The 42411-nt window shown below is 32.1% G+C and carries 28 protein-coding genes, 1 tRNA gene and 1 other RNA gene; 9 read left to right on the plus strand and 21 right to left on the minus strand.

Annotation, left to right across the window (positions count from 1 at the left end):
* From EF514_RS09475 to brnQ, 4 genes are all read right to left on the minus strand, one after another.
* On the minus strand, nucleotides 1-3130 hold a 3130-nt coding region (locus EF514_RS09475; protein ID WP_127725210.1), incomplete at its 3' end, for an AAA family ATPase.
* Nucleotides 3127-4272: an exonuclease SbcCD subunit D gene (locus EF514_RS09480; protein ID WP_127725211.1), complete on the minus strand. Its 1146-nt coding sequence runs from the start codon at nucleotides 4270-4272 to the stop codon at nucleotides 3127-3129. The genes EF514_RS09480 and EF514_RS09475, both read right to left, overlap by 4 nt.
* A 127-nt stretch (nucleotides 4273-4399) precedes the next feature.
* The gene (locus EF514_RS09485) at nucleotides 4400-5086 is read right to left on the minus strand and encodes a phosphoribosylaminoimidazolesuccinocarboxamide synthase (RefSeq protein WP_127725212.1); all 687 of its coding nucleotides are present in this window, start codon (nucleotides 5084-5086) and stop codon (nucleotides 4400-4402) included.
* Between the two features lie 302 nt (nucleotides 5087-5388).
* Nucleotides 5389-6702: a branched-chain amino acid transport system II carrier protein gene (gene brnQ, locus EF514_RS09490; RefSeq protein ID WP_127725213.1), complete on the minus strand. Its 1314-nt coding sequence runs from the start codon at nucleotides 6700-6702 to the stop codon at nucleotides 5389-5391.
* Between the two features lie 341 nt (nucleotides 6703-7043).
* Here brnQ and EF514_RS09495 point away from each other — a divergent pair, with 341 nt between their 5' ends.
* The 3 genes from EF514_RS09495 (at nucleotide 7044) to EF514_RS11000 (ending at nucleotide 8886) form a co-directional block, all read left to right on the plus strand.
* Nucleotides 7044-7223 (plus strand): hypothetical protein, encoded by a 180-nt coding sequence (locus EF514_RS09495; protein WP_127725214.1) that lies wholly within the window; start codon nucleotides 7044-7046, stop codon nucleotides 7221-7223.
* 295 nt (nucleotides 7224-7518) lie between these two features.
* Nucleotides 7519-8652: a stalk domain-containing protein gene (locus EF514_RS09500; protein WP_127725215.1), complete on the plus strand. Its 1134-nt coding sequence runs from the start codon at nucleotides 7519-7521 to the stop codon at nucleotides 8650-8652.
* Between the two features lie 111 nt (nucleotides 8653-8763).
* On the plus strand, nucleotides 8764-8886 hold the full coding sequence (locus tag EF514_RS11000; protein ID WP_276317188.1) for a hypothetical protein: 123 nt from the start codon (nucleotides 8764-8766) through the stop codon (nucleotides 8884-8886).
* 266 nt (nucleotides 8887-9152) lie between these two features.
* Here the strand turns inward: EF514_RS11000 and EF514_RS09505 are convergent, their stop codons facing one another.
* The 6 genes from EF514_RS09505 to EF514_RS09530 all read right to left on the minus strand — a co-directional run bounded on the left by EF514_RS09505 (nucleotide 9153) and on the right by EF514_RS09530 (nucleotide 25767).
* Nucleotides 9153-11747: an S-layer homology domain-containing protein gene (locus tag EF514_RS09505; RefSeq protein ID WP_127725216.1), complete on the minus strand. Its 2595-nt coding sequence runs from the start codon at nucleotides 11745-11747 to the stop codon at nucleotides 9153-9155.
* A 79-nt stretch (nucleotides 11748-11826) separates the two neighbouring features.
* Complete coding sequence (locus EF514_RS09510; protein ID WP_127725217.1) at nucleotides 11827-17526, minus strand: isopeptide-forming domain-containing fimbrial protein; 5700 nt, start codon at nucleotides 17524-17526, stop codon at nucleotides 11827-11829.
* A 74-nt stretch (nucleotides 17527-17600) separates the two neighbouring features.
* On the minus strand, nucleotides 17601-21014 hold the full coding sequence (locus tag EF514_RS09515) for an RCC1 domain-containing protein (protein WP_127725218.1): 3414 nt from the start codon (nucleotides 21012-21014) through the stop codon (nucleotides 17601-17603).
* Nucleotides 21015-21690: 676 nt separating this feature from the next.
* A complete protein-coding gene (locus EF514_RS09520; RefSeq protein WP_127725219.1) occupies nucleotides 21691-22434 on the minus strand; it encodes an S-layer homology domain-containing protein in 744 nt (247 codons plus the stop codon).
* A 125-nt stretch (nucleotides 22435-22559) separates the two neighbouring features.
* Entirely contained in the window at nucleotides 22560-25010 is a 2451-nt protein-coding gene (locus tag EF514_RS09525; protein ID WP_164845586.1) for a pectate lyase-like adhesive domain-containing protein, read from the minus strand.
* A 680-nt stretch (nucleotides 25011-25690) separates the two neighbouring features.
* Nucleotides 25691-25767, minus strand: a tRNA-Pro gene (locus EF514_RS09530).
* 121 nt (nucleotides 25768-25888) lie between these two features.
* Here EF514_RS09530 and EF514_RS09535 point away from each other — a divergent pair.
* The 3 genes from EF514_RS09535 (at nucleotide 25889) to ssrA (ending at nucleotide 27501) form a co-directional block, all read left to right on the plus strand.
* Nucleotides 25889-26527: an HAD family hydrolase gene (locus tag EF514_RS09535; RefSeq protein ID WP_127725221.1), complete on the plus strand. Its 639-nt coding sequence runs from the start codon at nucleotides 25889-25891 to the stop codon at nucleotides 26525-26527.
* Entirely contained in the window at nucleotides 26524-27120 is a 597-nt protein-coding gene (locus EF514_RS09540; RefSeq protein ID WP_127725222.1) for a VanZ family protein, read from the plus strand. Before EF514_RS09535 ends, EF514_RS09540 begins: the two co-directional genes overlap by 4 nt.
* A 35-nt stretch (nucleotides 27121-27155) precedes the next feature.
* Nucleotides 27156-27501, plus strand: a transfer-messenger RNA (tmRNA) gene (ssrA, locus tag EF514_RS09545).
* Between the two features lie 931 nt (nucleotides 27502-28432).
* Here ssrA and EF514_RS09550 read toward each other — a convergent pair.
* Nucleotides 28433-28657 (minus strand): SRPBCC family protein, encoded by a 225-nt coding sequence (locus EF514_RS09550; RefSeq protein WP_164845587.1) that lies wholly within the window; start codon nucleotides 28655-28657, stop codon nucleotides 28433-28435.
* A 274-nt stretch (nucleotides 28658-28931) separates the two neighbouring features.
* Here EF514_RS09550 and EF514_RS09555 point away from each other — a divergent pair, with 274 nt between their 5' ends.
* The gene (locus EF514_RS09555; RefSeq protein WP_205666435.1) at nucleotides 28932-29162 is read left to right on the plus strand and encodes a hypothetical protein; all 231 of its coding nucleotides are present in this window, start codon (nucleotides 28932-28934) and stop codon (nucleotides 29160-29162) included.
* 72 nt (nucleotides 29163-29234) lie between these two features.
* On the opposite strand, the gene EF514_RS09560 is transcribed toward EF514_RS09555, so the two are convergent.
* The 6 genes from EF514_RS09560 to EF514_RS09585 form a co-directional block, all read right to left on the minus strand.
* The gene (locus tag EF514_RS09560; protein ID WP_127725225.1) at nucleotides 29235-31139 is read right to left on the minus strand and encodes a vWA domain-containing protein; all 1905 of its coding nucleotides are present in this window, start codon (nucleotides 31137-31139) and stop codon (nucleotides 29235-29237) included.
* Between the two features lie 9 nt (nucleotides 31140-31148).
* Nucleotides 31149-32315, minus strand: a complete 1167-nt coding sequence (locus EF514_RS09565; RefSeq protein ID WP_127725226.1) for a hypothetical protein — start codon at nucleotides 32313-32315, stop codon at nucleotides 31149-31151.
* Nucleotides 32308-34368 (minus strand): P-loop NTPase family protein, encoded by a 2061-nt coding sequence (locus EF514_RS09570; RefSeq protein ID WP_127725227.1) that lies wholly within the window; start codon nucleotides 34366-34368, stop codon nucleotides 32308-32310. Before EF514_RS09570 ends, EF514_RS09565 begins: the two co-directional genes overlap by 8 nt.
* A 59-nt stretch (nucleotides 34369-34427) precedes the next feature.
* Nucleotides 34428-36218, minus strand: coding sequence for an oleate hydratase (locus EF514_RS09575; protein ID WP_127725228.1), 1791 nt, complete (start codon nucleotides 36216-36218; stop codon nucleotides 34428-34430).
* A gap of 156 nt (nucleotides 36219-36374) precedes the next feature.
* Nucleotides 36375-36935, minus strand: coding sequence for a TetR/AcrR family transcriptional regulator (locus EF514_RS09580; protein ID WP_127725229.1), 561 nt, complete (start codon nucleotides 36933-36935; stop codon nucleotides 36375-36377).
* A gap of 351 nt (nucleotides 36936-37286) precedes the next feature.
* On the minus strand, nucleotides 37287-38027 hold the full coding sequence (locus EF514_RS09585; protein ID WP_127725230.1) for a cyclase family protein: 741 nt from the start codon (nucleotides 38025-38027) through the stop codon (nucleotides 37287-37289).
* Nucleotides 38028-38220: 193 nt separating this feature from the next.
* Here EF514_RS09585 and EF514_RS09590 point away from each other — a divergent pair, with 193 nt between their 5' ends.
* Nucleotides 38221-38571 carry a hypothetical protein gene (locus EF514_RS09590; protein WP_127725231.1) on the plus strand — a complete coding sequence of 117 codons (351 nt, stop codon included), beginning with the start codon at nucleotides 38221-38223 and terminating at the stop codon, nucleotides 38569-38571.
* Between the two features lie 187 nt (nucleotides 38572-38758).
* On the opposite strand, the gene EF514_RS11005 is transcribed toward EF514_RS09590, so the two are convergent.
* The 3 genes from EF514_RS11005 to EF514_RS09600 are packed head-to-tail and all read right to left on the minus strand — an operon-like array spanning nucleotide 38759 to nucleotide 39675.
* Nucleotides 38759-38884, minus strand: coding sequence for a hypothetical protein (locus EF514_RS11005; protein ID WP_276317189.1), 126 nt, complete (start codon nucleotides 38882-38884; stop codon nucleotides 38759-38761).
* A gap of 2 nt (nucleotides 38885-38886) precedes the next feature.
* Nucleotides 38887-39072 (minus strand): hypothetical protein, encoded by a 186-nt coding sequence (locus EF514_RS09595; RefSeq protein ID WP_127725232.1) that lies wholly within the window; start codon nucleotides 39070-39072, stop codon nucleotides 38887-38889.
* 33 nt (nucleotides 39073-39105) lie between these two features.
* Complete coding sequence (locus EF514_RS09600) at nucleotides 39106-39675, minus strand: nitroreductase family protein (protein WP_127725233.1); 570 nt, start codon at nucleotides 39673-39675, stop codon at nucleotides 39106-39108.
* Nucleotides 39676-39943: 268 nt separating this feature from the next.
* On the opposite strand from EF514_RS09600, the gene EF514_RS09605 reads away from it, so the two are divergent.
* Entirely contained in the window at nucleotides 39944-40897 is a 954-nt protein-coding gene (locus EF514_RS09605; protein ID WP_127725234.1) for a copper amine oxidase N-terminal domain-containing protein, read from the plus strand.
* Between the two features lie 91 nt (nucleotides 40898-40988).
* Here EF514_RS09605 and EF514_RS09610 read toward each other — a convergent pair.
* On the minus strand, nucleotides 40989-42411 hold a 1423-nt coding region (locus tag EF514_RS09610; RefSeq protein WP_338067660.1), incomplete at its 5' end, for a YfcC family protein.

The following is a 42411-nucleotide window of genomic DNA, read 5'->3' on the forward strand; positions in this document are numbered from 1 at the left end:
GGATAATATTAAGAGTACTTCCATTATTACTCTGTTTTACTACTATTTGTCTGTCTATACGCTCCTTTAATTCCTCCACATGGGAAATTATTCCAATTAACCTGTTGTTTCCGGATAAATTTTGTAGCGTAGTTATTGCCATATCTAAGGAATTAATGTCCAGAGAACCGAATCCCTCATCTATAAACATAGTATCTATTTGAACTCCTCCGGCATGTTGCTGCACTATGTCAGACAGCCCAAAAGCAAGAGATAGAGAGGCTTTAAAGGACTCTCCCCCTGATAGCGAACGCACATCTCTTGTCTTTCCGGTATAATTATCCAAAACGTCTAACTCCAATCCGCTTTGACTTCTCAGATTTGTACTTTCCTCTCTTCGTTTCAACTGGTACCTTTCGTTTGTCATTTTACGAAGTCGTTGATTGGCAGCTTGGATAATTTGATTAAAATACGCCATTTGTAAATAGGTTTCAAAACTTATTTTTTCCTTACCGACAATTTCACCGTTTGCAGTATCTGAAAGAATTTTATAGTCGGAATACTCTCCTTCTCTTTCCCCTATTTTTTCAATTAAAGCTTTTAAATTTTCAATATGATTTTTATTGGAGTTTACTTTGCTCATTAAATTAGCATATTCCTCATTTAAGCTGCCGACCTTTTCTTCACTTGATTTTAATCTTTCATCTAATATATCTAAATTCATAAATTCAAAATTTGCTGTATCCCTTTCCAGCTGCTGAATTTCATTTTCAAGCATATCCTTCTTACTCTTATATTCATTTAAAATTTCTTCCATTTCAGTAAGTTCTTCATCTGTAAAAAGGTATTGTTTATAAATTATTTCATTTTTAAATCCTTCGTCTTTTAAGGCTTTTTCAAAACTTTTTTTCAAAGCTTCAACTTCTTCCTTTAGGGACTTTAAATTTAAACTGCGTTCCTTTAAAACAGCTTCATTACTTGATACTTTTCCCCTTAAGCTTTCAGCTTTTTCTTTGGAGGAATTATAGTCACTTTCCATTTCCGCCAAACGTTCTTTCGACTCATAATAATAGGATTCCGCAACATTAAAATTCTCGAACTTAAGCTGTTTTTTCATTACCTCAATTTCACTACTACTTCCGGATATTTCAATTTCCAAAGTTTTAATTAGAGCGCTTAATTCCTCTGACTTTTTAGAATGTTTTGCAACTTCCTCTCTTATTTTTGTTTCCAAAGTTTCAAGCTCCGTCTTTCTTTCAATTTCATTCTTTACAGCCTTTATTTTCTCACTTAATTCAACTTTTAAAATATTCTTAGCTGCCTTTAATTTTTTAAGTTCATCTTTTAAATAATCAAGTTCCTCTGTTAAAGAAAGCACCTCCGCCTCCTCTAAAAGTGAATTTCTAAAGGACTCTTCCCTTGCTTTTTCAGCACTGCACATTTCTGAAATTTCACTTACTTTACGGTTTAATTCCTCTGATTTCTCCTTAACTTCCCTTATCTCCTCTTCAGAAGGTACGTCCCCGGAAAGTTTTGCAGGTTTAGGATGGATTTTAGATCCGCATACGGGACATTCCTCATCTTCCTTTAAGTTTTTAGCTAAAAGACCTGCCTGTTCTCTTAAAAAAAGTTTTTGAAGTTCATTATACTGTTTAAAGGCAGATTCGTATTTCTCTTCAACTTCCTCATATTCTAATTGTTTAACCTTTAATCTGTCCTTGCTAACTTCCCATTTATTATAAAGCTCCCAAGTTCTTTCTAATTTCATTAAAGTCGTTTCAACTTCCCCTAATTTTTGATTTAACCTTTCCAATTCCAAGGGCTTATCTTTTAAAATTTTTAACTCTTCTAATAAACTATCCAGTTCTTTTTGAGAATTTTCTTTTTCATTTAAAATTCCCTCAAAGTCATATTTGGTCTTTTTTAACTTTTCTTCATATTCAGCTTTTAAATCCATTTTATTTTGTAAAACTTCATACTCAGGAAGATTTTTTTCCAATTCTTTTAATTCATAAGCTAAATTTTCACGTTCCTTAGTTTTTTCTCCTTGTATTTTAAATTGAACTTCAGCCTCTTCCAGTTCTTTCCTAAGCTTTAAAAGAGTTTCCTGCTGTTCTTTAGCAATTTTCTCCTCTTCCCCTAGCTTGAAATCCATCTGTTCCCATTCTCTTTCCAAAGGCTGCACTTTCTTTATGGCCAGCTTAGATAACTCCAACCTCTTTTTAATTTCATCCTGTTCTTCTGCTTTGTCCTTGTGCTCTTCTAACTGATTTTTTTTATTTTTTAACCTATTAATACTTTCATTTCCATTTTCAGCCTTTACTTTTTCAGCAGAAATCTCACTATTTTCCTTAGTAGCTCTCTGTAGGTCTTCTCTCTTAGTATTAAGTTTTTCCTCTTGAAACTTTAATATCGTCTCTAGGATTTTTAAAAGTTCAACACTGTTACTTACATTTTGCTCCTCAGACCAACTTAAAAGTCTTTTTCCCTCTTCGCTATCTTGCTCAACTTCAATTTCCCCTGCAAGTCGTAAAATATTTTTTCTATCATCGCTTAATTCTTTTTCCATTTCTAAAACTATGGATTTAATTTCTTTTTGAAAATCTTTAAAATCCTTAGTGTTGAAGATTTTTTGAAGTATTTCTCCACGTTCCTTAGTACCGCTTATTAACAACTTTAAAAAATCTCCCTGAGCAATCATTACAGTCTGAGTAAATTGTTCCCTATTTATTCCAAGCAGCTCTTCTATTTCACTGTTAACTTCTTTAACATTGGTAACTACCTTTCCGTCAGGATAGATTAAAGAGGCATTGGCCGGTTCTCTAACTTCCTTATCACCTCTTTTGGACTTTCTCATATATTCAGGATTCCTCTTTACTTCATAGAGCTCTCCACGGCAGTCAAATTTTAAATTTACATATGTAGGAATATCTATTGATGCAAAGTCACTTCTTAACATATTATTGGATCTGTTATCACCACTAGCCGTTCCATAAAGCGCATAGGTAATGGCGTCAAAAATCGTAGTCTTTCCCGCTCCGGTATCTCCCGTTACCAAGTAAAGACCCTCATTGCCAAGAAGGCTAAAATCCACCTCCACTTTATCTGAATAGGGACCGAAGGCGGACATAGTAAGATGTAGCGGTTTCATATTCTCTCCTCCATATCCTTAAAAAACTTCTCTATAATTTGCTTGTGACTTTCAGTTAAATCACTTCCATTTTGTTCTCTATAAAATGTTTCAAAAAGTTCCATAGTGCTTTTCTGCTCTATATTTTCAATTTCAAATATCTGTGAATCATAACGTGTTCTACTGTTGTCAAAGGAAAGTTCCATTACATTGGGATAATAACTCCTTAAAATTCCTATTGCATCTAGAATTTCTCCCTCATCTGTAAGAGTTATGTGCATGTAGTCCCTCGGATTTCCCTCTGAAAGAACTTCTTCGGAAATTAATTCTTTTAAAGGGCCGCGTATTTTTCTCATATCACATTTGGGATTTAATGGAATTTCAGATATTGAATAATCTCCCTTCTCCCTTAATTCAAAGACAGTAACTGATTTATTATGGTTAACTTCAGAAAAAGAATATTTTAAGGGAGAACCTGCATATCTAATGCAATCTCTTCCTATTTTTTGAGAGCCGTGTAAGTGCCCCAAGGCCACATAATCAAAGCCGTTAAATACATCTGAATAGATTCCGTTAATTCCTCCCACAGGCTCCGTTTCCGAATCAGAACGAATTACCTCACCTGAAGATGGAAGCACAAATTGATGTGCTACTAAAATATTTCTCCTCTGAAAGTCAATTTCTTGATTTTTAAAAATCACAGCTAAACCGTCGGAATAGGATTCAATTTCTTCCTCCGGAAAAAATCTTCGCACATTCATGGGTTTTACGAAAGGAAGTAAATAAAAATCCACTTCACCATAATCATCTTCCACAGTTACTTTTCTCATATCTCCTTCAAATACTCCGGAAATATATATGTCGCTGTTTTTCATAATTCTACTTCCAAAACCTATTCGTTCAGGAGAATCATGATTTCCGCTTATGCAAATAACAATTACATCTTTTTGAGAAAGTGCAGTTAAAAACTCGTCAAATAAAGAAACTGCTGCCCCGCTGGGTACTGTCTTATCATATATGTCTCCTGCTACTAAAAGCACATCCGGTTTTTCTTTATCTATCTTTCTTAAAATCTGTTCCAGTATATGTTTTTGGTCTTCCAACATTGAAAAGCCATTAACTACTTTACCAATATGTAAATCGGCTATATGGAAAATTTTCATAGCTTATACCTCTTTTTCAAATAATATATATTATATCACAGTCAACTCCACCTATTAAAACAGGCGGCTAAAATCAACTGTCTTTTAAATAAAAAAAGACTGCTATTTTATAACAGTCTTAATAATATTAATTTATTTTTTCTAGAATAAGTTTTGAGCACTCCACTTGATTAGGGATATTTCCGTCTTTATCACGAACTCTCCAAATATCGGGAGTTATTTCATCAGCTACGTATATCTTGCCGTTTTCGTCATAACCCACTTCGATTTTAAAGTCAATTAATGTAAGACCCATTTCCGCCAACTCTTTCTTTAATACTTCTCCAACTTTTTCTAAAATATCCAATCCCTCGTCATACTGACCTTCAACTAAAATTCCTTTCATTAAGGCCAATCTTTCACTTATTAAAGGATCTCCCTGTTCATCGTCCTTTAACGTAACTTCAAGATATGGAGGATCAAAAGGCAGTCCTTCTTCAATAGAAAACCTTCTGCTCATACTGCCTGCTGTGAAATAGCGGAGTACAAACTCCAAAGGCGGTATTGTAAGCTTTCTAACTTTCATTAGACCCTTATCCAAATCAGCACCTAAATAATGTGTTGGAATTCCATTTTCTTCCATTACTTTTAGAAAATATTGAGAAATTTTTAAACCAATTTTCCCCTTTCCTTCCACACTTCCGCCTACTGTATTGGAACCCGGATCAAATATGCCATCTTCACCAGTTACATCATCTTTAAACAATAGGTACATATCCCCTGTAGCTTCATCAGTGAGCACTTGTTTTGTCTTTCCATCATAAAGTATTTTCATTAAAGTTTCCTCCTTAGATTTCACATTAACCAACCTATCATCAATTTTAACACAGCCTTAAAAAGCTGTCGATAAAAAACTGCTGAGGCAAAAGAAAAATCTATAATTAAAACACTTTACTAAAAGACAGTAAAAATACAGTTGAAACAGTAAAAAAACTCTCTTTTTAAATTATTTTTCTAAAAAGAATGATATAATTTCTTTAGATTTCATAGGAATTGTCCCATTAAATCCTCGGATTAATATTTTCCTATTAAATCTCCCTTTTTTAACAGAAACTGTAATGGTTTCTGTTTTTTTGTCTAAAGTTTTTCCGCTTTCTTTGGTGAAATGAAAAAATATATTAACGTTCCTCCCAACAAACCCACTATAAAAGGCAAAACCCAACCGAAACCATAGGAATGCAAAGGCATAATTTCAACTATGTACCTAATAAATTTCGGACTGAAACCTGTAGATAAAATGGCTTCAAAAATACTGTAAAGCAAAGTTAAAATAACTCCTCCTTTAAAACCTCCATCATTGGGAATCAGTTTCCTACCATAACCTAAAATTATAAGAGCTATACAAGTCGGATACATTGCCATAAATAGCGGATTTGAAAATTTCACTATATTATCCACTCCAAGTAATGCTACAGAAGTTGCAATTACAGATACTACAAGAGCTGTCAATTTATAATTAAGTCTATCAGCGCTTAATTCAACAAAGTAATCAGAAATTGCCGTTACTTGAGCTACAGCTGTCGTAAAGCAAGCTAAAAACACTGCTATTCCAAATCCCACCATTGTAATTCTTCCGCCAAGTAATTCTACTAGATTTACCAGTAGTGCTGAACGCTCAATTGTCGGATTAAATCTACTTCCACCGTAAGCTCCCATAAAAAGCAGACCACCGTACACTATAAACAAACATATAAAAGCAATGAAACTCGCCTTTAAAACCGCTTTGTTTCTGCTGCTATCAGATATATAACCCTTGCTGGTAATAGCCCCTATAAATACATTTGCCATCATAAAACTCACCAAAACATCTCCTGTTTGATACCCTCCTAAAAAAGAATGTACAAAAGTATTGGACACTACAGGTTCAGATGGTGTTCCCACAGGATTAACAAGACCTAAAATTACAATTGCAAATAAAATCAAGGCTAGAGCCGGCGTTAAAATTTTTCCAATCTTATCAATTACATTTTCCTTAGTTCGTACGAAGTAAAAGGCCAAAATAAAATAAATTATTACAATTGGTATATACGGCAACTTGGGAAAAATTCCTTGAAGGCCTAATTCAGCTGCAACTGCCGCTGTACGAGGTACTGATACAAAATTGGCAAAAACCATAATACATCCAACTATTATCTTATAAAAATTTTTACTAACCCTTGAAGTAATACTATCAACTGAACCTCCAGCAAAAGATATTACCACTATAGTTGCAAGAGGCAAAATAATTCCTGAAAGTGTAAGACCGAGAACCGCTGGAAACCATCCAGTGCCGCTTTCCAATCCCAACATAGGTGGGAAAATCAAATTACCTGCTCCAAAATAAGATGCAAAAAATGCCAGTCCTATAAATATAATGTCCCATCGTTTATAATTGTCACCCTGTTGTTTCATATGTAAACCCCCTTTTTATAATACTTAAACTCTTCTTATAACTCTCCTAAATGAAAACCATTTTATTCACTTAATTAACTTTGCTTTAAAATATCCTTGTATCACTTTAAAGTAATATTTAGATGTTTTATAATATTTACCCAAACAATCCCTTTTTTCTGTTATTTACTCTATTCTTTCAAAAATATTGTAAAAACAATACTATAATTTTTTACACCTTTCTAACCTGCTTTACATACTTCTTTCATATAAATAAAGTATAATTGCCTTTTAAGTTTTAAAAATTTACTGAAAACTTTAAAATTTGTCAGTATTCTTTATTAATTTAGGAGGACTAAAATATGATTGAAATAATTGAACAGTTAAAAACCTATTTTATAGAAATGCCCATTGCTATGACGGGCGGAACACTAATGGGATTGGGAGCTTTACTCTTAGCAATATCTTCCTTCAGCTATGATTGGAGAGCTTTTACAAATAAAAAGGCTTGGGGTGGAAAGACACTTCCTGCTCTTAAATAGGGAATTCTATTCTTAATAATAGGAGGGATTTTGTTTTTCGCTGATATCTATATAATAAACAAGCGCTAACTTTTCTAATTTAAAAGAACTATTACCATATTACTACTGGGAAACTTTTTCTTAAAAAGAGTTTTCTATCATTATTAAAGTTTATTTTTTATCCTCTTATAATTTTATGATAAAATATTATCATAGGAGATACAAATTTTTTCACTTTTATATCCGCTTTAAGTATCTCCTTATTTATTTGTTTTTTTATTTTAAAATTTTTACAAACATTTAAGGAGGAATCACAATGAAAAAAAGATTAATGACTTTGATTTTAACATTTACTATTGCGCTAGGTTTATTTCCCAACTTCACCAATGCGCAAACACCAATTAGAATTTGGTATAATGGAAATTACATAAACAGTGATGTAAATCCATTTATTGAAAACAACAGGACACTTGTACCTATTAGATCCATTTCTGAAAATTTAGGCTATGAAGTTAAATGGGATGACAGTACTAAAAAAATAACTATACAGGATGCTGAAGTTCATATTGAACTTACTGTAGGAGAAACTATAGCTAAAAGTAAGAGAGCTGATAAATCTCAAACCTTAACTTTAGATGTCCCAGCTAAAATTAAGGAGAATAGAACTTTTGTACCTCTTCGCTTTATAGCAGAACAGTTTGGCGCCAATGTAAATTGGGACTCCGACAATAGAACAGTAGCTATAGGTGATAATTATATAAAACCTGAAACAGTTGATACTTTAAAAAATACTAATACTTTTCAAGAAGCTTTAGTTACAAGAGTTATTGATGGAGATACTATTGAAATAAATATTAATGGCGTTAAGGAAAAAGTGAGGATGGTACTTGTCAATACACCTGAGACAAAACATCCAACAAAGGGCGTAGAATTTTTCGGTCAGGAGGCTTCTGCCTTTACCACTGAGGAATTGACAGGTAAAAAAGTCTATTTACAAAAGGATGTAAGCGAAAGAGACCGCTACGACAGACTCTTGAGATACATTTGGACTTCAAGACCTTTTACAGATGAACCCACTAAGGACGAAGTAATTCAGAATATGTTTAATGCAAAACTTATTGCCAACGGTTATGGAAATGTTTCAACTTTTCCACCTGATGTAAAGTACCAGGAACTTTTCCAAAATTTGGAAAATGAAGCAAAAAATCAAGGTTGGGGATTATGGCAACAATCTCTAGAAATTGAAACTGTTAAAACAAGCCCTGCTAAATCAAACTTAGAAGAAACTCCTCAAAGTTATAGCTATGTTGGAAATCGAAATTCTAAAATCTTTCACAGAGATAACTGCGTTTCAGCGGGTAAGATGAAGGATAGTAATAAAGTTCCATTAAATAGTAGAGAAGATGCCCTAGCTCAGGGATATAGACCTTGTAAAAACTGTAATCCATAATGTAGCATAATTATTTTCTAAGGGTATAGATACAATAACTTCTGCTCTTAATAGCTATTAATAAATAACAAATGGAAATTAAAAATTATTTTTGTTTAAGGAGGACAACCTATGAATAAAAAATTTAAAATTATGCTTTTAGTCCTTTTCTTAAGCCTTCTAACTGCTTGTAGCACGTCAAAAAATATAGAAACTGAAAATCACAATATAGATATGAACTTTTGTCGATTTTAATTTTGTGGAAAGATGTAATTTTTACAAATAAATTATATTTATAGTTTAGTAAGCTAAATGCTATTCTTTGTATTTTAAAGAATGGTTTTTTATTTGTTTACACTTTAAAAATTTATATACCATCCTTTTACCATAAAAATATAATATATTTAAAATAAAAATCTAATTAAGTAAAAACTTAATTAGATTTTTAGTGGGATGAAATATATTAAACTAAACTATTTGAATGTCTATAGCTATGTCAATAACAATTTAATAACTTTTACTTATTCTGCTACTTCTTCAGTCTTTATTGTAGCATTTGTACTCCACTCTTTTTCAAGTGCTGACCAATCTCTAACCGCCAATAACTCTTTCCAAACTTCCTTATCAGTTACACTGGTTCTGGTATAAGTGTGAGAATTTGTAGCTTCTTGAACTTGAGCATAGTACCATTCACTAGTGTCAGAATTGTCTGACCATCTCTTCATATCTGATAATAAATTATCTTTATGAGGCGTTCTCTCAAGTACAGAGTTTACCAATGTTGCTGCTTCTGCCCTTGTAATTAGTTGGTCAGGTTTAAAACTTCCGTCTTCATAGCCGTTTATAAGTCCGTGAGATGCCAATTTCTTAATGGAATCTTCTGCCCAATTGCCCTTTATGTCCGTGAACTTATAATTAGTTAAATTTCCATAATCTGATAGGAATCTTGATGCCATTGTTGCAAATTCACCTCTGGTTATATTTGCATCAGGTTTGAAACTTCCATCAGGATATCCTGTTACAGCTTCAGCATTGCTCATTGTGGAAATTGCATTGTTAAACCAGTCTGTACTTTGTACATCACCAAAGTCATTAGTTGTACTCCAGTATTTATTTCTTGATTCATCGGTCATCATTCTAAAGAATATAGTAGTTACTTCCGCTCTTGTAATATTGCCTTGCGGTCTAAAACTTCCATCAGGATAACCAATCATATAAGCGTAGTGATTATCTTTATTAAGTTTTACGCTAGGTATAATTAAGAATCCTTTATCTTCAACTACTTCTTTAACTACTTCAAGTTCTCTTCCCGGAACACTTCTATCATCTACTATAGCTATATTTTTGATTTTATCTCCGCCTTTAGCAGTGTTGTTAACTTTAACCTCAATAGTCATAGTATAACTTTCTCCAACCTTAATAGTTGGAACAGTATGCTCAACTAACTGGCCTGATATTTCAGCATCCTCTGGAACTACATTTAAAATATCCAGTTCACTTGGAACTCTATCCGAAATTTTTACATTTTCCAAATCTACGGTTCCTGTATTTTTGACTCTTATAGAATATTTAAATGTATCTCCAACTTCAACTTGTCTACTAGTTAAACTATCCGTTTTCGTTGCATGAAAAGAACTAATTGGAGGATTAACTTCTACAACGGCAGAATCCAATTCTTCAATTTGTATAAAGCCCTTATCACCTTTTACTACAATTTCTGTTGTAACACCATTAATATCTGTAACTTCAATAATGTCCCCGTCATCAGCTAACAGAATCTTGTCTTCTTCTTCCAACGATAACTCGCCTTTGTACTCTGTTAGCCTTGTCATTACTACAGTATTTCTAATGTCTTCGGAAGCATTTTCTCCCACTGTGGCCTTATAGATAAATGTTTTTATTCCTTTTGACGGTACTGCAGTTGAACCGCTTATTGTATTAGTTGCTTCATCATAATCAATTACATCTTCAAAAGATAAATCTCTTCTAACTAATTCTACATTCGTTAGGTTTTCATCTAGTACATCTTCAAAAGTCACTTCATTTACTGTGTTTGCTCTATTTTCTATTTCTATTTTATATGAAACGACATCTCCTAAATCTGCAGCTGTACTGTCTTTGTATTGAGTTTCTTTTTTAGTTTCATTTAAAACTTCTTTTTTAATTTTAGCAGTTCCCAATGTTCCATCAGGTTGCGGATTTTCTATAAATGTAATATTCATTTCAGGTATAACTTCATTACCACCTGTTTTTTCCGATAATGTTATATATGCATCTAGACTTTGTCCATCTGGCGTTGTTTTAAATACTGAGCTGTCCACATTTGCATAGAAGTTTGTAGATAGATAGTCCCCAGAGTTTGTAAATCCGTCTATAATAACATAGTCTCCGAATAAATCCTCACCTTCTTCTCCACCGTTACCATAGACATCTTTTAAACCTACCTGTATTGTTTTAGGAGTTAATCTATCAGTCACATTCTCTGTTACTACCGGACCATCTTGCTGAGTATCTCCTACATAAACTGCTTGTAAATTAATAGTTATCGGGTCTGTAATATAGTCTGACATTTCATATGCAGAACCATCCGCTTTTATATAATTTACCTTAATTATAAAATCAACATATACCGGAAAATTCGGATCATTCGGATCAGGAGTAGCCGGTAATGCTCTTGTAAATTTTGTCCTTGTATTTAACTCTTGTTGACTCTCCAAGTAATGATGTACTTCTTCAGTTATATCTATCTCTTGATTAAAATCCTTATTAATTTTGTACACTTTACTTTCTGCAGTTTCATGGTTAAGCGATTCTTCGTCATCTAAGAAAATGATAGGAGTGATTTCCCTTATGTTTTCTAAGTAACTATTTCTTTCTACCATATCAACTACTTTATTTAAATCTTTATTTAAATTAGTAACTTCATTTTCTGCAAATTCAACTTCAACCGCTTCCTCAGTATCTGTCGAATTAACAAGCATCGTCTCCTCAATTTGTACTCTATTATCCTCACTACTCTCATTAGCAAATGAACTAATAGGCGTCGTTAAAATAGATAACATCATAATAAATGTCAATAACAGTCCTGTTATTTTTTTTATTTTATTCCTTTTCATACATACTCCTCTTATATAGTAAATATATTATTTATATCTATAAGAGAGACAAATATCTCTCTTATAGATATGATCTAATTTAATCTATAGTTCTAATGTCGATACTAGCTCGTTTACCTTCTTTTTGCGTAGTGATTCGTATTGTGTCTCCGGATTTCATAGTTTTATTAAAATATACCATTTGAGCCTTCCCTGTTCCTATTACATTAAGATCAGAAACAAGTTCATTTGTAGAATTATTATATATATTAATTTTAGCTCCTTCTTCAGTAACCAATCTAACCCTAGTAACATAAGTCGCAGTTACATCAAGTTCTGTATATTCATCTACTTCTGAACTTTTTACTTTATCAAAGAATATATCTGAAAGTAATTTCCCATCTTCTTGGAATACTGCATAAATCGGTTTATCTACTTTATCGCTTCCTTGTACAGGTACTCTAAGTAGCTTATTACCTTGAAGATCTCCTCCATATTCCTTTACTAATAAAGCTGCTAGAACATCATTATCCTGTGTAGATATTTTTCCATTTACATCTGTATCAAACACGCCTAATATTTTAGAACTGTTAAATACTTCATTTGGATTTGTTTTTCCTTCTTCTACAACACCTTTTTTAAATATATAAACTTTACCCTTCTTATTTGTTGAATTTTCATCTGCATTTCTAAACTCTACGTTAGCGAAGAATTTATCTTTTACAGTTCCCTGCATATAAATTATTTCGGCTTCTCCTATGGATAGTAGGTTTTTATTGCCAATATAGTCAAAAATATATTTTAAAGATTTTTCTACAACTACTTCATTATTTTCAGTATTGTATTTTCCATCTAATTTTGTGCTATATACTTCATATTCATTTGATGGATTAGATAAAACCAAGTCCCAACCAACTGATGAAAACTTATCTTTATGGTAACTTGTAATCTTTACTTCATCATATCCAAATGTAGGTTCTCCAGCTTTTATACCGGATGTTCCATCAGGAATCCTATCTATTACTTTGCCTTTAGCATCTAATGGAAATCCTATTGGAACTAAATTGTCATTGTTAATCTTTTCAACATTTTCATCTGTAAAATCATAAACCAATTGACCTTCTTCTCCACCATGAGTAGCTAAATTGCTTGCATCTCCTATACCTTTATGTTTAATAGATATTGGAGTATAGAAGTTATCTATATAAGCTGAACCTATAGCAACTTCGGATTTGTTATTAAACACAGTTGTAGATTTAACCAAAAGAATATAATTATCTTCCACATCTACTAATCCCTTAACAACTCCATCTAGGACTTCTCTGTCCACTAATCCCTTTAAACTCTTATCAGCTTGAGTATATAGAACATCAAAATCTCTTTCTGATATTTCACTGTTAAGATATTTATATATATTTGAATTTTGAATATCTAAAGGAATTAAGACATATTTCATTTCAGGAATATAACGTCCTTTTCCAAAAGTTGCCGTTACTTCTACAGGTAATCCTTCATAGCCTTTTTCTTTGTATATTTTCTTATTCGGCACATTAAATTTAACCATAGCTACCGGTATATCAGGAGTTGGAACAATTTCATCATCAACCTTTGCAGAGTTTTTAACATTTGCTCCAAATTGAATACCTTCAGCTTCTGTTTTTACCTGTACATTAATCGTAATTGTTACAGTATTATTCGGAGCTATAGAATTAATTACTCCTTTGATTACTCCATTATCATTTGTTAAAACAGTCCCATCATCAGAGTTGTAATCTTTTATTATTACATTCTCATTGATCTCATCTTCAAAATTTATATTTGTCATCGGTATATTACCGGTGTTTTTTATTTTAACTACATATTTTACTAATGAACCCGGACGAATCATTTGACCTATTAATTCTTCTTCTGATTCATCACTAATTAAATACGCTTTTTTAGTTTTTTCCGAAGATGAAATTTGGTCTATTGGTAATTCCGGCGTCTCCGGGTATTGTGGTTCCACAGGTACCTTTGGATTCTCAGGATCTGTTGGATTTTCCACCTCTTCAGGAGATACTGCAGCTACGTTCTTCGCATTTGCATCTTCTGTTAAACCCGCAACTTTAACAGTAACTTTAAAAGATATCTCTACTGTTTCTCCTATTTTTATACTAGCTATTGTTCCGCTTATTACTCCGTCTCTTTCTACTATTGTGGAACCTACAGGAGCAGATATGCTATTTTGAATATACTCCACAGATTTATTTAATTTATCTTCTATCTGTACATTCTTTAACTCTACATTTCCTGTATTTTCTATCTTTATTACATACTTTAATTCCGCTCCCGGTGTTACTGTCGAATTTTCGCCTAGTTTTTGTCCATTTAGATATGCTTCTTTTTTGGTTTTAAAACTCGGTACCGGTACTACTTGCGGTTTTTCTTCATCAGGTACTTCTTTTCCACCTACTACAGCCACATTTTCAAATACTGTTCCGGCTTCTACATTATCATTTACTTTCACAGTGACTTTAAGCGTTGTTTCCGCTCCGGCTGCCAATCGAGCTACAGTATACTTAATATTTTGTCCGCTTACTGTTGCTGTCGGTTCTGTCTTTATTATTGTTAAACCTGTCGGCACACTATCTTCTACAACAATATCTTCTTTCAATTCACTTGTTGTGTTCTTAATCGTAATAGTATAGAAGAAAGTTTCACCAGGTTTTACTTTATCTGTAGATGCAACTTTTGTATGTCCCGGATCAGTCACATTTCCATCTACTTTTCCTTCATCCGGATCTAACGGTTCTCCCTCCGGATCTGTTCCTGTAGATACTGCTATATTTGTATATTGTCCTATTACTGCATCCTTTTTAACTTTTGCTGTTATAGTTAAGATGATTTCTTCTCCACCAACTAAATCTACAGCTGTTGTAGTTAATTTATTTCCATTTTTAGTTACAGGTATATTTGTTCCTAATACTGAATCTTGACCATCTTTTATCAGTTTTGCAGTTCCTCTTACATCTTCAAAAACTGCCGGAACATCATCTGTTACTATTACATTTTTAATTAATGTATTGGGTTTACCATTATTTTTCGCTTTTACTGTAAATGTTACTGAGTCTCCCGGATTTACATTTACCTTATCTACTGTTTTTGTAGTTTTAAATTCACCTATTCCAGGTACTACCTCAGGCTTTTCCTCATCAGGTACTTCTTTTCCGTCTATTACAGCCACGTTTTCAAATATTGTTCCTACTTCTACATCATCATTTACTTTTACATTAATTTTAAGTATTGTTTCTGCTCCAGGCGCTAGACTAGCCACAGTATACTTAATATTTTGTCCGCTTACTGTTGCTGTCGGCTCTGTATTTATTATTGTTAAACCTGCCGGTACTTTATCTTCTACAAGAATGTTTTCTTTTATTTCACTTGATGTATTTTTAATCGTAATAATATAGAAGAAAGATTCGCCCGGTTTTACTTTATCTGCAGATGCAACTTTTGTATGTCCCGGTTCAGCTACATTACCATCTACTTTTCCTTCATCTGGATCTAATGGTTTGCCATCCGGTCCAACTCCGGTTACTACTGCTATGTTTGTGTACGGTCCTATCTTTGCGTCCTTCTTAACTTTTGCTGTTATAGTTAAGATGATTTCTTCTCCACCAACTAAATCTACAGCTGTCGTAGTTAATTTGTTCCCATTTTTTACTACTGCTATATTTGTCCCTTCTCCTGAAGCTTGTCCTGCTTTTACTAGTTTTGCAGTTCCTCTTACATCTTCAAAGATTGCCGGAACATCATCTGTTACTACCGCACCTTTAATTAAGGTATTTGTTGCTCCTTCGTTTTTCGCTCTTACTGTAAATGTTACTGTATCTTCCGGATTTACTGTCACTTTATCAACTGTCTTAGTAGTGTTAAATACGCCTATTCCCAAGTTAACTTTTACATCTGAAAAATCCTCTTCTATAGTCTGTATAAAACCTTTATCACCTTTTATAATTATTTCTGTTGTAACTCCGTTAACATCTGTAATTTCAATAATATCTCCGTCATCAGCTAACAAAATTTTATCTTCTTCTTGCATTGATATTATGCCCTTATATTCTGCTAACCTTGTCATAACTACAGTATTTCTTATATCCCCGTAAGCATCTCTACCTACTTTTGCCTTGTAAATAAATGTTTTTATTCCCTTTGACTGTACAGATGCGGAACCACTTATTGTATTAGTTGTTTCGTCATATTCAATTACATCATCAGCAGCTAAACCGCCCTTTACTAACTCTATATCCGTTAGATTTTTATCTAGTACATCTTCAAAAGTTACTTCATTAACTGTATTCGCTTTGTTTTCTATTTCTATTTTATATGAAACGATATCTCCTAAATCTGCAACTGTACTGTCTGCATACTGAGATTCATTTTTTGTTTCATTCAAAACTTTTTTCTTTATTTTTGCTGTTCCCAATGTTCCATCTGGCTGTGGATTTTCTATAAATGTAATAATCATTTCAGGTACAGCCTCGTTTCCACCTGTTCTTTCCGATAAAGTTATATATGCATCTAGGCTCTGTCCATCAGGTGTAGTTTTAAATACTGAACTATCTACAGTTGCATAGAAGTTTGTAGATAGATAGTCTCCAATATTTGTAAATCCGTCTATAACCACATCTTCTACAAATAAATCCTTGTCTTTTTCTCCACCGTTTCCATATACATCATTTAAGCCTATCTGTATATTTTTAGGAGTAAGCTTATCAGTTACATCCTTTGATACTACTCCTCCTCCTTGAGGACTATCTCCAACATAAGTTGCTTTTAAATTAATAGTTATCGGGTCTGTAATATAGTCTGACATTTCATATGCAGAACCGTCCGCTTTTTTATAGTTTACTTTGATTACAAAATCAACATAAAGTGGAAAATTCGGGTCATTTACTGCAGGAGCAGATGGTACCGCTCTAGAAAATCTCGCTCTAGTATTTAATTGTTGTTGTTGACTTTCTAAATAGTAATGTACTTCCTCAGTTATATCTATCTCTTGATTTGAGTCCTTATTAATTTTAAATACTTTTGTTCCCGGCGCAGTAATATCAGTAAAATCATTTGTTTCTATTGCTTTTACTTCAAATTCACAAAAGCCTTCAACTTCATAGAAATTATCTCCTTTAATGACAGACTTAAATTCTACTGTTTTAGATTCTTCAACTGAACCTGCTTTTAAAGTTGTCTCTATATTTATTCTCTCTTCCGGATTAATATCTCCAAATAAAATTCTATAGATGTTTCTTTCATCTGAACCATCTTCAAAATTCATATATTGCTGGAAAGTATTATTAATGTTAATATTTTCTAGAAACGGATCTTGAAAAACATTATTTACCTTTTCCAAAATCTCTTCATGATTAGTCCCTGTTAACTCAAACCCTTCTGGCACTTCAAATTCATAAACTACATTTTTTGCTACTGCATTACTGCTGTTTATTATTTCTGAAGTTATTAATATTTCCTCTCCATTAGATATTGCCTCTCTATCTGAATTAACAGATAAATCTACTTGAGCTTCTTCCTCTTCAAGTAACTCCTCTACTATTTCCTCTTGCGGAAATTCTTCTACTAGTACATCTTCTAATATTTCTTCTTCTGATCCCTCCTCCGGTAATTCTACCTCAACAACTTCATTTGCCAATACTTGTCCATTATTAACAGTTTGTGCAAGTGCCTCTAACGGTGTCGCTAAAACAAATATCAACGCGAGCAGTAAAGCCATTTTCCTTTGAAAATTTTTCATTTTACTAGCCATATACACCTTTCCTTTCTTTTGTTAATATCCCTTAGATACACAGATGAGTCATCTATGTATCTAAGATTTATCCTTTAATCTACCGTGAGAACTATTACGTTTCTCACCTTTCCCTTAGCTTCAACAATAATGGTTAATTCGCTTCCTGCATCTTGCTCTTCAAATCTTATAATTTGTTTTTGCCCGGTTCCTTCATCAATTGCTATAACTTCATTATTTTCGTCATATATTGTAATTATTGAGCCTTCTTCTGCAGTAAACAAAATTCTAATTGAGTCTACTCTAGTAATTTCTATACTTGCTAAGTTTCCTATATCTTTTTCAACTACTTTAGCAAGACCAATATCAGATAATAACTTTTGTCCCGGACCAAAATCCATCGGTCTTCCTGTTTCCTCATCGATAGTGATCGGTCCTTCTTGGAATACAGCTTCTATAGGATAAGGATTTTCTTCATTAGCTATATTTCTCATGATTTTCCCATTTCCATCTCCACCATGTATAGCAGCTAATACATTATAAAATTCTTCATTGTCTCTCGTATCTAACACTCCACTTTCCGATTCAAAAACTCCAAGTAGATTTGATGGATCAAATACATCTATAGGTTTTTTATCTCTTGTAGAGTCTTCGGCATATTCCTTACTGAATATAAAGAATCTACCGCCCTTTTTTTCTTCATTTGCATTAGAAACCCTTATATATGCATAATGTTCATCTTTTTCTACAGCATCTTCTGTTATATCCAGTGCTTCCACTAATATTTCCGATAGCACATTTGAATTTGCTCTATAGTTAAAGACATATTCCACTTCTTCTATTTTTCCATCTATCATCGTAAAATCTTGCTTATCATCCAAAGTTATAGCCGGGTACTTTTGAATTTCAGTTGTCTCTTCTCCAGTATCTAAGTCCAATAAATTCCAACCATCTTTTTCAAATTTATCAGCTTCATAACTAGAAACTTCTACTACGTCATATCCAAAAGTCGGTTCAATATCCTTTATAACTTCATTGCCCTTTAGTATAGGTTTAGAATTTATTACTTCTCCCTTTACATCTAGTGGAAATCCTATTAGTTTTTTAGATTCTTCAAAATCAAGTTTAGTATCTTCGCTGTCATCATTTGTTTTCACAACATTGTCATTAGTGTTAGCGTATACAGGAATATTTTTTACTCCACCATAATCTTCAAAGTTTGATGCATTTCCAACACCATTATGAACAATTGGTGCTTTGGTGTAGAAATTATCAACTATTACTGCACTAACTGTTCCGTTTGAAGTTCCATACTGATTGAATGAAGATCTAACAAATAAAATTCCATTGTCTTCAACTTCAACTGAAATCGGTATTTCTCTTTCTCCCGGTTTTAACGGTTCCGCTTCTCCATCTCTAATAGTTCCGCTTTTATATTTTAATGCTCCATCTGCATCTGTTTTTTCCATTAACTCATCAAATTCACTTTTTACCTCTTTGATTATTCCAGTAACAGGATCAGAAATCTTTTTCGTTTCGCCACTTATATTTAAATTAACAGCATCCGGATTCTCCATATCATATGGAACGAATACCCAGTCCACAGATTCAAGCTCTGAATCTATTACAAGTCCTAAATTATCATCTTTAATTTGCTCAGGTACCTGAGCAGTTAATTTAACTTCCAATGCCCTATAGCTTGGATCATTTTTATAAATTTTTACATTTTCCATTTCAGGTTTTGTAATAACAGGTTCTGTCTTTGTCGGTAAGCCTCTCATATATACAAATTCATAAACATATGAATCAGCAATTCCAACCTTCTTATTATTATATGAAGCATTATATGTGAAGTATTTATCATCATAGTCCCAACCCCAAGCAATTGAGCCTGAACCGTCATTTGATGTTTTAAATATATTTCCAGATAAATCTAAAAATACAGATGATGATCTTTCAGTTGAAATATCATACATATATCCGGGTTGTTGAAATGTAAGGTCAATCCAAGTTTCCTTAGGATCTATTGCAGGCATTCCTTTTTCTTTAGTTCCTTTTTTATAATAATATCCATTTTTATACTCTAATTGATTATGGTCACTATCTAGAACTACTCCATTTTTATCTTTTAACATATATACTTCGTCCCAAGCAGTCGGATGAAGAGTATTAAAGCCATAACCTAATTTCCCATTTGCTATCTTACTGTTTGTCTCTGTAACATATTTAGGAAATTTTTCGCTCCTATCATAAATTTGAGTATCTCCATCACCTATAATTCTAGGATATAGATACGCTTCCTTAGTTCTAACGTCATTTGAATCTTCATAACCACCTTCTCTGGATTGACCAAAGTATCTTCCATCTCCCCAAGCCCAGGTCCTACCTTTTTGGTCAATAAAGAAAGATACTGACTCTCCTGCAAATACTTTTTTTGCAATTGGAGTATAACCAACATAATCAATATCACTTTGAGCTATTTCTACTTTTTCCGGAGTAGATATACTTCTATATGCACCAGCTCCAGCTCTCTCGAAAATCTGTCCCCATTCATATACATTTCCATTACTATCTAAAGCTACATTCCTAGAATAGCTGGAATCTATTGCAACAATATTAGACAAAGTTTCTATTTTATTAAATTCTCTGGTAATACCTGCTGTTCTACCATTTCCCAAAGCTCCATAAACTCCATTGCCCATGGACCATACCGTACCGTCATCAGCTAGAGCTAAAGTATAGTTATCTCCCGGAGCAACTTTTATAAATTTATGTTCATTTGCAGATAGCGAAGTAACTTTTTTGGGTTTAGACAGGTAACCTGCAGCATTTGGAATCCTACCGTTATCAGCATATCCCCACATCCAAACATCACCGTTTATATCTACTGCCGCTACATGGTGTGCCTGATTTGCCTTTGCAGGATAAAAGTCAACTATTTCATTTGGGATTTGAACTTCCACAGGAGACAAATTAGACAGTGAATTAGTTCCATTACCCATTTGACCTTCTAGACCACGTCCCCAAGCATATACTTTCCCTTTATCTGATAAGGCATATCCCGTTTCATAGCCTGCAGCTATTTTCACTATATTTATATTCTTGTCTACAAAGTAAGGAATTCTTCTTAATCCGCCATGATATCTTTGTTGTTCCGCTGTTTGATTCACTCCTGCTCTTCCAGAAATATTGTATCCCCAAGACCAAACTTTCCCTTGAGCATCTAGGGCATAGCCTCCAATTTTTGCTGATGCAGTCTGAGTAAATCTGATTAATGAAAGTTGATCATATACTGGGGCATCTTTACCATAATCAAAATTATAATTTTGAGTTTGTCCTAAGCCCCCTGCCACATTAATGTATCTTTGCAACAAATCTTCTGCTGTTAAATAATCTGTCCCGGGTTCTGTATTCCCTTCAATTCGCGCTTCCACTTTATTCATTGGTGTAACTAAACTGGTAAACATAATAGCTACTAAAAATAAAGTTAATATTTTGTTTTTTTTCATACATCTCCTCCTTGTGAACAATACCTTTGAAATCACTACTTTATAAATTTTATTCCCAGTTTGACATATGCGTGATTTAAAGTATTTTATATTTCTAAAAAACTATTTTTAACAAATCTCTCAATCACATGCCCCCTTTGCTACCCTTAGTGATTAATTTGAACAATAAAAAGACCCAATTACGCATAAAAAAACAATTGAAACATTTTAAATGTTTTAATTGGCAGCAAAACAATACTTTTTTAATGTTCATTTTTTTTATTTATTATAACTGTTTTTAATTTAAAAAGCTATGTTTTTGTATAAAATAAATACAATAAATTATCATATGATCTTTTTGTGCTTTTAAAATACATTTTAGTGGCACCAATGGAGCTTGTAATAATGACGTTCGTAGAAATGTTCTAAAAAAACAAAAAGACTTTTTTTAGAAACCACAATTATTTTCAAATTTTTTATAAAAAAAGTATATATACTTTATTAGTACATATACTTTCTTGAAAAATACTATAAATAACCATCAGAATTATTTTTTAATCTATATTTAAATTCTATTATTTAAAACAAATTTAAAAGGACAAAGTCCTATAAATTTTAGAACTTTGTCCTTATTAACAGCTTAATTATTTGTCCAACTTTTTGGGTCAGTACAAAAATTTCATTTCTTTTTTAATTTTTATTTAGTTACTCCATTAATATCCACTGAAGAATATGAACTACTCCACTCTTTTTCAAGTGCTGACCAATCTCTAACCGGCAACAACTCTTGCCAAACTTCCTTATCAGTTACACTGGTTCTGGTATAAGTGTGAGAATTTGTAGCTTCTTGAACTTGAGCATAGTACCATTCACTAGTGTCAGAATTGTCTGACCATCTCTTCATATCTGATAATAAATTATCTTTATGAGGCGTTCTCTCAAGTACAGAGTTTACCAATGTTGCTGTTTCTGCCCTTGTAATTAGTTGATCAGGTTTAAAACTTCCGTCTTCATAACCGTTTATAAGTCCGTGAGATGCCAATTTCTTAATGGAATCTTCTGCCCAATTGCCCTTTATGTCGGTGAACTTATAATTAGTTAAATTCCCATAATCTGATAGGAATCTTGACGCCATTGTTGCAAATTCACCTCTGGTTATATTTGCATCAGGTTTGAAACTTCCATCAGGATATCCTGTTACAGCTTCAGCATTGCTCATTGTGGAAATTGCATTGTTAAACCAGTCTATACTTTGTATATCACCAAAGTCATTAGTCGTACTCCAGTATTTATTTCTTGATTCATCGGTCATCATTCTAAAGAATATAGTAGTTACTTCCGCTCTTGTAATATTGCCTTGCGGTCTAAAACTTCCATCAGGATAACCAATCATGTAGGCATAGTGATTATCTTTATTTAACTTTGAGGTTATCGTCCCCATTGGCCACCAAGGATTTTCACCATCTATTTTCTCCCATACTGCATAAAGAATTGTATTTTTCTCTATTACAAAAGTATCTCCCTCTACATAAGTCGGTTTTGTTGCATTTTTATCCTCGGACCATCCTAGGAATTATATCCCTCTCTATTTACTGTATTTTTACCTAGAACATTTACAATATCTTTTACTTCATAAATTTTATCATCAACAGGAACTTCACCTGAATTATATCCATTACCATCATAGACAACTATTAATCCCCCAACAAAACTTACATCATAGTTATTATAAGCTTTATTATATTTTACACCTGTAGGATAATTAATGGTCTTATCCCCTGAAAGCTGATTAACATTTTCCACATTTGTATTGTAAACACCTTGTATCTTTGGATATTTAGCCTCATCTAAGTAATAAAATCCTCTTCCCGAAATATTCTCGCTAAATTTTGTATTTTTTATTGTAACAGGTTCATAATAAATAAAGTCATCATCTGATGTCTTTCTATCTTCACTAGGAAGTAAGTTAATTGCTCCACCATTTTTAACAGCTGTATTTTTAGTAAACACATTATTATCTAAATTTATAAATCCGTTTTCAATACTCTCTAAGAAATTTATGGCACCACCACTAAGATTAGCTTTATTACCTTTAAACTCCGTACCACTTACCTCCATCGTTTTAGTCGCATCTACCAGTATTGCTCCTCCATGTGCATTTGAACTATTTTCTTTAAAAGAGCTGCCTCTAATATATACTTCTACCTTTGATGGTTCGGTACTTCCCTGCAATCTAGTTGAATCATTTACATTTATTGCTCCTCCACCAAAATCTGATACTTTATTCTTATCAAAATTCGACTCGGATACTTCAAGTTTTTTTATTCCATCTACTTGTATTGCTCCACCATAATACTTTGTACTATTTCCAATAAACTCTGTTTCTTTAATATTTATTGAAATTTTAGGATCCACATTTAATGATTCTGCACTAATAGCTCCACCATGAGCTTTTGAACTATTTCCAGTAAATTTGGAGTTTTCTGAGATATTTAGATTTATCTTCCCATATACTTTAGAATTGGAAGGTCCATTCCTAGGAGTATAAACACAAATTGCACCGCCATCGCCATATTCAGTACCAGCAGTATTATTGTCAAACAAAGTATTTATTATTTCAATATTCAGTTCATTATCAATGGAATTTTCTGCTTTTACAGTTGTGCCATAAACAGCTCCACCATGAGCTTTTGAACTATTTCCAGTAAAAGTTGAATCGATAATTTTAACATTGTGGTCACTTTCTCTTTGTGGACTTAAATATAACGCTCCCCCATTATCATCATTTTGATTATTTATAAATTTTGAATTTTCTATTAAGGTCTCCCCATGTGAATTTATAGATGCAGCACCTGGTCTATTATTTTCGAAAACAGAATTTTTAATTTCCACTTTTCCTGGTGCCTTTGTCCAACCGCTATAATATATGCCTCCTGAAGTAAACATTGTACCGTTAGTTGTATTACTTTTTAAAGCAACATTGTCAACATTCATATTTACTCTGCCTGAGATATAGATAGGTGCACCTTGTGATCCTATTATATTATTTTCTATATAAGAATTTGCTAGTTTAAAACTGGAATAAGAATTTGAATCTCCTGATGTTTGAATAAAAATTGTTCCACCCCAATTACTATTATTGTTATTATTAAACTCACTATTATTAATTTCTGTACAAACGTAACCTTCAATATTTAAAGCAGTTCCGCCTGAGCCATTACTATTTTCAAAAAAAATACTTTCTTCTATAAGCAAGTTTACCTCATCAGCATTTTTGTAATCTCCAAATATAGTTATAACCCCTGAGTTAAAACTTCCGCCAACTCCACCTTCGATTTTATGCTTTTTAAAGCTACAATGTCTTAAACTTAAATCAGTCTCACTATAAATCGCTCCATTATTATTACCATTAAACTCAACATTTGAGAACGTTACAGATGCCTCTCTATTTTTAATTTTAAACATAAATTCATTTTCAGCTGCATTTCCAATAAAAGTATTATTGTTACCTTCAATTAAAACTGAATGTTCTATTATTAAAGGTTCTTCTATTGTTATATCTCCAACTATATTAATTGACTTAATTGACGAGTCTGCAATAGAAGCTTTTAATTCTTGAAAATCTGTTACTTCAGCTATACTTTCTTTATTTAAAAAAACATCTTCATCAAAAAACTCTTTATTAAAAGTTTCTTTACTATTTCCTTGATTATCTTCTGAAGATTTAGTAGGAGTTTTTTTAACCTCATTTAAATTGTCAGCTTCTGAGAAGTTTTCATTAATTTCCTCAGTCTCATTCAATTTAATAACTTCTTTACTTTCTACATTTTCACTGTTTACTAGGTCTATATTTTCATCCATTAAATTTTCTTCTAAAACCTTAGTCGACTTAATTTGTCCACTTATATCTTCTGCTGCATCTTTTGCCAATGAAGTACTTATAGGTAATATGTAAATGCAAACTACGATAAATGCCAATAAAAATCCTATAACTCTTTTTATCGCATTATTATTCATATTAAACATCTCCCTTTTATATTCTTTACTATTTCAATATATTTATGACTATTATTGTACTTGATAACAATCACTATTTCAAGATATGAATATTTGTATAAATACTACTCAATACAAAAATATGTTAAATTGTTAGATTATATATAAACGTTCTTTTTATATTCGCTAATTAGACACTTATATTAAATAAGATAATTAAATAAAAATATATAAATATTGTGTCGTTCTCCATAGTTAAACGCCTACATTTCTACATAATTTACTATTCTAATATATTTACAACTATTGTACTATTTTTAAAGCAATATTTCTTGCAGCTAATATTTGTATAAATATAATTTCATACAAAATCACATTCCAGTATTGGATCATACATATGTGATTTCATTTTTATATAGGCTAATTAAAAACTTATAAATAATAGGGTTATTAATTAAATAAATTCATAAATCATTTATGAATTTTATACGATTAAATATAGAACATAATGACATTGTTTTATAATTGAAATATAAAAAGTAACACTGATTTAAAAATATAAGATTTTATTAATTCTGTTAGAGATTTGAATAAATACGATAAAAAAGAGCAAAAAAAAGCAGACGCACTCGTCTACAAAATTTCTATTATTAATATGAATAAAATCCTTTTATCCAAAGATTTATTTATAAAAAATATAATGGTCGGGGTGAGAGGATTTGAACCCCCGGCCCCATGGTCCCAAACCACGTGCGCTACCAAACTGCGCTACACCCCGAAGCAATTACTAATAAATTATATGATTTATATTTTCTTTTGTCAAGACCTATTTTGAATTTTAGATAATTGACATCATATTTTTCTCAATATATAATAACTAAGATGAAAAGAGGGATATTATGAAAGCTGTTGTTTTTGATTTAGATGGAACACTTATAGACTCTATGGATATGTGGGAAAATTTACAAAAAACCTTTGTTGAAGATAAAAATTTAATTCTTACAGATGAAGTTTCGCAAACTATGGCCACTATGAGTCTTAATTTAAGCTCTGCCTATTTAAAAGAATATTATAATTTAAAAGACAGTGCCCAAGATATTTACAATTATTTTAAAAAAATTATTATAAACTACTATATCAATGAAGCTAAACCTAAGGAAGATGCATTTGAAACTGTTGAAGCATATAATGACTTAGGATATGATGTAGTTCTTGGTACTGCTACAAATTATGAATTTATTGAGCCTTTACTAGATAGATTTGATTTAAAGAGACATTTTAAATTTGTTCAAACAGTCCATTCAATAAAAACAAATAAAGATAATAGTAAGTTCTTTAAATTAATTTCAGATAAACTTGAGGTTGTTCCTGATAAAATATTTTTATTTGATGATGCCAGATTTGCTCTTAATGCTGCTAAGGATATTGGAATTAAAACAGTAGCTGTCTATGACAAATATTCTGAAAAGTTTTGGAATGAAATAAAAACTGAAAATGATTATGCCATAAAAACTTTTAAAGACTGGGACGTAAAATGAAATTAATACTCTACTTTCTCATTAGAGGGATAATAGTTTTTATTTTGACCTTTTCCATTTTTTCAATAGTAAGAACTAAGTACTTCAGCTATTTAAAGAAGAACTCCTCTCCCAAAAGAGAGGTTTTACTAAGCGTGTTTATAGCTTATATCTCAGTTTTATGCTTATTTTTATTTACACCTAACGTATTAATTGCCAATTCAGGTATAGATTTAAGTGCTGAAAATTTTGATTTTGTTGGCGATTTTAAAGATAGAATTACTTCAGGTGCATGGGGTGTAAATTTAATACCCTTTAAAACCATTATTAGCTATGTTAAGTATTCCAATTTTCACAATGCCTTTTTAAATATTGCGGGAAATATTCTTATTTTTATTCCCTTGGGATTACTTCTTCCAATAATATATAAGGGGTTTAGAAAATTTTCAAAAACTTTTTTAGCCAGTGTTTTTTTCAGTTTATTTATTGAATTTATTCAATTTTTTATAGGCCGTTCTGTGGATATTGATGATTTATTTTTAAATACTATTGGAGGATTAACAGGATATTTAATTTTTCATTTATTATATAAAAATGGAAAAATCAAAGTTTGACCTTCCTTGATTATTCTTATATAATAATAGTACAAGGGGGCGAAATTGGCTTCGACGGGGGTCTGAAACTTTTAGTAGCGAGCCGTTGTGAGGAACAACGATAAAAGCTTCAACAAAAACAAACGATAACGAAAATTACGCGTTAGCTGCCTAAGCTGCAGCTCATCTATTGAAAGAGCCCCACGGCTTTCAAATAGGTGTCAAATTCAGTGGGAAACGAAACTCTGCAAGTTGCCATAACAGAGGGGGTATCAATGGCAATATAGTTTGAAAATCCTGTTAATTGGAGTTTTAAACCGAATCCCAAATAATTAACTGCGCTCGGAGAAACTGACTGGGAAGGGCTTTCGGACGTGGGTTCAACTCCCACCGCCTCCACCATACATACTGTATTTTGTGTTGCTTTAGAACATAAAAATACTTTTTGTTTTAGTATTTTGTATTCTCTTTGTTTTTATTTTCTAAAAACAACTATAAAAATCATATAATATAAAACATTAAGAGAGTACCTTCGTCAGTACTCTCTTTTAATATTATTTCGCTCTATTGGTTTTTCTTTAAGTAAAATTTTAAACTACAGTCGATCTTCTTTCGTTGTTTATCTCTTATAAAGTTTTCCACTTCTTTTGCAATTATTTATCTCAGTTGATTAATTATTGCAATCCCCAAAAGTATTTGTAAAATCATCCACGAAATCGTATTAAAATCATATAACAATTTCATTCTCATCACCTCATACCGATTTTACTTACTCTTATAGCATTATAATAATATAGAATTGCACTCATTTCAAAGATTAATACTTTGTTTTTAGATAGTGCTTTCAGATTTAATCTTTCGTGATATATTGTGATTAACATAATTCTTTTCACATATCACCCCTTTGCCTCTTATTATAGTTTATGTAGTAAGAGGCAATTTTCTGCTATTTAATGGAAATTTCTTATTAAATTTCTTTAAGTCAAGACTAGATGATTTTATAACTTCTTACAAAATTAGAGATATTGTAGTTTTATATTTTAGCGGGATAATTTCTAGTAAAAAGACCAATACAATCTTACGTTTATGAAATAATTTTAACCGGACCTTTAACAGATGATTTAATAAAGGACTATAATTTATAACAAAGTACTCTAATCAATAATCTTCTAGCTTTGTCCTATCTTTAATTAAATATTTATTTTATAACTCTTTAGTTTCTTATAGAACTGATAATATACTTATCACAAAATATATATTCAATACCTTTTCAAAATCACTTGTACTTATTTTTAATCTACTTTCAGCTTATATCTAAGTTATATTGCTCTCTTTATTCTTCAAAATTTGGAATAACTTCCCTAGTCTCCACTCTTCTCTCCAAAGCTTTCTTTAGATACTTTATATATGTACTTTGTTGTTTGTTTAAATATTTTTTGATAAAGGGTTTCATCCAAAATTTTTTAGGTCTAACATCTTCTGTAAAATCAACAGTGGTATTTTCTCCGTCAAAGGTAAATATACCAATCCAATGTCCGCTTATATTTTCGTTGTCCATGTCAAATTCATATGTACTATATGGCTCCAGCTTCGTTATTGTAAACAAGAGTGTATTGATGAGCGTAGTTCTATAGAGTTTTAAATTGATTATAATAAATTTCTAAGGCAGTTTATCTGCTTATTTTGTCTTGTAAAAATACCTTATAGATTTAAAGACCAACTATTTAATAGTTTTTTATAGCACAATTTTTTGCTACCTTTTCACTGTAAGATTTAAGAAAGTAAGAACTATGTTTACATTTACCAATAAATTTATATCAAATGAAAAAAATATGGAATTTTTAAAAACTCACATGATGGGTCCAAATGCCATGCGTCTATCAGAAGAATTGGCATCTCATTTAGAAATAATTGTAAATATTAGTGAAATGCAAAGTACCCAAGAGGCATGGAGTGAATGGTTAAAAGCTTACCATCCCGTTGTTGCCGGAGATATTAAAATGATGGAGGCTGAAGGCGGAAAATATTTTAATATTATCCAATTAATTGCCAAAGTAAAATAATCATTAATTTTACAGTATTTAAAGTTCTAAAATGTAAAATACCGTCTAATAAGGCGGTATTTTTGAATTTAACTATCTACTTCCTATAAATATTTCACTCATATTTTTTGAAACGGCTTTTAATAACTCCCTTGGAAGTTTCCCCACGTTCTCACCTAAAATTATTCCTCGCGGCTTGCTATAATTTTCATTCCAAACGTAATTAAAAACTTTCCTGCTTCGTTCATTTGTCTCTCCTATTTGAAATCCATAAACTTCTACATTTTTATTTAAAAGTTCATCAATTACTTCCCTTGTAGCTCCGGGAAAACTTGAGGCACCGTCGGTAATTTCAAAAATTATTTTTATCAGTTTTCCTTTTTTCAGTTTTCTTTCCTCTAAACTTGTAATTGAGTCGGATATCTCCCTTAGACAATTTGCATCATCTGTGGAGCCGTCTTCACCATTTAATCTGACTATGGATTTTATTATTTCACTTTCCTCTTTCTCCTTAGAACTACTATTAAAGTTCTTCACTTTATGACAATCACTTCCAAAAAAATAAGTTTCACTTAAAGCCTCTATTTTTTGATTTAATTTATTACTATTTGCTTTTAAGTAATTATTGAAATCGTCAATGGATAACAGTGTTACTGCCAAGGCCTTTCTCGCTTCTTCTATTTTTTCTTCATTCATAGAACCCGAATTGTCAATTACAAAGGAAATTTCAATTTTTTCAGGTAAGATTTTATTTTCATCGCTTAATAAGTACCTGTTAAAAAGTTTTAAATTCTTATAACTTCCCTTTTTTTCCGCCTCTATAAAATCAGGATAATACTTAATTAAACTATCTACATCAAGCTTTCCTCTAATCTGCTCTCTTACCTCCACATTTACTTCCCTTCTGGCACTTCCAATTAATTTACGCCAAAATTCTTTCATCAACTCCCGCTCTGTGCTCATTAAGTCCGAATAATACTTAAATGTGAGAAAATCTAATTTACTAATTCCATACTCTTTTAAATTACTTTGCCCTAGATTTTGAGTTTTAGAATTTTTCTGTAACTCCTCCATTTCCTTTAGTATTGTTCTAACTTCCTCTTGACTGGATTCCAGTTCTCCCTTTACTCTTTCTCCTTTAAACTCCTGTCCTTCTAAATCCTCCATACCTTTTCTACTAAAGGACATTTTTGAAATTTCACCTTCCCAAAGTTTTCTATATATTGGGTAAATAAAAGAGCGCACTAAGTCATCTCGCCTTTCAATTCCATCTCCTTTGTTAATTTGTCTTATTAACTCCCCGCGTAAAAAGGAATATATATCTCTATTAAAAATTTTATTTTCAAATTCCTCTTTTACTTCCTCCTTTAACTCAACCCCCATTCCATACAACTCAATATATAAAAAGGTATTTATAAATACCTTGTGGTTCCCCATTTCAAAAAGGCTATCCCTGTTTTTGCCAATACTTTTCATATATGAAATTACTTTTACGAAATTTTCCTCTTCTCTATAAATTGGACAAAGTTGCAAAACTCTTAAAAAAGAATAGTACTTATCAAAGGAATATAAGAAATCTAAAATTTCCCTTTCCACATATTGATAAATTATTTTATCGTTGTAAAATTCTTCTAAATTCTTTTTCTTTACTATACTTAAAATATATTCAGTCATATGTTCAATTTCTTTTCGCCAATCTTCTCTCCTATTTAAATACTTCTTCGTATTATTTTTCCAGTCAGGATACAGGGCAAGCTCATAGTATATGTGGAATAATATTTCATTGTCATCTAACTCTCTTTCCAAAAAACTTGCCAAAGGTAGAAATAATATTCCCTGAGCCGGTTTAAATACAAATTTTTCCAAACATTCATCAGCTACATATTCAAGATTAGAATCTCCGGTAAAGGTTGATAGGGAACGCTTTTCACGCAATAAAAATTCCTCAAAGTGTTTTTTAGATTCCTCTATTAAAGTTTTTTCATCAATTTCAAACATCACTTCACCTCAACTCCTACTCCACAAATCCTCTGCTGTTCTAATTCTTTTTACATCAATTAACTTAAAATTATTATCCAGGTCCACAGCTAAGTATTTAGAATTTTCAAACTGCAATAAATCTGTAAAAAATAAATCTTCATAGATGTTTTTTTCATTTAAACTCCACTGCCCAAAATTTTCTTCAAATAGATACATAATTCCATCTTCGCTTAAAACTATGGCCGTACCCTCTTTAGATACACCATAAAACAAATTACCTTTAAGGGAATAAGATTTTATCGACGATTCTTTAAGTGATACTATCTTTAATTTACCTTCATCACCTAAAATCATTAACTTATCTTTAAATCCCTTTTCATCTTCCAATAAAGTAAGATTTCTAACTTTCCCGGAAAAAATTTCTTCTTTTCTTATAATTTTAAACTCCCCATTACTTACCTCTATTAGGAACAACTTTCCCTCATCCGTCCCCAGAGCAAAAGTATTTTCGTCAACATAAGCCATAGCAGTACAATTAAAAGCATCTGTTTCAAAAACTTTTAATACTTCTTCATCTTTAAACTCCAATAAATTTAATTTCCCATATCCATCCTCTACTACATAGAAATTTTCATTTAAAGCTATACATTTTGAAATATTAAAATTATAAACCGCCCCTAACTTTAAATTTTCAGCAAACTCCAAAGTATTTTTAAATTTGTTTGATTTAAAAAGATAAATCTTATTTTTAGCCGTAAATAAAACCATCTTATCTTTTTCTATTTTTTTGGCCCATACTACTTTTTCTTTTATTTTTTCCAAAGGAGAGCTCCAATTTATTTCAATGGTTTCATCCTTTAATCTATTTATATTTAAAAAATAAATTCCACCTTCCAAAGTATTTACCAAGTATAGTTTTTCATCTATAAAGTATGTTTTTCTTATAGAGCTGTTGTTTTTTATATTTTTAATTTCCAGAGTATCTTCTATATTTATAAAAGTAGTGAAGTTGTCCTTTCCCCTATAATAGGGAACTAAGGCTGTTAAAATTTTGTCCTCTAAATCCGACAACTCCTTAAGTTCACTTTTAAAATTCTCTTCCAATATGCCATTTTCTTTACTTTTATTAAGTTTTCTTCTTAAAACTTCAACTTGCTCTTTAAAGTAAATTCTTTCTTGTAATAAGTCATCCATCTAACTCATCCTCTGTAAGCTCAAGCAGATGTTTTGAATGTTCTAAATGTGACAGTTTTTTATCTAATATTTGATATTGCTCCACATCAATATTAGGCATAATTTCTTCTTTAAAGTATATTTTTAACTCTTGGGGGATTTCTCTTCTCTGATTTTCTCTACCAAAGGCCAAATAAAGTAAATCCAAGTAGCTTAAAGGCATAACTTCAGCTCTGCTATAACTATACTCCCATTTTCTAATCTCACTATAGCTACTTAAAGCACTTCCGATTTTTTTAGTCCTTACATTCCAGCCTTCACTTTCAGAAAAGAAACCAAATCGTACAGCTTGAGAAAGTATATAATTCTGATCATCTGGATTTGTTATTGAACTTATAAAACCATCCCAAAGCGCTTTGCTTAAATCCTTTTCTTCTCCAAAGTTCCAATTGTCCAAAACATTTAAAATATTCCTAATTGAAAGTACTGATTCTTTAAGTTCCACTTCATCTGAACTAAAGGTCTGCTCAATACCGTCATCCCACTTTCCCATAAATACATTTTGAGTTACTTTACTTAGCTGAGCAAATCTAAATAACTCCTCCAAAGTTTTCTTGGGATTGGGAAGATATATATTTCCATTGTCATCTGCAAGTCTGGCTATAATTATTCTAAAAAGTTCATTTTCTTTGGGATTTTCCTGTTCAAAAAGAGAACCTACAATTTCTTGAGGCGGATAATTGTATTCAATTGTAGTAAGACGGGATTTAAAGGCAGGATTAAGTTCATTAGTTCCTTCATAGTTTACATTCTCCGTAGATAGATTTCCCGTTCCAATAAATCCAAAACCCTGTTTAATATATACAGGTCCCACACCTGTAATATAAGCCGTACTTCCAACTCGCTTTTGCAAGATGTCATTTAAGCCTATTAAATTTTGCATTGCTATGGTGTTAAGTTCATCTACAATTACTGTCCTACCCTCTTTTACCGCTATTAAAATCTCTCTTTCTATTTTTTTAATTTCTGTTCCGAAGGCACTGTTACTTGCAACTAATAAATCCGAAAAACTCTTCCATATTTGAATTTTAAGTTGAAGCTGCTCTTCTTCCGTCATCTCGCTTAATGTGTCCTTATGTTCTTCCAACCAACTATAAAAATCTACAATTATCATATTTAAATAATCCGAAAAAGACTTCTCTGAAAAACTTTGCTCCAAGGATAAAGTCTTTTCCACAAACATATCCTCATAAGTTAAATTATAGGACCCTGAAATAAATAAAGGTTGTAACTCCTCTAACTCTTCTTTACTGCCCTTTAGCAGTATGTCGCTATAATATTTTCTCTTCTCTTTATTAAGTTCTATAAATTTTTTAAAAGCTTCTTCTTCCGAACACTCCATATTATCTTTAATCCAATCGTTCATCTCTTTTTCCAATTCGGATTGAATTCTATTCTCCACAGTAAATTCCAAAGCGGCCTCTGTTGCCAGTTGAGTTTTTCCGCTTCCCAAATGTCCCACAATATAGACGGGTTTTCCCAATTCAAGAGAACTTACAACTTTTTCTTTTGCCTCCAGTACATAGGGACTTGTAACCAACTTTTGCTGGTGTTGAGTTTCTATATCCCTAAGTAGTTCTTGTTTATAGTAGACTTCCCAAGCTTCGGGTGACTCCTTTAAAAGAGTTTCCAATTCCCTTTCCAATTCCTTTATTCTATCCACTCTGTATCTTGTTGCGGAATTACTGCTATGACGGTTTGTTTTTTCTCTATTAACTCTTCTCTCCCAGCGCAAGAGAAATTTTTCATAATCTATTGAATTTCTAATTTCCTCCAGTTCTTCTTCTTTTTTTAATTTTTCCCTTTTAATATAATCTTTGTATTTTTTATAATAAAAATTTTCTTCTGTGGTTTTATTAACCTCTACCTTCTCTGTTTTTCGAAATCTTTTTAAAAATATATTTTCCTCTTCATCATAATTTTCTATATTTTGCAATGCTTCATTTCTCAAATCAGTTTCATATAAACTTTGAATTTCCTCTAATGTTGGAATAGTTTTACTTCTACTTTCCATTAAAACACCTCCTACAAGTAGAACTAAATCCCAAACACACAGCTTGGGATTTAATTTCTTTAAACAATTTCATACTCCTTTAAAAGTTCTTCCAGTTCAGTTCCGGCAATTTCTTTTAAAATCTTTTTCTTTATAATCGGAGGTATGTTTATTTCAGGATTTTCACCATCAAGTAAACACTTACCTGCATTTAACAGATACCTTATATCATATCTTGAAGCAAACACCTCAGGAACTCCCTTTTCAACTCCGGTCAATACATATACAGCCTCCATTGCAGTACGTCCTGAATATTCAATTGTAAATACGGTGTCACGTCCCGGTTTATCCAGCGTTTCAGCAAACTGACCTATAAAGGCAAAGTTAACAGCTTTTTTAGGTACTACAAATGGACGGTCTCCAAATTCACGAGGCATAAACTGGGAAGTTATATAGGGCATCATCACCGGTACTGCACTACAGGTTTCCGCTAATCTCTCAATTTCATCTACAGGAACACCTATGTGGTACAGCCATTCCTTTGTAATTTCCTTGCCTGTACAATCTCTCATCGGCTTCTTTATATAATCTCCCGGCACGTCGGAAAACAATCCATATACCCAAACGACAATGTCATTTTCCGGTTGACCATAATACTGTTCCTGACGATTTATAGTCCAACTCATTAGCCATGAAGAGTCTTTTGCGGTAACTATTCCTCCGGTCACTGTCCTTCCTCCATAAGGTGAACGTTTTGTAATCTTTTCAATATACTTAGGAACTTGATCGTCATGACAAGTTACTGTACAGGATTCCCAATTTGATTTTTCAACGTCAGTACAGAATTTATCAGGATTTCCAAATTCTTTAGACTGAGCTGCAATATTTCTCCATAACTTCCAGCTTCCTTCAACTTCCCTGTTAAAAGGTGCAGGTGTGTGGTCGTCGCCATAGCCTGAACTTTCAGTCATTGAACCGTTAGTTATAAATACCAGATCATTTTCACTTAGATCAATGGAAATATCCTTTCCGGATTTATCAGTTGCAACTATTTTTTTAGCTACCTTCTTTGATTCAGTTATTTCAAACTCTACATTTTCAACAGTTACTCCATATTTAAAATTAGCTCCATTTTCCTCTAAAAACTTAACCATTGGTTTTACAAAGGAAGTATATTGGTCATGTCTTGAAAATTGTAGTGCAGATAGGTCAGGTAGTCCTCCAACGTGGTGAATAAAACGATTCATATACAATTTCATTTCAAGGGCACTGTGCCAGTTTTCAAAGGCAAACATAGTTCTCCAATAGGTCCAGAAATCACTTTCTAAAAACTCATCTGAAAATACATCTTCCATAGTTTTGTTTTCCAATGATTCATCAGACTTAGTTACAAAGAGAGCTAATTCCTTTGCCAAATCCTGTCCCAAATTAAACTTTCCATTGTCATACCTCTCCCCTTGATTTTCAGTTATACGACAGTTACTGAAGTTAGGATCGTCATAATTTGTATAATAGAAATAATCCAACACCGACATACTGGGATCCTCTGTAGACGGAAGAGAGCTAAATAAATCCCAAAGCACCTCAAAATGATGTCCCATTTCACGTCCACCACGTGCAACGTAACCTGCAGTTCTTACATTTCCGTCAAGAGAACCACCTGCAATATCCAGCTGCTCTAAGAAAGTGATTTTACTTCCCTCCATTTTTGCATCTCTGATTAAAAAACATCCTGCAGCAAGGGCAGCTATCCCCGTTCCAACTAAGTAAGCCTGCTTTTCATCAACACCTTCAGGTTTTCTTGCATTTACCAAAGTGTGATAATTTCCATTAGTTAAAGTTAATCTGTCATCATAAGTTTTAATTTTCATATTTATCCCTCTTTCTAAAATCTCTTAATTTCTTTTGTAATTACATAGTACTATTTAAAAAAAGGACTTTCATTAGATAAAGAAAGGGTGGTGTCTGATTTTTAGACACCACCCCAAGATTAACTGTTTTTTAGGCACACACTGTAAAATGCCCAACTATAGGCTACCGCTTCTACTTAGAGACCTTTCAATATTTCCGTCAAAAAGCTTTCCGATTCGTTTTATTACAAGATTGGGATCTTCTTTCATTCCCGTTGATATCCAGCGAAGTACCATTTCCGTTAAGGCACATTGGTAAAATTCCTTAACCATTATCTCATCTTCCTTGCTTGCTCCTATATTCCTATTTACTCTCTCTACATACTTTCCCATTACCTCTCCCGCCACATTGTATATGTAATCTCTCAACTCTTCTCTTTGCATTGAATTGTATATGTGGTAAATTGCCTTTTTATTTTCCAGAGCAAATCTACTTGCTGAAATAAAACTATCCTCCCATGAAAGAGTATCATTATATTCATTAATAAAGGTTTCAATTTCCTTTTGAAAAATTTCGGACAATAATTCGTATATATCCTCATAATGGTAATAAAAAGTATTTCGATTAATTTCACTTCTCTCTGCAATTTCTTTTATAGTAATTTTACTAAGCGGCCTTTCATTTAACATTTCTATAAATACACTTTGAATGGTTTCCTTTGTATATTGTTTAGCCATATGAACCTCCAAGATTAACTTTTCTATTTAAGTTTGAAACTGTAGCTAAGCTATTTAAATAAAATTATTTTAATAAGTTCTCATACTTCTTTACTTTAGTTTAACATAAAAACAAAAAACTGTGAAAATAAAGCATGCTTTACCCCACAGTTTAAATTAGCATAATATAACCTTTACTGTAATACTCTTTTGGTATAATTCAGCACAAATACTAAACCACCTTATACTTCTTTATTTATAATCGCCTAAAGTTCACTGTCTCTTTTATATTCTATCCTGAAAAGAAATCTTGGTGACCTATTGAAAAATTATCTTCATTATATATTAATCTACGTTTTAAATATTTCTTTTTTAGTTTTTAGGAATTATTGCAAAGCACCTTGCAGGATATCCGCTACCATCTACCAACTTTGGAAAGGTACAGAAAATCAATCCGCCCTTTGGAGGACATTTTTCCACATTCTTTAACAATTCAATTTGAATTCTATCCTGATCTAAAATATAGTATTCCACTTCATAGTCAGTCTTTCCCGAAGAAATTGGAGATTCCGTATCAGAAGTTTCATGTCCTATTGCTCCTATTTTTCTATTCTCAACTAGGTACTTTAAAGCTTCCAATCCCCAACCCGGAAAATTTCTGTTACCCTCATCGTCAAAGTTATCCATGGTTTTAGGGTCTCTTTTTGACCATCCGCTTTGAAAAACTACAAAAGCTCCTTGAGGAATTTCACCGTACTTTTCTTCCCACTCCTTAATATCTTCAACAGTCATTACATAGTTATCATCTTCAAGTACTTTTTGCTCCAAATCAATTACACATAAGGGATATACCATTTCCTTAATCTCTATCTCATCTAAAGTCCTTCCACCCTCTACCATATGGAAGGGCGCATCAACATGGGTTCCGTACTGTCCCACTGTTTTATAGGCGCTGGCATTAAATATAGAGTTGGTTAAGTTACACTTTTCTTCAACCTCAAGATTATCCCAACCTATCCAATGGGGAGTATTAGGACTTAGCTCATAAGTTAAATCCACCCACTCATAATCATTTTTTAACTTATCCAATACCTTCCAAAGACTTAAATCCATATTAACACTCCTTTTTAATCTGTTTTAAAACTTCAAATTTTTCTCTTCAAACAATCCTCACTTTAAAGTAATTCTACCATACTTACAATATCCGATAAACATATTCTGATAATTCAATCTGTTGACATTTTTTTCAATATGCTGTATAAAAAATTCAGTGAGATTTTTAAAATATGTTTTAAAGGATAGGGTTATGGATAATAAATTTAATTTTCGCTATAAAAAATCTGTAAATACTAAGGGCAGCTATTATACAGATTACTATAGAAAAAACGGATATGATATTGATGAAATTACAAAAATTAAAGAGCTTCGCGTCTTTGAATCCGTTAGCGGTTTTGTATTTGGCGGAACTCATTTTGACATCTTGGATTACCGCAGAAAAAAAGACAATCAAAGAGTACTTGCCGCACTTAGGTATATGTCTGATGAAAAGGGAGTAATTGAAGAATTATATGTTACGGAAATACCAAATGATTTCAAATGGTCAATAGAGGACTATGTTGAGGCCTTGAAAGGCTACATTGAAAATTCAAATCATTAACTAACTGTACATTTTAACCTATTAAGTTTTTAGGTCTTGAAATAGATACGCAAGAAGTTGACAAGATACTTAATAATATGGAAAAAATGTTGGAAATAATAAATTCAACTCTTTCAAAGGAAGGGACAACTACAAATTTAATATGTATTTTAAAACGTGAATATAACCCGGAATAAACCCGGGTTATTTAACTATCTGCTCCCTTTTTTAATAATTCTTCAGCAAAAATCAGCAAACTTATAAAACTAAATAAAGCTGCGGCAAAAATGCCAATTAAAGTAAAGATTTGCAAAACTTTTGAATAAGTCCTCATAATCACTCCTCCTTAGGATTAGGTTTTTCTACTTCTCCCTTTCCATTAACAAGCTTTTTCTTTTCACATCTATCGTTAATTAAAAGTCCCATGGTGAAAAAAGAAAATATGGCTGTCTTTATAACAGCTATTAAAATTATAACTTCCAGCACACTTGAAAAAATTCTTTGTTTTTTAAAACCCCTCATATTTCCACCTCTTCTTATTTTTACATCTCCGACCTATAAAAATTTAACTCTTCCATCTTTTCGAACTGTTGCCCTTCCCTCTTCCAAAGCGTATCCCAAAGTTACACAGCCAACAAGTTTACCTTTTCCTGGAGCATAGTACCTGCGGAGTTCATCTTCAATAAATCTTGGTGATGTTTGCCAACAGGAGCCTATTTCCTTTGAATATGCCATTAGCAGCATATTTTGAATTCCCGCTGCCACACTATCATACATTGCTCCAACAATATCTTCATAATCTTTCTGTAAAAAAGCCAGTATAACCGCATCTGCATTCCCCAAATCTTTAGTGAAATCTAAAGTTTCTCGTATTATTTCCTCGTGGCGGGGTAAAGACTTCTTTAACTCTTCTTCCAAAGACGGAAGTATACCCTGAAAGTAATTTCTAACTCTTTTCATTTCACTTTCACTATGTATTACCACGTAGTACCAAGGCTGTCTATTTTGACCTGAGGGAGCCCAAATTCCCGCCTCTACAATTTCACGTAAGTCCTCTTCACTTATTTTTTTATCAGAATATTTTCGAATACTCCGTCTGCCTTTTATAATATTCAACAAATTCATTTTCACAGCTCCCAATTAAATTAATTAAAATCCTATCTTACTTTACTTTCAAAAGTTTCGAAATTTTTGAAGGTTTATGTTTAAAAAACTTCCAACCTTTATTAAAAATAAATTTTCTGCTTATACAACCTTAAAATTGTTTTAAACATTGCTCTTTTCACCTAAAATATACCCTCAATTATTAAATTTTCACTTCCCCATGAAATTTTTATGTTAATATAAAAATGTAAGTTGTTTCAGTTTATATTATATTTAGGAGGGTGATTAAATGTTAAAAAAATTGTTGTTGGTACCGGTTTTAATTTTATCCTTGTTACCTGTAAGTGCCTTTGCTGAAAGTACTACAGATATACCCGAAAAGGAATATGTACTTCATAACGGTGAAATTAAATCTATTGTAAAAGAAGAGGACGAAAAAACTATCTCTGAAATATTGTTTAAGTACAATGAAGATGACAAGGAAAATGAAATACGTCTTTCCATTTCCGACAAGACTTTAATTTTAAATGGAGAAAATTCTGAAAAAGCTAAAGCTGAAGATATAGTGGAAGGCGCTGAAATAACTGTGGCATATCCATCAAAGACTCCAGTTGGAATGAGTTTTCCGCCTGTCTTATCTCCCAAGTTAATAATTATACAAGGCGAGACTCCTATATTTTTAAAAGTTAGTAGTTTTAATGATTCTCTAGTAAGTTCGGATAACCTTTTAAAATTAAATCTAAGTGAAGATGTTAAAATTCTAGATGAAAACTTAACTGCCAAGACAGCAGAAGACATTAAAGGTAATACTTTAGCTGTACTTTATGGTGTTTCTACCAGGAGTATTCCTGCACAAACTACACCAAACCTAGTAGTAATACTTGATAATAATGTAGAGCAAACTGAAGATAAAGAGCCTATGGAAGTAAATAGAGAAAAGATAGTTATAGGCGGCGAAGAAATGACTTTAAAAAATTCCCTTCTCAGTGATGATCTCTTTCCTTTAAGAGAAATTTCCGAAAGTATGGAATTTAAAATTACTTGGAAGGACTCCGATAAGTCCATTGAAATAGAAAAGGACGATTTAAAAGTTACAATTTTAAATAATGAATATGAATCAGAAGTAAATTTTGAAAATCCTAAAAGAGTTCAGGGAGTAACTTATGTCCCACAAGAATTTTTTAGCGAGTTATTAAAAGTAAATGTTACTTTGGAAAATGGTGTTTATCAATTTAAAAATTAATGTATTCTAAGCGATGACTATAATAAGTTAAATTTTTCAATACTGACATAGAAAAAGAGTTAATTCTTAGGAATTAACTCTTTTATTATATTTAAAACGGTCCATAACCTATACTTACTGCAACCATCATAGCAATTATTGCTATAACTGTCCAAGCAAAGAATAATTTTGCAAACCACTTCATCCACTTACCCCAAGATATTCCTGCAATAGCAAGTCCTGCCATTAAAGGCGCTCCTGTTGGAGTAAACAGGTTTGTTAAACCGTCCCCCATTTGGAATGCAAGTACTGCTGACTGTCTGGTAATTCCCAATACATCGGCAATAGGTACCATTATAGGCATAGTTACTACAGCCTGACCTGAACCTGAAGGCATTATAATATTTATTATAGCTTGAACTACGAACATCAACGGTGCACTTATTATGGCAGGAAGTCCCTTTAATACGCCAGTAACTCCATGTACTATTACGTCTAACATTTTACCGTCAGCCATAACTATAGTAAGCGCTCTTGCAAAGCCAACACAGATACAAGCATACAATAAATTGTGAGCACCTTTTACAAAAGAATCTACAGTACCGTTTAAGCCCATACCGCCAAGTAATCCCATTACTACAGTTAGCGCTATAAACACAGCTCCCATTTCAGTTATATAAAATCCATGTACTATTACACCATAAATTATTACACCTACACCTACTAAAAATGATAATAGTACTGCGATATGTTTTCTTGTGAAATCCACATCATCAATTTGCTGATCTCTATACTTGCTATGTTTATCTTCCTCATACATCAAACTTAATGTAGGATCCTTTTTTATCTTTCCGGCATAGTTCCATATGTATATTATTGCAGTTATTAACAATACCGTCCAAACTACTAATCTAAAACCCATACCACTGTATACGGGAAGTCCCGCTATTTGTTGTGCTATGGCTACGGTAAATGCATTCATAATAGCTCCCATATAACCAACACATACACCACAAAGTCCTAGAGCAAGTCCCACTATTGAGTCAAATCCCAACGCTAAACACAACATTATTTGCATAGGTACAAAGGCCAAACACTCTTCAAAGTTTCCAAGAATTGAACCGCCAAGCCCCCAAAATACTAAGAAAAACGGAATAATTAATCGTTCTCTACCCTTTAATTTCTTAACCACTTTATTTATAAGTGCATCTAAAGTACCCGTATCCTGTAAAACTCCAAAAGCTCCACCTATTATAAATAAAAAGTTTATAATTCCAGCTGATTCGTTCATACCTTTAGGTATGGACATAAGCAATTGCCACAGAGATACCGGAGATTGTTCAACGTTATGGTAACTCTCAGGATCTACCATTTCAATACCAGTAGTTTCATCTACATATCTGTCATATTCTCCAGCAGGTACAACATAGGTTAAAATTGAACAGATAATCAATAATGAAAAAATTAATACTAGGGCATCAGGCGCCTTAAATTTCTTTTTAGTTTTTTCCACAATGTCACTTCCTTTTAATTTT

The sequence above is a fragment of the Anaerosphaera multitolerans genome, from assembly GCF_004006535.1.
GTDB classification, from domain to species: Bacteria; Bacillota; Clostridia; order Tissierellales; family Peptoniphilaceae; genus Anaerosphaera; species Anaerosphaera multitolerans.

What these genes read in the sequence shown, in the direction of transcription:
- EF514_RS09565 (WP_127725226.1), bottom strand. Translation starts at nt 32,315, where the DNA reads ATGGATGACTTATTACAAGAAAGAATTTACTTTAAAGAGCAAGTTGAA.
- EF514_RS09480 (WP_127725211.1), bottom strand. Translation starts at nt 4,272, where the DNA reads ATGAAAATTTTCCATATAGCCGATTTACATATTGGTAAAGTAGTTAAT.
- EF514_RS09515 (WP_127725218.1), bottom strand. Translation starts at nt 21,014, where the DNA reads ATGAAAAAAAACAAAATATTAACTTTATTTTTAGTAGCTATTATGTTT.
- EF514_RS09585 (WP_127725230.1), bottom strand. Translation starts at nt 38,027, where the DNA reads ATGGATTTAAGTCTTTGGAAGGTATTGGATAAGTTAAAAAATGATTAT.
- EF514_RS11005 (WP_276317189.1), bottom strand. Translation starts at nt 38,884, where the DNA reads ATGAGGACTTATTCAAAAGTTTTGCAAATCTTTACTTTAATTGGCATT.
- EF514_RS09575 (WP_127725228.1), bottom strand. Translation starts at nt 36,218, where the DNA reads ATGAAAATTAAAACTTATGATGACAGATTAACTTTAACTAATGGAAAT.
- EF514_RS09495 (WP_127725214.1), top strand. Translation starts at nt 7,044, where the DNA reads ATGATTGAAATAATTGAACAGTTAAAAACCTATTTTATAGAAATGCCC.
- EF514_RS09500 (WP_127725215.1), top strand. Translation starts at nt 7,519, where the DNA reads ATGAAAAAAAGATTAATGACTTTGATTTTAACATTTACTATTGCGCTA.
- EF514_RS09485 (WP_127725212.1), bottom strand. Translation starts at nt 5,086, where the DNA reads ATGAAAATACTTTATGATGGAAAGACAAAACAAGTGCTCACTGATGAA.
- EF514_RS09590 (WP_127725231.1), top strand. Translation starts at nt 38,221, where the DNA reads ATGGATAATAAATTTAATTTTCGCTATAAAAAATCTGTAAATACTAAG.
- EF514_RS09605 (WP_127725234.1), top strand. Translation starts at nt 39,944, where the DNA reads ATGTTAAAAAAATTGTTGTTGGTACCGGTTTTAATTTTATCCTTGTTA.
- EF514_RS09555 (WP_205666435.1), top strand. Translation starts at nt 28,932, where the DNA reads ATGGAATTTTTAAAAACTCACATGATGGGTCCAAATGCCATGCGTCTA.
- EF514_RS11000 (WP_276317188.1), top strand. Translation starts at nt 8,764, where the DNA reads ATGAATAAAAAATTTAAAATTATGCTTTTAGTCCTTTTCTTAAGCCTT.
- EF514_RS09570 (WP_127725227.1), bottom strand. Translation starts at nt 34,368, where the DNA reads ATGGAAAGTAGAAGTAAAACTATTCCAACATTAGAGGAAATTCAAAGT.
- EF514_RS09540 (WP_127725222.1), top strand. Translation starts at nt 26,524, where the DNA reads ATGAAATTAATACTCTACTTTCTCATTAGAGGGATAATAGTTTTTATT.
- brnQ (WP_127725213.1), bottom strand. Translation starts at nt 6,702, where the DNA reads ATGAAACAACAGGGTGACAATTATAAACGATGGGACATTATATTTATA.
- EF514_RS09595 (WP_127725232.1), bottom strand. Translation starts at nt 39,072, where the DNA reads ATGAGGGGTTTTAAAAAACAAAGAATTTTTTCAAGTGTGCTGGAAGTT.
- EF514_RS09505 (WP_127725216.1), bottom strand. Translation starts at nt 11,747, where the DNA reads ATGAAAAGGAATAAAATAAAAAAAATAACAGGACTGTTATTGACATTT.
- EF514_RS09550 (WP_164845587.1), bottom strand. Translation starts at nt 28,657, where the DNA reads ATGGACAACGAAAATATAAGCGGACATTGGATTGGTATATTTACCTTT.
- EF514_RS09600 (WP_127725233.1), bottom strand. Translation starts at nt 39,675, where the DNA reads ATGAATTTGTTGAATATTATAAAAGGCAGACGGAGTATTCGAAAATAT.
- EF514_RS09510 (WP_127725217.1), bottom strand. Translation starts at nt 17,526, where the DNA reads ATGGCTAGTAAAATGAAAAATTTTCAAAGGAAAATGGCTTTACTGCTC.
- EF514_RS09560 (WP_127725225.1), bottom strand. Translation starts at nt 31,139, where the DNA reads ATGTTTGAAATTGATGAAAAAACTTTAATAGAGGAATCTAAAAAACAC.
- EF514_RS09580 (WP_127725229.1), bottom strand. Translation starts at nt 36,935, where the DNA reads ATGGCTAAACAATATACAAAGGAAACCATTCAAAGTGTATTTATAGAA.
- EF514_RS09525 (WP_164845586.1), bottom strand. Translation starts at nt 25,010, where the DNA reads ATGAATAATAATGCGATAAAAAGAGTTATAGGATTTTTATTGGCATTT.
- EF514_RS09535 (WP_127725221.1), top strand. Translation starts at nt 25,889, where the DNA reads ATGAAAGCTGTTGTTTTTGATTTAGATGGAACACTTATAGACTCTATG.
- EF514_RS09520 (WP_127725219.1), bottom strand. Translation starts at nt 22,434, where the DNA reads ATGGGGACGATAACCTCAAAGTTAAATAAAGATAATCACTATGCCTAC.